This window comes from Streptomyces indicus, from assembly GCF_900100315.1.
In the GTDB taxonomy this organism is placed as follows: Bacteria; Actinomycetota; Actinomycetes; order Streptomycetales; family Streptomycetaceae; genus Streptomyces; species Streptomyces indicus.
Window position 1 is genome coordinate 57672 of record NZ_FNFF01000002.1, and the last position, 57671, is coordinate 115342.

A 57671-nucleotide genomic window follows, 5' to 3' on the forward strand; every position below is an offset into this window, starting at 1 on the left:
CACGTCGAGGCGCTCGGCGGCGCCCCCGCGGCGCAGCCGAGCCCCGCGCAGAGCGCGCCCGTGCAGACGCTGGGCGAGAAGGTGACGCTGCGGCGGCTGGCCGAGGCCGAGCGCGCGCTCGCGGACAGCCGGCGCGGCACGCTGGCCGAGCTGCCGGGCGAGGACGCCCGGCTGCTCGCCTCGATCGCGGCGGCCGGCGACGTACACGCGTATCTGCTGAGTGAGGCGGCCCGATGAGCGACAACGGCACGGCCGAGACGGCCGCGTACCAGGCGGCGCTGCGCGCCGAGCACGCGGCCGTCTACGGGTACGGGGTGGTCGGCGGGCGGATCCGTGAGGGCCGGCGCGAGGAGGCGCGGTCCGCGTACGACGCGCACCGCGCCCGGCGCGACGTGTTGCAGCGCACGCTGCGCGATCTGGGCGCGGTGCCGGAGCCGGCGGCGGCCGCCTATGCGCTGCCGTTCCCGGTGCCGGACTCCCCCGCCGCGGCGCGGCTCGCGGCCGAGCTGGAGGACAAGGTGGCCGGGGTGTACGCGGATGTCGTACGGGCCACGGAGGGCGAGCGCCGGCGGGCGGCGGCGGACGCGCTGCGCGAAGCGGCCGTCCGTGCGGTGCGCTGGCGGGGCGGCAGCGTAGCCTTCCCGGGGCTCGCGGAGCGGGCCACGACGCCGGCCGCTTCGGCCACGCCCTCCGCCTAGCGCCGGTTGGTGTGCCCGCGTCACGCGGTTACGGTGTGGGGTCGGCACCACGGCGTTACGTTTCACCGTTCTGAAGGGAATCTCTCGCGCATGACCATCGAACCGCCGCAGCGTCTGGTGACCGCGCTCGGCGAGGTGCGCGACGACGGGGCGTCGGCGTGGCTCGGCGAGGTCGGCACGCTCCTGGAGGAGGCGGCCGGGCGGCGCGGGGTCACGGTCGAGCGGGTGCACCAGCCCGGTGGCCGCAGCAGTCTGGTCGCCCACGTCCGTACGGCCGAGGGGGTGCCCGCGGTCCTCAAACTGGCACCCGAGCGGTTCCGTCCGGAGGCGGAGCGGGCCGCGCTGACGCACTGGGGCGGCTTCGGAGCCGTACGCCTGCTGGATCCCGGGATCAACGACGGGGCGATGCTGCTGGAACGTCTGACGCCCGAGGTGTCGGTACGCACGCTGCCCGAGTCGAAAGCGCTCCTGGAAGCCGCCGGAACGCTCCGCCGTCTCTGGGTGGACCCGCCGGCCGGGCGCAACTGCGAGACGGTCGCCGAGCGTACGGGGCGGCAGGCGGAGGCGATGAAGGCGACGCCCGCGGCCTTCCCGGACATCGCGCCGCTGGTGGACGCGGCGCTCGCGGCCCGCGACGAGCTGGTGGCCGCGCCGCCCGAACTCCGGCTGCTGCACGGCACGTTCCGACAGAGCAAGGTGCTCGCCGGTGAGCGGTCGCCGTGGCTGGCGGTCGGTCCCGACCCGGTGGTCGGCGAGTGCGCCTTCGATCTGGCGCGCCTGGTACGCGACCGCGTGGAGGACCTGATCGGCGCCCCCACGGGCCCGTCCACGACCCGCCGCCGCGTGAAGCGCCTCGCCGAGTCCCTCGAAGTCGACCCCGTACGCCTGCGCGGCTGGACCCTGTTCCGCGCCGTGGAGTCGGGGGCACGGGCGCTGCGGGTGGGGCGCCCGCGGGACGCGGAGAATCTGCTGGAGTTCGCGGGCTGGTTGTAGCAGCCTGCGGGGCCGGGCGTGCTGGTTGTGACGGGCACCCCCACCGGCCGGCAGCCGCGCTCCGGGCGTGAGGGGACGGGGAGGGGTGCCGGTTACACGGGCGCTCCCCACCCGGACGCACACGCTCGCAGCCGTACGGCGCCATTGCCCGTGTAACCGGTACCCCGGACCGGCACCGACCCCAAACGAGACCGCACGCGGGGCGGACCACAGACCTGGGCACAGGCATGACCGGGAGCGCGCCGGACGCACCGCGGCGGGGCTCCGCGCCCGTGCACCCCGTACCGCAGCACCGCGCCCCGCCCCCGCCGTACACGCGAGAGCGCCCCAGCCCATGCAGGCCGGGGCGCTCTCGGTGCGTGCAGGGTCAGGCCGTGAGGCGGGCGACTGCCTCCTCGACCGTGAGTTCCTCGCGTTCGCCCGTGCGGCGGTCCTTCAGTTCGACGATGCCGTCGGCCGCGCGGCGGCCCGCCACCAGGATCTTCGGGACGCCGATGAGCTCGGAGTCGGTGAACTTCACGCCGGGCGAGATGCCCGGGCGGTCGTCCACGAGGACGCGGACGCCCGCGGCGGCGAGCTTGTCCGAGACGTCCAGGGCCAGTTCGGTCTGGAGGGCCTTGCCCGCCGCGACCACGTGCACGTCGGCCGGGGCGATCTCCGCGGGCCAGACCAGGCCCTGCTCGTCGGCGTGCTGCTCGGCGAGTGCGGCGACGGCGCGCGAGACGCCGATGCCGTACGAACCCATGGTCACGCGGACCGGCTTGCCGTTCTGGCCGAGGACGTCGAGCTGGAAGGCGTCGGCGTACTTGCGGCCGAGCTGGAAGATGTGGCCGATCTCGATGGCGCGGTCCAGCTTGAGGCCGGTACCGCAGGAGGGGCAGGGGTCGCCCTCGACGACGACCACGACGTCCACGTACGCGGAGACCTCGAAGTCACGGCCCGCGACCACGTTCTTCGCGTGCTTGCCCTCCTTGTTGGCGCCCGTGATCCACGAGGTGCCGGGGGCGATGCGCGGGTCGGCGAGGTACGTGACCTTCTCCAGGCCCTGCGGGCCCACGTAGCCCCGTACGAGATCCTCGCGGCCCTCGAAGTCCTCGGCCGTCACCAGCTCCACCTCGGACGGGGCGAAGTGCGCCTCGACCTTGTCCATGTCGACCTCGCGGTCGCCGGGGACGCCGATGGCGAAGATCTCGCCGTCGACCTTCACGAGGAGGTTCTTGAGGGTGGCGGAGGCCGGCACGTCCAGGTGCGCGGCCAGCGTCTCGATGGTCGGGGTGTCCGGGGTGTCCAGTTCCTCGACGGCCGGGACGTCCGCGGAGTCCACCGGCTTCAGGGCGTACGTGATCGCCTCGGTGTTGGCCGCGTAGTCGCAGTTCGGGCAGTCCGCGAAGGTGTCCTCGCCGGCCGCGGCCGGGGCGAGGAACTCCTCGGACTTCGAGCCGCCCATGGCGCCGGCGGTCGCGGCGCAGATGCGGTAGTCGAGGCCGAGGCGCTCGAAGATCCGCTGGTAGGCGGCGCGGTGCAGCGCGTAGGACTCGGCGAGGCCCTCGTCGGCGGTGTCGAAGCTGTACGAGTCCTTCATCAGGAACTCGCGGCCGCGCAGGATGCCGGCGCGGGGACGGGCCTCGTCGCGGTACTTCGACTGGATCTGGTACAGGATCACCGGCAGGTCCTTGTAGGACGAGCACTGGTCCTTGACCAGGAGCGTGAAGATCTCCTCGTGGGTCGGGCCGAGGAGGTAGTCGCCGCCCTTGCGGTCGTTGAGGCGGAACAGCTCGGCGCCGTACTCCTCCCAGCGGCCGGTGGCCTCGTAGGGCTCCTTGGGGAGGAGGGCGGGCAGAGTGACCTCCTGGGCGCCGATGGCGTCCATCTCCTCGCGGACCACGCGCTCGACGTTGGCGAGCACCTTCTTGCCTAGGGGCAGCCAGGACCAGATGCCGGCGGCGGTACGGCGGACGTAACCGGCGCGCACGAGCAGCTTGTGGCTGAGGACCTCGGCGTCCGCCGGGTCGTCGCGCAGTGTCTTGACCATCAACTTCGACATGCGCTGGACCTGGGCTGCCATGGTTCACTCCTGCGGGATGCATCACTGGGATGCCAAGGAGGTTAACCGGGTGCGGGGCCCCGGTGTTAATCGATTGCCCCGAGCCCGCGGAGCCGTTTCCGTACGGGCGGGCCCGGCTCAGGCGTACGGGCGGGCCCGGCTCAGGCGGACGGGCGCCGCAGCGGCAGCGGGGCGCCCATCACCGCGTACGGCTTCGGGGCGCTCGGGAACAGGACCTGGCGGGCCAGGTCCTGGTAGCCGAGGGACCGGTAGAGGCCGCGCGCCGGGCTCTCCCAGTCGATGGCCGAGAGGATCGAGCGGGGCTCGGCCGCGGAGTCGGTGATGGTGGTGATCAGGGTGCGGCCGATGCCCCGGTTCTGGTACGCGGGTTCGACGTGCAGCTCGGTGATCACGAAGGAGTCGTCCAGCCAGAAGTCCAGCTCGCGGCTGCGCAGATACGGCTCCACGACCGTGGACCACCAGTGGGCGCGGTCGTTGGGCATGCCGTAGACGAAGCCGACCAGACGGCCGTCGGGGGTGGTCGCGCCGAGGGCGCGGGCGCCGGGGTGGCCGAGGTGGCGGAGCACGATCTGGCGGCGCACCGCGATCTCGTCGTCGCTCAGCCCGAACGCACGGGCCTGCACGGCCAGCGCCTCGTCGACCCGCAGGGCGAGGTCGAGCGCCCCGATCACGACGTCGTCAGTCATGCGGGAACCCTAACGCCCGGTACGGCGGTCAGAACAGCACGCTCATGAAGGCGCCGACTTCCTCGAAGCCGACCCTGCGGTACGCGGCGCGTGCGGGGGTGTTGTAGTCGTTGACGTACAGGCTGACGACGGGGGCGACGTCGGCGAGCGCATAGCGCAGGACGGCCGCCATGCCCGTGACCGACAGGCCCTGGCCGCGGTACGCGGGGTCGACCCAGACGCCCTGGATCTGGCAGGCGGTGGGGGTGGCGGCGCCGATCTCGGCCTTGAAGACGACCTTGCCGTCCTCGATACGGGCGAACGAGCGTCCCGCGCCGACGAGTTCGGCCACCCGCGCCTGGTAGAGGAGGCCGCCGTCGCCGGCGAGCGGGGAGACCCCGACCTCCTCGGTGAACATGGCCACGCACGCCGGCATGATCACGTCCATCTCGTCCTTGCGGATCCGGCGGACGTACGGGTCGGGCGTGACGGTGTCGGGCATCCGGTCCGTGACCATCAGGGGCTGGTGGGCGCGGACTTCGCGGGCGGGACCCCAATTCGGTTCGAGCAGCTTCCACAGCAGGGCGGTGGGCTCGGCCGGGCCGACGATCGAGGAGCAGCGGCGGCCGGCCCGGCGGGCGCGGTCGGCGAAGGCGCGTACGGCATCGGGGCCGGCGCAGATGGGGACGAGGTTGGCGCCCGCGTAGCACAGCGACTTCAGGGCCCCGTCCTCGTACCAGCCCCACATCTCGCCGCCGAGGCGCCACGGGTCGAGCCCCGCCACCTGGACCCTGCTGGTCACGAAGGCGTTGTGCACGGGCTCGCGCTCCAGGACCTCGAGGGCGGCGTCGAGATCGCCGGGCTCGAGCACCCTGGTGGTCGTCTGGGTCAACACGGGTCGGGGGCCTTCGCGGTACGGGTTGCGGGTCTTGGCACTGTACCTGCCGCTGTTGTGCGCCGCCCCTCGTCAGCGGGTGCGCTCATCGGTCCTGGGGCGGTACCGGGGGCGGTCTGCGGCGGTCAGGGCTGGAGGGTGCGCCTTCCGCGCACCCACGAGGGTGCGCCTTCCGCGTACCCACGGAACACACCGTGCCCCGCCCGGGCGGGCCGGGCGGGGCACGGTGAAGCGCAGGGGTGGCGGGTCAGCCGGCGACCGAGACCGACGGCTCGCCCGACATCACGCCGTCCTTCTCCATCTGCTCGGCGATCTTCAGCGCCTCTTCGATCAGGGTCTCGACGATCTTCGACTCCGGGACGGTCTTGATGACCTCGCCCTTGACGAAGATCTGGCCCTTGCCGTTGCCGGAGGCGACGCCGAGGTCGGCCTCGCGGGCCTCGCCCGGACCGTTGACGACGCAGCCCATGACGGCGACGCGGAGCGGGACCTCCATGCCTTCGAGGCCGGCGGTCACCTCGTCGGCCAGCTTGTAGACGTCGACCTGGGCGCGGCCGCAGGACGGGCAGGAGACGATCTCCAGGCGGCGCTGGCGCAGGTTGAGCGACTCCAGGATCTGGATGCCGACCTTGACCTCCTCGGCCGGGGGCGCGCTCAGCGAGACGCGGATGGTGTCGCCGATGCCCTCCGACAGGAGCGCGCCGAAGGCGACGGCCGACTTGATGGTGCCCTGGAAGGCGGGGCCCGCCTCGGTGACGCCGAGGTGCAGCGGGTAGTCGCACTGGGCGGCGAGCTGGCGGTAGGCGTTGACCATCACGACCGGGTCGTTGTGCTTCACCGAGATCTTGATGTCGCGGAAGCCGTGCTCCTCGAAGAGGGAGGCCTCCCACAGGGCCGACTCGACCAGCGCCTCGGGCGTGGCCTTGCCGTACTTCTTCAGGAGGCGGGCGTCGAGCGAACCGGCGTTGACCCCGATGCGGATCGGGGTGCCGTGGTCCTTCGCCGCCTGGGCGATCTCCTTGACCTTGTCGTCGAACTGCTTGATGTTGCCCGGGTTGACGCGGACCGCCGCGCAGCCGGCCTCGATCGCGGCGAACACGTACTTCGGCTGGAAGTGGATGTCGGCGATCACGGGGATCTGCGACTTCTTCGCGATGGTGGCCAGCGCGTCCGCGTCGTCCTGCGTCGGGCAGGCCACGCGCACGATCTGGCAGCCGGAGGCGGTGAGCTCGGCGATCTGCTGGAGCGTGGCGCCGATGTCGGACGTGCGCGTCGTGGTCATCGACTGCACGGAGACGGGCGCGTCGCCGCCGACCGCCACGGTGCCGACCTGGATCTGCCGCGAGCGGCGGCGCTCGGCGAGCTTGACCGGTACGGACGGCATTCCCAGAGAAATCGCAGTCATCTGCTGTGCAACCCCAAGGTGTGGAGGTGTGGATCAAGGTCCCGGGATGGGCGGGCTCCAGCGTTCGAGATTACGCCACGGCCGGGTGCCCGGGCACACCGCGGCCGTCCCTCCCACCCGAAGGGGGTGGCCGGACACCAAGGGTGCCCGGCCACGGTGGACAACGGGTGATCAGCTGATCGTCACCGGGTTGACGACGTCGGCGATCAGGACGAGCAGGGTGAAGCAGACGAAGATGCCGGCCACCACGTACGCGACGGGCATCAGCTTCGCCACGTCGAACGGCCCCGGGTCGGGCCGCTTGAACAGCCGGGCCACCTTGCGCCGCACCGACTCCCACAGCGCACCCGCGATGTGGCCGCCGTCCAGCGGGAGCAGCGGGAGCATGTTGAAGAGGAACAGCGACAGGTTGAAGCCCGCGACCAGGAACAGCATCATCGCGATCTGGTTCTCCGGCGGGATGTCGAGCGTGAACACCTCGCCGCCCACGCGGGCCGCACCGACCACGCCCATCGGGGAGTCCTGCCCCCGCTCCCCGTCGCCGAAGGCCGCGTCCCACAGGTCGGGGATCTTCGACGGGAGCGCGATCAGCGACTCCACACCGTTCTGCATCATCTCGCCCATGCGGTCCACGGACTCGGTGAAGGACTGCTCGACGATGCCGGAGGCCGGCGTGAAGCCGAGGAAGCCGGCGTCCACGTACTGGCCCTCGACGTAGCCGCCGTCGCCGTCGGTCTTGCTGACCTGGTTCTTGATCAGGGTCGCGTGCAGGACCTTCTCGGCGCCGTCGCGCTCGACCGTGATGGTGGCGGGTCCGATGGTGTCGCGGATACGGGACTGGAGCGTGCCCCAGTCGTCGATCCGCTCCCCGTTGAACGCCACGATCTTGTCGCCGGCCTTCAGGCCCGCGGCCTTGGCGGGCGCGGGGGTGTCGCCCTTCTTGCAGGACGTGCGGTTCTCGCTGGCGGAGATGACGCAGTCGGAGACCCGGCCGACGTTGGTCGTCTGCTCGTTCCAGCCGAAGGTCATCAGGACGCCGAGGAAGATCGCCACGGCCAGGATCAGGTTCATGAACGGTCCGGCGAACATGACGATCACGCGCTTCCACGGCTTGCGCGTGTAGAACAGCCGCGTCTCGTCGCCGGGCCTCAGCTCCTCGAAGGCCGCCGAGCGGGCGTCCTCGATCATGCCGCGCCACGGCGAGGTGGAGCGCGCTTCGAGCTTCCCGTCGGGACCGGGCGGGAACATGCCGATCATGCGGATGTAGCCGCCGAGCGGAATGGCCTTGATGCCGTACTCGGTCTCGCCCTTCTTGCGCGACCAGATGGTGGGCCCGAAGCCGACCATGTACTGCGGCACGCGGATCCCGAAGAGCTTGGCCGTGGACAGGTGCCCCAGTTCATGCCAGGCGATCGAGAACAGCAGGCCGATCACGAAGACGACTATGCCGAGGATCATCATCAAGGTCGTCATGCACGAGCCTCCGCGGTCGTCCGGTCGCTGTCCCTGAGGTCGGTACGGGTGGTCAGTCCCGCCCGTTCACGGGCCCGGGCGCGCGCCCAGGTCTCCGCTTCGAGGACGTCCGCGACGGTCAGGGAAGTTCCCGCGGCGGGTGTGCCGTGTTCGGCGACGACCTCGGTGACGGTCTCCATGATCCCGTTGAAGGGCAGCGCGCCCTTCAGGAAGGCCGCCACGCACTCCTCGTTGGCGGCATTGAACACCGCCGGGGCCGTCCCTGCGAGCTCCCCCACGTGCCGGGCGAGCCCCACCGCCGGGAAGGCCTCGGTGTCGAGCGGGAAGAACTCCCAGCTGGAGGCCTTGGTCCAGTCGAAGGCGGGGGCCGCGTCGGGGATGCGCTCGGGCCAGCCGATGCCGATCGCGATCGGGCCGCGCATGTCCGGCGGGGTGGCCTGGGCGAGGGTGGAGCCGTCGGTGAACTCGACCATGGAGTGCACGTACGACTGCGGGTGGACGACGACCTCGATGCGGTCGAAGGGGATGTCGTAGAGGAGGTGCGCCTCGATGACCTCCAGGCCCTTGTTGACCAGCGTCGCGCTGTTGACGGTGATGACCGGGCCCATGGCCCAGGTGGGGTGCGCGAGCGCGTCCTCGGGCGTGACGTCCGCGAGTTCCGCCTTCGTACGGCCGCGGAAGGGGCCGCCGGACGCGGTGACGACGAGCTTGCGGACGTCGGCGCGGGTGCCGGCGGCGAGCGCCTGGAACAGGGCCGCGTGCTCGGAGTCCACCGGGATGATCTGGCCGGGCTTGGCCAGCGCCTTGACCAGCGGGCCGCCGACGATCAGCGACTCCTTGTTGGCGAGGGCGAGGGTGCGGCCGGCTTCGAGGGCGGCGAGGGTGGGGGCGAGACCGATCGAGCCCGTGATGCCGTTGAGCACGGTGTGGCAGGCGGAGGCCGCGACCTCGGTGGCGGCGTCCGGGCCGGCCAGGATCTCGGGGAGCGCGTCGCTTCCGTACTGCTCCTTCAGCGCTTCGCGCAGCGCGGGCACGGCCGCCTCCTGCGCGACGGCGACGGTGCGCACGTCCAGCTGCCGGGCCTGCTCGGCGAGGAGCCCCGGCCGGCCGCCGTTCGCGGACAGGGCCGTGACCTTGAACCGGTCCGGGTTGCGCAGGACGAGGTCGACGGCCTGCGTGCCGATCGAGCCGGTGGAGCCGAGGATCGCGATCTCGCGGGGTCCGTCGTCGGCGGACACCGGGTCGAAGACCAGATGCGGGTCGGCGAGGGGGGCTGGACTGTCGCTCATTCCCCCATTGTTGCCCCTTCTCCTGTGCTCCCAGGACCCGGTGTCACCTTTCCCCTACGTATGGATCACTTCCTTCCGCACCAGCACGGTGTACGGGCCGACGTCGCGGCGTGCGAAGGCGGCGGGGGCGAAGAGGGCGGCAGGAAGGCGCGTGGGGAGTGCGATGCGGTTGGGCTGGTGCGGGTAGTTGTCGCGGCCGAGCCCGATCGCGTACGCGCCCGCGGTCCGGCGCAGCACGAAGACGTCCGGGGCGTCGTACGGGCCGTGGTCGAGCCGGGCGGTGAAGGCGGCCGGGTCGTCGAGCCGTGACCAGCGCCGCACTTCCTCGGTGCGGCCCGCGAAGTCGGCCAGCGGGTGGGCGTAGACCGGTTCGGCGGTCAGGTAGCCGTGGAAGGGGGCGCCGGACAGGAGGCGGTACTGGTCGGTGAGGACGGTGAGGTCCTGCGGCGGGCGGCCGGTGAGCTGCCCGATCGTGCGGATCAGATCGGCGGGCGGGCGCGGTCCGCGGGCGTGGTCGAACTCCTCGCGCAGGTGCACCGGGACGTTCTGCACGACGGAGAGCGCGAGGACGGTCGCCACGGCGGCGACGGCCACGGGCCGTGCCTGCTCGCGCAGCCTCCGTACGGCTGCCGCGGCGGCGCAGACCCCAGCGGCGTACAGCGCGGCGAACAGGACCGGATGCACGCGGAAGGACAGCAGGCTCGCGCCGGCCAGGACCGCCAACTGACTGAGCAGACACCAGAGATAACAGGCGCCGACCAGGAGGAGCAGGGCGCGGGCGAGGGTGTCGCGGCGGGCGCGGGCGAGCAGCCAGACCGTGCCGGCCAGGCAGAGCAGACCCGTGACGGACACCTCGGTCATCGGCAGCGGGAAGGAGGTCTGCTGGACGGGGATGAAGCGCAGGGCGGGGTTGCGGGGCATCCCGGCGGGCAGTGCGGCGGCGAGATACGGGCCCCAGACGACGAGGATCAGGGGCAGGGCGGTCCCGGCCACGGTGAGCAGGCGCAGGAGCTGGGTGCGCGGGCCGTGGCGGCGGGCGAGCGTGGCCGCCATGACCGTCAGGGCGAAGGCCCAGAACGCGGCGAGGAGGGTGTACGTCAGCGAGGCGAGGCCCAGGTAAAGGCCGCAGCCGAGCAGGGCGGCGCGTGGGGTGCGGCGGGCGGCGAGGGCGCGGTACGCGAGGACGGCGAGCGGCGGCATGGGGGCGACGACCAGCCAGGCGTACGGCTCGTGCACCCCGAACGCCGGGGCCTGGAACGCGCTCAGAAGGGTGGCCACCGCGAGGGGCAGGGCGAGCCGGGGCCGCACGATGCGGGTCCACAGCCCGTGGGCGAGTGCGGTGCCGAGGGCCATCGTGGTGATCGCGGCCGGCTTGTACGCGGTCCACGCCTCCACCCCGGCGAGGTCGGCCGCGCGGCCGGTGAGCCAGAACCAGGCGGGCGGGTAGAGCGGGGGCAGCCCGTCGAAGTTGTAGTCGGCCAGGCCCGCTCCGGCCGCGTAGCGCGTCACGTACTGCGTACGGAACTGGTTGTCGCTCGCGAGCCCGCCGAGGTAGAGCGGGGTGCCGTGCAGGGGCAGCGCGAGGATCGCGGTGGGCAGGGCGCCGAGCAGAGGGTACGCGGCGAGCCCGGGCCGGCCGCGCAGCGCGAGGCAGGCGAGGGCGGCCAGGAGCGCCGCGGTGGTGGTGGCGGTCGCGACGGCGTCGGCGCGGGTGGGTTCGGCCACGGGGAAGCGGGCGGCGGCGAACTGCACGAGCAGGCTCGCGGCCACGGCGAGCACGGCGCCGAGGAGCAGGTGCGGCCGGGCGGTGGTGGTGTCCGGGGCCGTGGCGGGGCGCTCCGTCGGCCGGGCGGCGGAGGCGCGTGGGTGGGTGAGGGTGGCGGTCATGCCCTCGCAAACGAGGGCGAATGGGCCGAAGTTGACCCGTTATGCCAACCCTTCATCCACTTGTCGCCGGGCGGCCACCTGACCGCCCGGCGACGGTCGGCTCAGCGGATCGGCCGGTGCACGTTGTCCGTCTTCGACGGTCCGGGGGCCGCGTCCGCGATCCACGGCCCCTCGCCGCTCAGGTCGACGATCCCGCTCTCCAGCCACGTGTACGTACCGGACAGGACTCCCTTGACCACCTTGCGGTCCAGGTCGTCGGTGTTGGTCCACAGCCGGTTGAAGAGCTCGTCGACGCGGATGCGGGACTGGCGGCAGAAGACATCGGCCAGTTGGTAGGCCTCGCGGCCGTACTCCTCGGTGGTGCGCAGGAGTTCGGCGCGGACGCAGGCCGCGCTCATCGCGAAGAGCTCCGCGCCGATGTCGACGATGCGGCCGAGGAAGCCCTGCTTGGTCTCCATGCGGCCCTGCCAGCGGGACATCGCGTAGAAGGTGGAGCGGGCGAGCTTGCGCGAGGTGCGTTCCACGAAGCGGAGGTGCCCGGACAGGTCGGCGTGCCCGTCCGGGTGGAACTCCCCGTACGTGCGCGGGAGTTGGCCCGGGCCCGCGACCAGCTTCGGCAGCCAGCGCGCATAGAAGCCGCCGGCCCGCGCGCCCGCCTTCGCCTTGTCGGACAGGGACTTGTCCGGGTCGATGAGGTCGCCCGCCACCTTGAGGTGGGCGTCCACGGCCTCGCGGGCGATGAGCAGGTGCATGATCTCGGTCGAGCCCTCGAAGATGCGGTTGATCCGCAGGTCGCGCAGGACCTGCTCGGCGGGGACGGCGCGTTCGCCGCGGGCGGCGAGCGACTCCGCCGTCTCGAAGCCGCGGCCGCCGCGGATCTGGACGAGCTCGTCGGCGATCAGCCAGGCCATCTCGGAGCCGTACAGCTTGGCGAGTGCGGCCTCGATGCGGATGTCGTTGCGGTCCTCGTCGGCCATCTGCGAGGAGAGGTCGAGGATCGCCTCCAGGGCGAAGGTCGTGGCCGCGATGAAGGAGATCTTGCTGCCGACGGCCTCGTGGTGCGCCACCGGCTTGCCCCACTGCTCGCGCTCCCCCGACCACTCGCGGGCGATCTTCAGGCACCACTTGCCCGCGCCCACGCACATGGCGGGCAGGGAGAGCCGGCCGGTGTTGAGGGTCGTCAGGGCGATCTTCAGGCCGGCGCCCTCGGGGCCGATCCGGTTCGCCGCGGGCACCCTGACCTGGTGGAAGCGTGTGACGCCGTTCTCCAGGCCGCGCAGCCCCATGAAGGCGTTGCGGTGCTCGACCGTGACGCCCTCGGCCGCCGCCTCGACGACGAACGCGGTGATTCCGCCCTTGTGGCCCTCGGACTTCGGGACCCGCGCCATCACCACCAGCAGATCCGCGACGACCCCGTTCGTGGTCCACAGCTTCACGCCGTCGAGGATGTAGTCCTCGCCGTCGGGGGTGGCGGTGGTGGCCAGCCGCGCGGGGTCGGAGCCGACGTCGGGCTCGGTGAGCAGGAACGCGGAGATGTCCGTACGGGCCAGGCGCGGCAGGAAGGCGTCCTTCTGCTCCTGGGTGCCGAAGAGCTTCAGCGGCTGCGGGACGCCGATGGACTGGTGGGCCGAGAGCAGCGCGCCGAGCGCCGGGTTGGCGGAGCCGACGAGGGCGAGGGCCTTGTTGTAGTAGACCTGCGTCAGGCCGAGCCCGCCGTACTTCGTGTCGATCTTCATGCCGAGGGCGCCGAGCTCCTTGAGCCCGTTGATCACCTCGTCGGGGATCCGCGCCTCGCGCTCGATCCGCGCCCCGTCGATCCGCGTCTCGCAGAAGTCCCGCAGTTTGGCGAGGAATTCCTCACCCCGCCGGGCGTCCTCGTCGGGGGGCATCGGATGCGGGTGGACCAGGTCGAGCCGGAAGCGGCCGAGGAACAGCTCCTTGGCGAAGCTGGGTTTGCGCCAGTCCTGCTCGCGGGCGGCCTCGGCGACCTGGCGGGCCTCGCGCTCGCTCACGGACGGTTTCTGCGGTGCTGCGCTCATCCAGGCTCACCTCGCCGCGAAGAGGGCTTCCGGGCCGGTTGGCCCGATCTTGCCCCGGTCGGTTACTGGCTGGTGCTACTGGATCGTTGGTACCCGATTCGTCCCCGGGCCACCAGTCCTCTTGCAGCGTTCGCGCGAGCGGTGCAGGTCAGGCGTGGCCCCCGTCCTCCGGTCAGGCGTCGCCCCCGCCCTGCTCGACGGGCAGCACCGTGAGCGTGTGGCCCCGGGTGATGTAGAGGCGCCCCGCGGCGGACGCGTAGCGGATCACGCCGGTGGGTTCGTCCGGGATCGTGTACGTCCAGGCGGTTCGCATCGTGCGCCGCCGCACGGCGATCGCCGCGGCATCGGCCTGGTCCGAGAGCGCCGGGAAGAGGTACGGGCCCACGGACTCGGGGGGCGCGGCGGGCGGTTCGGCGAGGCGGACCGTGGACTTCCAGATCCAGCTGCCGCCCTCGCGGGCCCGCTTGCGGCGATCGCGCCGGACCACCCACAACTCGCGGCCGAGGAACGGCAGATAGATCTCCTCGCCGTCGATGACCGCCGCCCCGTACAAGGTCCGGCCCTTCTGCTGCTCGGTCATCCCCTCCTCGGCCTCCTCCGGATCGAGACTCCAGACGGTGCGGCCGTCGGCGAGCTCGAGGACGAGACAGCCTCGGCCGCTGATGACGAGGGTGCGGTTGTCGGAGGCGATGGCCCGGCGGGCCGCGCCGGTCTCGCGCGAGATGACGGTCCGCTCGGTCGCGAGGGCGCGGCGCCAGACCTGCTCGCCGTCCTCGAGGCGGTACGCGGTGACCGCGTCGGTCTCCAGGAGCGCGCCGTACCGTTCGTTGCCGCCCATCGTCGCCAGGCGCGCCCGGCTGCGCCCGAGCCTCCTGCGCCACAGGATCCTGCGCTCCTCGATGTCGTACGCGACGAGGAAGCGGTCGAGCTCCTGCGCGGGCGTGTCCGGAGCGCTGCCCGTGGCGTGCCCCACGAGATAGACGGCGCGGGCGTCGAAGCCCGCGAACGGGCTCAGCATCCGGGTCATGTCCAGGTCCAGCGGTCCGGTGGACCAGGTGCGCCCGTCCGCCGCCTCGACCCCCACGAGCCGGCCGTCGGGCTCCTCGGCCGGCAGGACGCAGGCGCCCGCACAGGGCACGGGGATGCCGGTGCCCGCACGGGTGGTCCAGCGCTGGGTGCCGCGATCGGCGTCGAGGCCGATCAGGACGCCGTCGGCGGCGCCGGGGACGACAACGGTCTCCCCGAACGGCATGGCGGACACGAATCCCTTGTCGCTGATGTCACCCCGGAACGTCCACAGCGGGCGCGGGGCTCCGCCCGCGTCGCGGGCCGGGGGCCGGGAGGTGCGCGGGGGTGCGGTGGGGCCGCCGCCCTCCTGCCTCGTGAGCCACCAGGCGGCAGCGCCCGCGGCGGCCAGCGCGCCGGCCCCCAGGAGCAGGGCGCGGCGGCGGGTGGGGGGCGGCTCGGCGGGCCGCGCCGGGTGCCTTCGTACGCCGATCGCGCCCGCGTGTGCCGTCCGCGCGGCGATGTCGGCGAGCACCGCCGGGGGCAGGCGGTCCCCGAACCAGCCGGTGGCGCCCGCCCGTTCGCGTATCCCGGACGGCGTGGGCCGGGCGGCCGGGTCGCGGGCCAGGCACGCGGCGGCCAGCGGACGCAGCGAGTCGGGGACGGCTTCGAGGGAGGGTGCCTCGTGGGCGATCCGGTAGAGGACGTCCGCCGGTTCGCCCTCGCCGTGCGGCGGCCGCCCGGTGGCGGCGAACACCAGCAGCGCACCGAGGGCGTACACGTCGGTCGCCGCGTCACCGGGACTGTCGCCCGCGGCCTGTTCGGGAGCCATGTAGGCGGGGGTGCCGGGGGTTCGTGGGCGCGGGGCGGAGCCCGGGGTGTGCGCGCCGGGGGCCGGCGGGTACGGGGTGCTCCGCGGGTCCGTGGTGGTGGGCCGGGCGACGCCCAGGTCGATCAGGCGCGGGCCCGCGGGCGTGAGCAGGACGTTGGACGGCTTGAGGTCGCGGTGTGCGTAGCCGGCGCGGTGCACCGTGCCGAGCGCGTCGGCGAGTTGGGCCACCAGGGCGCGTACGGCGGGTTCCTGCCACGGGCCGTACGCGGTGACCGCCTCGGCGAGCGAGGGGCCCAGCACGTACGCGGTGGCGAACCAGCCCTCGCCCTCGTCCGCGAACGCGGGGAAGTGCTCGGCTCCGCCCAGGCGGTGGGCGGCCCGCGTCTCCTCCCCGAACCGGCCGCGCAGCTCGTCGTCCGCGGCGTACTCGGGCCGCAACGTCTTGAGGGCGACCGTGCGCCCCGCCTGCGTACGCGCGAGATAGACGACGCCCATGCCACCCGAGCCGAGGCGCGCGAGGAGGGTGTGCCCGCCGATGGACTCGGGATCGCTCGCGGACAAGGGGGTGAGGGTGTCGGGGAGGTGCTCGGGTGAGGGGGCTGGGGACGGTGTGGCGGAGGAGTGGCCGGGTGGTGTGGCGAAGAGGCGGCCTGGTGGTGTGCCGCCGTGCGGTGAGGGCGGCGTGCTGTGCGGCGTGGGTGGCGTGCTGTGCGAGGGCGGTGGCGTGCTGTGCGGCGTGGGTGGCGTGCCGGAAGAGCGCGGGGCGGGTGCCGGCCGTCCTCCGTTCACGTGCCGGCCTCCGCCGCGGGCCGGGCTCAACTTGCGGGTGGGCGCGTCCGGTTCGGGCGCCCCGGTACGCACGTCCTCACCCCTTACGCGAGGGACCGCGTCCTCGGCGGGCCCCGCCTCGTCGCGCGGCTCCTCGGGCCCCGCCTCGTCGCGCGGCTCCTCGGGCCTCGCGTCCTCAGGCCCGAGGACGTCAGACCGCTCCTCGTTGCGCACCCCCTCAGTCACCCCCTCCTCGCCCCTCTCCCCGCCCCGCGGGCCCTCAGCGGCCGGTCCCGTACGGTGCTCATCCGTCATCGCGATTCCTCACGTCCGTCGCGGTGCCCCGCGCTCCGCCCCCGCTGCCGCCGCTCACGTCACCGGAAGGGCATAGACCGCCTGCCCGTTGACGACCAGGGCGCGTCGGCCCCATGTGTGGACCCGGTAGCCGTCGGCAGGGTGCGCGACGGCGAAACGCCAGTGCTCCCTGCCGGTGCGCGCGTCGAGCGCGACCACGCCCGCGCGGTGGCCGACCAGGAGCGTGCGGCCCGAGGAGGTGATGCGGATCCAGGGCGGGATCACCTGGCGCGTGACCTCGTCGCGTTCGGGTTCCACCCCCAGCGGGTGCCGCCAGTGCTCGCGGCGGCGCGCGAGGTCGATGGCGTGCACGGTCTGGTGCGGTCCCGCGACGTAGTACAGCGGGTCGGGGACACCCTTCGCCCGGGGGCCCTGCTCGGTGTTCGCTCCGCGCGAGGGTCCGTCGGGCTGCTCGTACAGGTCGAGGCTCCAGGCCGGTGCCTTCGCCTCGACCGGCGCGGCCCGCAGCCGTCCCTGGAACACTTCGACGAGCTGCTCGGAGTACGGGTCGTAACCGAGTCCGGACAGCTCCTCGGGCCAGTCGTGCACCCGCTCCCAATGCTTGCGGCCCGTACGCCCGTCGATGCCGTAGATCCGGACGCCGCGGGGGTGGCGGCGTTCGAGGACATGGCAGCGGTCGCCGAGGTCCGGCAGGTCCGTCACCTCGATGCCCCCGGGCGCCCCGTACCTGACCTTCAGCTTCCAGCGCTCCTCGCGGTCGGCCGCCCCCACGGCCACCACATACGGCTGATGGGTGGCCAGGGAGCCGCCCTCCGGGAGGGCCGCGTGGTAGATGAGCCTCTCCGGGTCGAGGAAGGCGCCCACGAGGACGAGCCTGCCCCGGCCGCCCATCACACTCATCGGTTCGGTCCACAGGTCTTCACCGGTACGCAGGGACAGGCCCGAGAACTTGTCGGACCGTACGGTCACGATCTGGCCGGCGATCGGCACCACGGGCGTCCGCTCCGCGAAGTCCTCGCGCCTCCACAGGACTTCACCGGTGTCGAGATGCACCGCGGTGAGCAGGGGAGGTTCGGGGACGCAGACGACCTCCTCCGCTCCGACGGTGATGTGCGCGGTGATCGCACGACCCGACTTCGCCTCGTAACGCCACAGCGCCGGCGGTGCGGTGCCGCGCGGCACACGGACCGACGCGGCCGGCGCGGGCCGTGCCCCCGGCGAGGTGAGCGCCTCGGTGCCGCCGCGGGCCAGAACCCAGCCGGTGACGCCCCCGGCGCCGAGGACGAGTCCGCCCGCGGCCGCGAGGAGGGCCCGGCGCGACGCGGTCCCCGTGACGCGGGCGCCCGCGTCATCCGCGGCGGCCTCCCCCTCGGCACGTCGGGGAGCGGGCTGCGGGACCGGCGCCGACGCCTCCCGCTCCAGCGCCGACTCCGCCTCCCGCGCGAGCGCACCGACCAGGCGCGCGGGCAAGGCGTAGGAGCCCCCGCCGGCCCAGTGTGCCGCCAGCTCCGCGGCGGACGGCCGCAGCGCGGGGTCCTCCTGCCGGCAGCGCGCGAGCAGGTCGCCGTCCGGTGGCCGGCCGCCGGCGGCGTCTTCGAGTACGGCGGCGAGCGCGGCCACGTCGTCGGCGGCGGCGCCCGTCCCCCTGGGCCGGACGAGCCGCGCCCCGCCGGCCCCGAGCAGCACCGCGTCCGGCGTGACCGCGCCATGGGCGGCGCCCAGCGCGTGCAACCGGGCGAGCGCGCCCGCGAGTTCGGCGCCGATGCCGCGTACGGCCGCTTCCGGCAGTCCTCCGTACAGCAGCCCGCGCACCTCGGCGAGGGTCAGCGACGGGACGTAGCCGCAGACGAACCAGGGCGGATCCGCGTCGGGCGCGGCATCGGCGCAGGCCACGAATCCGGGTCCGGCGACGGCCCGCAGCAGCGCCAGCGAGTCCGTGGACTCCCCCTGGACCAGGGTGAATTCCACATGCCCGGACGTCCCCCGGGCTCCGTGGGCGAGGTAGCGGCGCTCGCCGCCCGCCGCCGTGAGCACGGCGAGCAGCCGGTACGGTCCCAGGGCGCGCGGATCGCCTCGGTGCAGGTCTTCCATGAGCCATTCCCCCGAGCACACGCCTCCCGCCCCCCGGCCGGGATCGGCGCGCACCTAGGGCAGGGTAGCCCCGGAATGCCGGATTCATGAGGGTGCGTTCCCTCGGACCTCCGAGGGTGCGGACGCGCCGTCCGTGCAGGCGTCGGCGCCCTTCCGCCCCGCCGGCACCCCTCGGCACACGGTCACCACGTGGGCATCGCCCTCAGTCGCTCTCCCCGCGTCACGAACACGCGGCCCGCAGCGGCCGCAAGGCGCCAGCCCACCTGCGTGGAGTCGTCGCTGAGCACCCACAGTTCGGCACCCGTGACCGCGTCCAGGACGGCCACGCCCCGGTCGTGCCCGAGCTTGCCGTAGCGGCGCTCGGCGCCCAGCGGTACGTACAGGGCATCGCCCTCCCGCACGACGGCCTGGACGGGCAGCAGATCGGCGCCGAACACGTCGTCGGCGTATCCGACGTCGGAGGCCCACACCTGTGACCCGTCGGCGACGTCCAGGCAGATCAGCTCGCGGGTGCTGAGCGCGGGCCGCGGCACATACAGGTGACCTTCCGCGACCGCGGGAGCACCCCAGGAGCGCGGGGCGAAGGTGGTGTCGCGGTCCTTCGCCCAGCGCAGGCCGCCGTCCCGGGCCCGCACGACGGCGATCCGGTCGCCGCCCACGCAGAACCTGTCCTCGTGCACGGCGGGCCGCAGGCCGCGCGCCGCGTCGTAGGGCTTGACCGGCCCGAAGTCCCTGCGCCACGCGACGTCGCCGGTCGCGGTGTCGAACGCGACCCCTTTCCCGTCCCGGTCGCACACCAGGAGCCTGCCGTCCGCGACCGCGGCGCCGGCCGGCCCGTCCGAGGTGATGCCCTCACGCGAGCGCCAGCGCACCCGGTGCCCTTCCCGCTCGACTGCCACGACGGCGCGCCGGCGGTCGAGCACGTAGGCATGCGTCCCGTCGACGGCGAGGGCCTGCGCCGCGTCCGCCTCGGTGGTGTCCCAGGCCACCTCGCCGGACCGCGCGTCGAGTGCGGTCAGGCGGCCGCCCCGGGTGACGACGAGCAGGTGACGGCCGGCGGCGAGCAGCGGCCCGTGGCGGTCGGGCGCGCCGTGTCCCGGCCAGGACCACATCCGTACACCGGTGTCCTGACGCCATGCGGCGAGGCCGCCGCCCGCCGGGGCCACGACGACCCGGTCCACGGCGAGCGGATCGGGCCCGTCGGGCGCGATGCCGTCCGCGAACCACAACGGGTCGGGAACAGCGCCTGGTTCGGGGCGCGCGAGCGGCTTCGCGTACGGAACCCCGCTGTCGCTGACCCGGGGTCCTGTGCGCCTGTCCCGCGCGAGCCACCATGCGAGCACCCCGCCGCCCGCGGCGAGCACCGCGCTGCCCGACGCGGCCAGGACGGTGCGCCGGCGCGGCGGCCGGCTCTCCGTGTCCCGCTCGGCGAGTCGCTCCTCGGCCTCGCGGCCAAGGCGCTCGATCTCGCCGCTCAACGGCGGGCTGCGCCAGGGCAGTTCACCGCGCCGGCCGGCCGCGCCGAGCAGCGCGGGCAGGTCCGCCGGCCGCGGCCGGGCGGCGGGGTCCTTGGCCATGCAGTCCCGCAGCAGGGGGCCTAGCGCGGGCGGGACCCCGGCGAGGTCCGGACTCTCGTGCACGACACGGAAGTTGACGGCCGCGGGATGCCCCGAACCGAACGGCGCACGCCCGGTGCAGGCGAAGGCGAGCACCGCGCCGAGCGCGAAGACGTCGGCGGCCGGGCCGCTGCGCCGCCCGGTCACCTGCTCGGGCGGCGCATAGCCGGGGGTCGCGGGGGCGGTGCCCGGGTCGGTGAGCGTCAGGCCGTACTCGGGCCGTGCGATGCCGAAGTCGATGACGCGGGGGCCGTCCCGGGTGAGCACGATGTTGGACGGCTTGAGGTCGCGGTGCACGAGAGCCGCGCCGTGGATGACCATGAGCGCGCAGGCCAGTTCGGTGCCGAGCGCGCGGGCCCCGCCCTCGTCGAAGGTCCCGCAGACCTGCACCGCTTGGTGCAAGGTGGGCCCGGCGAGGAACTCGGCGGCGATCCACAGTACGGGACCGTCGAGGCCGTGGCCGAGCAGCCGGGCCACGCCCCGTCCCCGTACCGCCGCGGCGGCGTCGGCCTCGCGCCGGAACCGCCGCACCATCCCCTGGTCGCGGGCGAGTTCGGCCCGGAGCACCTTCACGGCGGCCGGCCGTCGGCGGGCGTCCCGCGCCAGGTACACGGCGCCCATACCGCCCTCGCCGAGCCGGGCGACGAGCGTGTACGGCCCGATGCGCCGGTCCGGCTCCCCGTGCCGGTCCCGCGCCCCGTGCCGTTCCCGCTCCCCCATGACGCGCCATGGTGACAGCGGAACTCCCGCCTCGGTAGCGGGAGTTCCGCGACCGGGACGGGAGTTCGGCTTCGTGCTTGTGCGTCAGAGCTGGATGCCGGTGAACACCATCACGCGCTCGTACGTGTAGTCGTCCATCGCGAAGCGCACGCCCTCGCGGCCCACGCCCGACTGCTTGGCGCCGCCGTACGGCATCTGGTCGGCGCGGTAGGAGGGGACGTCACCGATGATCACGCCGCCGACCTCGAGGGCGCGGTGGGCACGGAAGGCGGTCTGCACGTCGTGCGTGAACACGCCTGCCTGGAGGCCGTACTTGGAGTCGTTGACGGCCGCGAAGGCCTCGGCCTCGCCGCTGACCTTCTGCACGGTGAGGACCGGTCCGAAGACCTCCTCGCAGGAGATCGTCACGTCGGCCGGCACGTCGGCGAGGACGGTCGGCGCGTACGAGGCGCCCTCGCGGCGGCCGCCGGCCAGGAGCTGGGCGCCGGCCTTGACGGCCTCGTCGACCCAGGACTCGACGCGCTTGGCAGCGTCCTCGCTGACTAGCGGGCCGACGTCGGTCTTGTCGTCCGACGGGTCGCCGGTGACCTGGGACTCGACGGCCTTGACGATGCGCGGGAGCAGGCGGTCGTGCAGGGACTCGTCGACGATGACGCGCTGCACCGAGATGCAGGACTGGCCGCCCTGGTAGTTGGAGAAGGTGGCGATGCGGGTCGCCGCCCAGTCCAGGTCCTCGTCGCTCGCGTAGTCGGCGAGGACCACGGCCGCGCCGTTGCCGCCCAGTTCGAGGGTGAGGTGCTTGCGCGGCACCGAGTCCATGATCTGGTAACCGACCTTGTCGGAGCCCGTGAAGGAGATGACGGGCAGGCGCTCGTCCTGGACCAGCTGCGGCATGTGGTCGTTGGCGACCGGCAGGACGGACCAGGAGCCGGCGGGCAGCTCGGTCTCGACGAGCAGCTCGCCGAGGATCAGGCCGCTCAGCGGGGTGGCGGGGGCCGGCTTGAGGATGATCGGGGTGCCGACGGCGATGGCCGGGGCGACCTTGTGCGCGCACAGGTTCAGCGGGAAGTTGAACGGCGCGATGCCGAGGACGACGCCCTTGGGGAAGCGGCGGGTCAGGGCGAGACGGCCCTGGCCGCCGGCGTCGGTGTCGAGGCGCTGGGCCTCGCCGCCGTTGAAGCGGCGGGCCTCCTCGGCGGCGAAGCGGAACACGGAGACGGCGCGGCCGACCTCGCCGCGGGCCCACTTGATGGGCTTGCCGTTCTCGGCGGAGATCAGCCGGGCGATCTCCTCGGTGCGCTCGACGAGGCGCTTGCTGACGTGGTCGAGCGCGGCGGCCCGTACGTGGGCGGGCGTCGCGGCGAACTCGTCCCGTACGGCATACGCGGCGGCCACCGCCTCCTCGACCTGCGCGTCGGTCGGCACGCTCACGGCGCCGACGGTGGAGCCGTCCCAGGGGGAGGTGACGTCGAAGGTGGTCTCGCCGGTGGCCTGGCGGCCGGCGAGCCAGAAGGCATGGGTTTCGGTCATGGCCGGGCCCTTCCGCGGGTGGTGCAGGTTTTTGTGTGGGGTCACTTCCCACCGTAGGGGTGCGGGGACAGGTGGGCTTTTATCCGGGGCGTAGTAGTCGGGTGGGCGTTTTGGCCCGAGGGGCACCTGTTCAGCCCGGAACCTCAGCCCGGAAGCTCGCGATGCCTGCCCGGAAGCTCAGCCCGGTACCTCGCGGTGTCTGCCCGGAACCTCGCGGTGCCTCGGCGACATCGGCGCCGCGGACTACTCCGACGCCGCCGCCGTGGCCTTCAGCGCGAGCCACAGCTCCATCCGGACGTCCGCGTCGTCGAGCGAGCGGCCCAGGATCTCCTCGACCCGCCGCATCCGGTAGCGCAGGGTGTGCCGGTGCACCCCGAGGTCGGCCGCCGCCGCGTCCCATTGTCCGTGCCGCGACAGCCAGGCCCGCAGGGACTCGACGAGGTCGCCCCGGCCCGTCGCGTCGTGCTCGTGCAGCGCCCTGAGCAGCCCGTCCGCGAAGGCCCGTACCGCGTCGTCGGCCAGCAGCGGCAGGACCGAGCCGGCCGCGAGCGACTCGTGCTCGACGAGGAAGCGGCCGCGCCGGCGCGCCACCGAGAGCGCCTGCTCGGCCTGCTTGTACGCGGCGGCCGCGGCGATGGGTCCGGCGGGCGCGGACAGGCCGACCACCAGGTCGTCGGTCTCGGCGGCGGGCTGTTCGCGGCCCGCGGCACGGGCGGTCTCCAGCTGGCGCGCGTGCTCGGTACAGGCCGAGGCCGCCGCTCCTCCGTCGGACATCAGGACGACGAGGCGGTCGCCCCCGTCGGGCACGACGAGCACGGCCTCGCCGGAGTGGGCGGCCGCCGCCTCGACCACGTCGGCGAGGGCGACCAGCGGGTCCTCGTCGGCCGCGGCGTCGGCGGCGGGCTCGGAGGGCAGCGGGGCGTGCACATCGGCGGCGACCCGGGCGGAGGCCGAGACGGTCTCGGCGACCAGGAGCCGGAACGGGGCGTCGAGCAGCCCGCCGTACAGATCGCCCGCGACCGTACGCGCATGGGTGGGCTCGCCCGCGAGCAGCATGCGCAGGACCGCGGCCCCGAGCCGCTGCTCGGCGGAGTGCAGTGAGCGTGAGCGCTCCGTGGTGAGGGTGAGCAGGGCGATCGCGGAGTGCACGGCATAGCGCTCGGCGGTGCCGAGACTGCCCGCCGTGCCGACGGCGAGCGCGGTGCGCGGGCGGCGGCCGGTGCCGATGGAGTGCAGTTCGACCCGGTCGTCGGCGCCGGAGACGACCAGGCTCGCGGGCGCGGGCCGGGAGCGGAGGCGCTCCACGTCCGCGGTGAGCGTGGCGGCGCGGCGCGCGGCCCAGTCGGGCGCGGTGGCGACCACGGCGCCCGAGGCGTCGTACAGCGCCGCCCAGCCGTCCACCTGCGCGGCCAGCGCGCCGAGCAGCCCTTCGGGGCCGCCCGCGAGCGCTTGGCGTGTGAGCTCGCGCTGTGCGGCGAACCCGGCCGTCACGGACCGGTACTGGTCGGCCGCGATGGCCGCCGACACGGCCTTGCTGATCGCCAGGAACGGGGTGCGGCGCGGGACTTCGAGCAGCGGCAGCCCTTCGTCGGCCGCGGCGGCCACGAGTGCGTCCGGGATGTCCTCGTAGTTGACGCCGACCGCGAAGCCGAGCCCGATCACGCCCGCGCCGACCAGCCGCTTCACGTAGCGGCGCATCGCGTCCGGGTCCTCGGCGTCCAGCTTCAGCGCCGTGATCAGGAGCAGCTCGCCGCCTTCCATGTACGGCACGGGGTCGGCGAGCTCGCTGACGTGGGCCCAGCGCACCGGGGTGTCCAGCCGGTCCTCACCCGCGCGCACACGGAGTTTGAGCGCGGAGTGGTGGACGAGCGAGGCAAGCGTGGGCGGCATGGGCCTTCCGGACTTTCGGGGGCGGGGCGACTTGTCGGCTTTTGGCCGGGGCGTATGAAGCGAGCAGGGCAATTCTGCCTCAGTGTATGGACAAGTTGTATGGCCCATGGCGATTCTGTGCGGCTGCTGTGCGGGAAGGTGCGCACCGGTCAGGTGGCGCCCCGGCTGCGGAGCTCGCCGGACCCTGCCGCCTGGCGCGCGGCTCCGTTCGGTGACCAGTGCGAGCGGCAGACCCCCGCGCTCCGGCTATCTCGAACCCTCGTGGGACACGCAGGGGGAGGGACCGTGGAGCGACGGCCCGACGCCCACAGCGACCGTCGGCCCGTACGACCGGTCCGGGCCGCTGTCGGATCCGAAGGCCGCCCGAGACCCGACGGCCACCCGAGACCCGGAAGCCGCCCTCAGCCGCGCAGATCCACCAGCAGCGGCGGCGCGTGCTCCCCGCGGACCGTCGTCAAGGACAGGACCGCATGTCCGGGCGGTACGGAGTGGGCCAGCTCCGAGGCCGACCAGCGTTCGCGCTCCACCTGGCGGACGGTCACGGACTGAGCCGTGGGCGCCTTGCCGGTGATGACCTTCCGTACGAAATGGGAGACCTTCGTCAGCGGCTCGTCCGCCACGATCTGCCGGTCGGTGACGTCCCGCGCCTCGATCCACTCCTTGCCCCAGACCTCCGCGAACTGCTGGCCGTCCCAGGGCGTGACCCCGGAGAGCGCCATCCGGCAGCCCGCCGCCCCGAGCAGCGCGGTGCGCAGGGGCGCGGCGACCTCGTCGAGCGTACGGAGGGTGAGCACCGTGCCCGCGTTCGCCGAGCGGAGCCGCTGGATGCCGCGGACCGCCTCGGGCGTGATGGTGCGGGCGGCGTCGTCGAGGATGAGGCAGGCGAAGAGCGAGCGGTCCTCGCGGTGCGCGGCGCTCGCCGTGAACTGGGCGAGGACCAGGCGGGCGAGGATCCGCGAGGCGTCCGCGTGGCCGCGTTCGGGCAGGTCGATCCGGACGCGTACGGGGTGGTCGAGGGCGCGCAGCGAGAACGGCTGCGCCTGGCCCGTCGTGTCGAAGAAGGCGGCGAAGGCGGGGCGGTCGAGCAGGGCGACACGGTCCGCGAGCAGCGAGCCCGGGTCTCCGGCCGTCCCCAACTGCCGCTCGCGCGCGTCCAGTTCGCGCAGCATCGCCTCGTCGCCCGCCTCGTCCAGCGCCTTGCGCAGATCGCCGAGCGGACCGGGCGCGCCGTCGAGCAGCTCGCGCAGCTCCGGTACGGAGGGGAAGCGGCCGTGGACCGCGCGGTACGGGCCCAGCAGCTGGGCGAGCACGGTGGCCGAGCGGCGGCTGTCCCCGCCCGGGTGCGGGTCGGCGAGATCGCCCACGAGCGCCTCGGCGAGAACGGCGGCGGCCTCGTCAGGGTCGCCCGTACCACCGTAGAGGTCGAAGTCGTACTCGGAGTCGGGATGGCCGACACGGATCACCACGTCGTAGTTCTCGGACGGTCCGAGCCCCGCGCCCGCCGCGCCGACGACCACCACGGCCGCGCGGCCCGCGAGTGCCTGGAGGCACAGGGCCTCGGCGAGCGGCCGGATCACACTGCCGGTCTTGCCGGAGCCGGCGGGGCCGACGGCGAGGAAGCTCGTGCCGAGCAGCTCGGGGCCGAGTGCGAGTCCGGTGCCGCGGTAGGCGTACGGGTTGCGCTGGTCGTCCGCCGCCGTGCCGAGCCGGACCTGCCCGGTGCGCAGGTCGTGGCGTGCCGTGCGGGCGGCGAGGTCCCGGGCGCCGGAGGGGTGCAGGCAGGCGGCGGCACCGTCGGTGAGCACGGCGCGTGTGAAGGAGGCGAGGGGGTGGCGGCCGGAGGCCACGGACTGCCAGGCGCGCTCGATCCGGGCGAGGTCCACGTCCCGCATCCGTCCCGCGCCGGCCTCGGCGGCCAGCTTGTCGGCGGCCTGCTCGGCGCCGGCGGCCCGCAGGTGGGGCCAGCGGGCCGGGTCCTCCTGGGGCGTGGCGGGCGGGGCCTGACGGGGTTCGGGACGCTTGAAGCGGGGTGCGATGTAGCGCTGCCAGACCTCGGACCAGCGGCCGAGGCGGCCGACGGCGACCATGATGCCCACGGCAACGATCAGGTAGTAGGCGTTTGACGAGACCGCGTAAGCGACGCGCCCGTCAGCAGGGCCCTGGAACCAGTGGTCGGGGATCACGGCAAGCAGCGGCCACAGCCACCAGTCCCCCAGGTAGCTGTTCCACAGGAGTGACCACAGCAGCCAGCCGCACAGGAACGCGATCAGCGCACCGCTCAGGAGCTGCCTTCCAGGAATCCGGTCGGGCTCCTCCGCCGGACGCGGACGATGGTTGAGGCGCCAGACACCCGGCAACGCCACCGGCCGCGGCGCCCGCAGCCACGCCAGGAACTCCTGCCCGCGGGACTGCTGAGGGGCGCCCGCGCCGGGGGCGTGCGTGGGGCGCGGTGGCGGTACCGGTGCGTGGCGCGTCGCGCGCGGCTCCTGATGTCCCTCGGTGTCCATGGCCTTGCCCCCTGACCTGCCGGTCCGTCGGTCGTGTGCGGTGCCTCAATTTAGTCGGCGCGCATGGGGAGTTCACGGTTCCGCGCCACCTCGGGTGCGGGTGGACGCCTGTTTCTTCATCCCCGGTCCCGCACCGTCCCGAAACAGCCGGTTCGGCGGCGGCCGCCCTGGGCAGGGCCGCCTGGGACGGACGCGAGGGCGCCGTCGGGGCCCAGAGGGCCGCGGTCGCCGGGAGAGGAGACGCCGTGCAGCGCATCGGGATCATCGGTGTGGGAGAGATCGGCCGGGCCGTCGTGGAGGGCCTGCGCGCCCGGGGCGGCGGGTCGCCCGAGGTGTTCCTGTCCCCGCGCGGGGCACGTACCGCCGCGGAGCTGGCCGGGCGGTACGAGGGCGTACGGGTGTGCGCCGACAACCAGGACGTCGTGGACCGCGCCACCTTGCTGATCATCGCCGTACGCCGGGACGACCACCGGCAGGCGCTCGCCGGCCTGCGCGTGCCGGCCGACCGGACCGTGGTCAACGTGATGGCCGGGGTGGGCAATGAGGAGCTGCGCCGGACCCTCGCCACCGAGGCGCCGCTGGTGCACGCCATCCCCCTGCCCACCATCCGCGATCGCCGGTCCATGACGGTGGTGCACCCCTCGCATCCCGAGGTGGACGCCTTCTTCGAGGGCCTGGGCGGCGCGCTGCCCGTCCCGGACGAGGCGGCGTTCAACGTCCTCTCCGCGCTGACCGGCACGCTCACCGCCCACTACGCGTACCTCGCCACGCTCACGTCCTGGGCTGCGGGCCACGGCATCGGCCCGCAGGACGCCGAGCGTTACGTCCGCGGCCTGTTCGAGGGCGTCGGCCGCTCCCTCGGCGACGGGGCCCGCTCCCTCGACCGGCTCGCGGCGGACCACGAGACACCGAAGGGCAACAACGAACGCATCCGTACGACCTGGTTCGACGCGGCCAACGCGCAGGCCCTCACGCAGGCACTCGACGGACTCCTCACCGACCTCTCCTGACCGGCACCCCCCACCGGGCCCACTGCCCCACCCTGACCAACACGCACCACCGGGCCCACCGCCCCGCCCTGACGGGCACCCACCACCGGTCCCGCCGAATCTCCCCCAGCCGGCAGCCACCGCCCGGCCGGACCCGCCGCACCTATATCCGCCACGGACAACAACACCCGCCCACTTCTCCAGCACGGAGCATGCCCGCACCCATCCCCCACCCCTAGCCTGCGAAGAAGAACAACCGCGTCCGAAACACACAAACCCCCACATCGCCCAAGGAGCCCCTCATGAGCGCAATCCCGCAGGAGCGCCGCGTCGTCACCGCCATCCCCGGCCCGAAGTCGCAGGAGCTGCAGGCCCGGCGCACGGCCGCCGTCGCGGGCGGCGTGGGGTCCGTGCTGCCCGTCTTCACCGCGCGCGCCGGCGGCGGCATCATCGAGGACGTCGACGGCAACCGCCTGATCGACTTCGGCTCCGGCATCGCCGTGACCAGCGTCGGCGCCTCCGCCGAGGCCGTGGTCCGCAAGGCCTCCGCCCAGCTCCAGGACTTCACCCACACCTGCTTCATGGTGACGCCGTACGAGGGCTACGTGGCCGTGGCCGAGGCGCTCGCCGAGCTCACCCCGGGCGACCACGAGAAGAAGTCCGCGCTGTTCAACTCCGGCGCCGAGGCCGTCGAGAACGCGGTGAAGATCGCCCGCGCGTACACCAAGCGCCAGGCCGTCGTGGTCTTCGACCACGGCTACCACGGCCGCACCAACCTCACGATGGCGCTGACCGCCAAGAACATGCCGTACAAGCACGGCTTCGGCCCGTTCGCGCCCGAGGTCTACCGCGTCCCGGTGGCGTACGGCTACCGCTGGCCGACCGGTGCCGAGAACGCCGGCGCCGAGGCCTCCGCCCAGGCGATCGACATGATCAACAAGCAGGTCGGCGCCGAGAACGTAGCCGCGATCATCATCGAGCCGGTGCTCGGCGAGGGCGGCTTCATCGAGCCGGCCAAGGGCTTCCTGCCCGCGATCGCCCAGTTCGCCAAGGACAACGGGATCGTGTTCGTGGCCGACGAGATCCAGTCCGGCTTCTGCCGTACGGGCCAGTGGTTCGCGTGTGAGGACGAGGGCGTCGTCCCGGACCTGATCACCACCGCCAAGGGCATCGCGGGCGGTCTGCCGCTCGCCGCCGTGACGGGCCGCGCCGAGATCATGGACGCCCCGCACGCGGGCGGCCTCGGCGGCACCTACGGCGGCAACCCGGTGGCCTGCGCCGGTGCGCTCGGTGCCATCGAGACCATGAAGGAGCTCGACCTCAACGCCAAGGCGAAGAAGATCGAGCAGATCATGAAGTCCCGCCTCACGGCGATGCAGGAGAAGTACGAGATCGTCGGCGACATCCGCGGCCGCGGTGCCATGATCGCCATCGAGCTCGTCAAGGACCCGGCCACCAAGGAGCCGAACCCGGAGGCGACGGCCGCCCTGGCCAAGGCCTGCCACGCCGAGGGTCTGCTCGTCCTGACCTGCGGCACGTACGGCAACGTCCTGCGCTTCCTGCCGCCGCTGGTCATCGGCGAGGACCTCCTGAACGAGGGCCTGGACATCCTCGAGCAGGCTTTCGCCCGCATCTGACCCGCCTCCGCCCGCGGCCCCTCCCGGCCTTCGCCCGGATCTGACCCGGTATCGCCGGGAAGGGCCGCGGGATGCCGCCTCCGGATGCGTCCGCCGATGTGTGGACGTTTCCGGATGCGGCCCGGCGGACCTGGGGTAACAGTCGGAGGTTGTGAAGACCGTGTGCGGGCCCGATGGCGAGCTGTCATTCCACCTGTCGTACCCGCACCCCCAGGCGTAGGTTTTTCCCAGATGAGAGAAACACCCCGCCCACAGGGGACTGTGGGCGACCCCGGAGCGGAGCCTCCCCAGCCCCGCTTCGGACGTGCCCTCGCGCACACAGCCGGAGTCCCAGGCTCTGGCGAACCTCACCGATCGGACCGCCGCCCGCCCCACACCCCCCGGGGCGCGCGGCACACCGATCCAGTCGGCCGTCCCGGAACCACCCCCCCTGTTCCCGGACGGCCGACTCCTTTTCTCCCTGCCCCGCTCCTGGCTATCGCCCTGCTCCTGGCCGGCCTCTTCGGGCTGTTCACCTGGCAGGTGGCGGCCGGCGGTCCGCTGCGGCGGCTCGACGAGCGCGTCGGCGACGCGGTCAGGACCGGCGGATTCCCGGGCGGCCTCGCGGAGTTCTGCGCCGACCTCGGCAACATCGCGGTGGCGGTCCCGGTCCTCGCGGCGGCCGTCGCCTGGACGGTGTGGCGCGCCCGCGCGTGGCGCCTGCCGCTGACGGCCGCGCTCGCCCTGGCGCTCGTGCCCGCCCTGGTCGCCCCGCTCAAAGCCCTGATCGGCCGCCCCGGTCCGCCCGGCATGGACGGATCCGGCGGCTTCTACCCCTCGGGCCACGCGGCGACCACGGTCGTGGCGTACGGGGCGGCGGTGCTGCTGCTCCTGCCGTACCCGCGCTTCGGGCGCCAACTGGTCGCGCTCGGCGCCCTGTTGATCCTGGCCAACGGCTTCGGCCTGGTGCGCCAGGGCTATCACTGGCCCTTGGACGTCCTGGCGAGCTGGTGCCTCGGGGGCCTCCTGCTGGTCGTGATGGCATGGCTGCGGGAACGGTGGGAGCCGGTCCGGCCCGGACGGCACGCGGGCCGGGGACAGCGGCCTGCCGCGTAGCGCCGGAGCCTTCCGGCGAAGTCTGTGGGCGCAGCACGCACGGGCGTGCTGCGGAAGGACATGGTCCGTGGCGTCGGCCGCACGGGCGGCCAAGGCCAGGACGGGTCGAACCGGTGCGGTCCTCAGTCCTGCGTCGCGCGCGTCCTCAGCCCTCCGTCTCGCGCGCGAGCCCGGCGGCCGCCTCGTGCATCGCGAGTTCGAGCAGGCTCGGGTCGATGAGCGTCCCGGAGCCGTCCGGCGGGATCAGCCAGCGCACCCCGCCGCCGCTCGCGCGGCCGGGATACGGGACGACGATCCAGGTGCCGCGCCCCGCGCCGCGCACCCCGGTGCCGACCCACCGTCCCGCCGTGCCCTCGGGAACGAAGAAACCCATCCTCGCGTCACCGAAGTCGGCGAGGACGGGTCCGGGGCGGTCGAGGCAGCGCGTGAGGATGTCGAGCGTGGGGTAGCCGAGCTCCCCCGGCAGGATCAGAACATCCCAGAGCCTGCCCGCCGGGAGCAGCGCCACCCCATGGGGGTTGCGCTCCCACTCCCAGCGGCAGGCCTCGGGATCCGGTGCGACCGAAACGAGCCATTCCACTGCCGCCTTGGTCCCGGTGCCGGTCATGGCGGGGCCTCCTTTTCGTGTACGTGGCTGGGCCTGACACGAGGGAGAGGGGCCTGACGCGGTTTGCTTACGCGGGTTTCGCTACTTGTTGGTAGTGAAGCGGGTCACACCGCTCGGAAGGGGCGTGCGCCTGCGTACGCGAAGATCGCGCACGCCCCGGAAACACCCGAACGTGTCGGCTCAGCTGTCGAAGCCGAAGCCGAGCCGGTCCATGACCTTCAGCCAGGCGTTGCGACGGCCGCCGTTCGCGTCCGCCTTCGCGAGCGAGGCCTTCGTGAGGGTGATGCCCGTCCACGCGAACGGCTCGGGCGGGAACGGCAGCGGCTTGCTGCGCACCATCTCCAGCTCGGTGCGTTCGGTGCGCTCCCCCGCGAGCAGGTCGAGCATCACCTCGGCACCGAAGCGGGTGGCGCCCACGCCGAGTCCCGTATAGCCGGCGGCATAGGCGACCCGTCCCTGGTACGCCGTGCCGAAGAAGGCCGAGAAGCGGGTGCAGGTGTCGATCGCCCCGCCCCAGGCGTGGCTGAAGCGCACGCCCGCGAGTTGCGGGAAGCAGGTGAAGAAGTGCTCGGCGAGCTTCGCGTACGTCTCGGGCCGGTGGTCGTATTCGGCGCGGACCTTGCCGCCGTACGGATAGATCGCGTCGTAACCGCCCCACAGGATGCGGTTGTCGGCGGACAGGCGGAAGTAGTGGAACTGGTTGGCCGAGTCGCCGAGGCCCTGGCGTCCGCTCCAGCCGATCGACGCGAGCTGCTCGTCGGTGAGCGGCTCGGTCATCAGCGCGTAGTCGTAGACCGGGACCGTGTACGGGCGCAGCCGCTTGACCAGGGACGGGAACACATTGGTGCCGAGGGCCACGTCGCGGGCGAAGATCCGGCCGTACGGGGTGCGCACCGCCATCTGCTCGCCCCGGCGGGAGAGTTCGGTGGCCGGGGTGTGCTCGTAGATGCGGACGCCCAGGTCGAGGCAAGCCTGCTTGAGGCCCCAGGCGAGCCGTGCCGGGTTGAGCATGGCCACACCGTCGCGGTCGTAGAGGCCGCCGAGGAAGGTGGGCGAGTCGACCTCGGCGCGGAGGGCGTCCGCGTCGAGCAGGGACACGCCGCCTTCGAGGCCGAGGCTCTTGATCTCCTCGTACATCTCGGTGAGTTCGGCCACCTGGTGCGGCTCGGTGGCCACGTCGATCTCGCCGGTGCGCTCGAAGTCGCAGTCGATGCCGTACTTCTTCACGGCCTCCTCGATGGCGTCGAGGTTGCGCGCGCCGAGCTGCTCGAGCAGGCCGATCTCGCGGGGCCAGCGGGCGAGTCCGTTGCCCAGGCCGTGGGTCAGGGACGCGGCGCAGAAGCCGCCGTTGCGGCCGGAGGCGGCCCAGGCGATCTCCTGGGCCTCGACCAGGACGACCTCGCGGCCCGGATCGCGCTCCTTGGCGATCAGGGCCGTCCACAGGCCGCTGTATCCCCCGCCGACGACGAGCAGCTCGCACCGCTCGTCGCCGGTCAGGGCGGGGAGTGCCTCGGGTCGGCCGGGGTCGTCGAGCCAGTACGAGACGGGCTTGGCGTCCGCGAGCGACGCGAGGATTTCCTTGCTGCTCATGGCACGTGGGGCCATGACTTCCAACTCCCTCAGGGACTCCCGTAGAAGAACGGGGCCTATGCGTGTTTCTTACGGCGGTTCCCGACCAGGATTCCGGCCAGGACGCAGATCACGGCGACGGCGAACATCGCCGTTCCGATGACATTGATCTGCACGGGTGTGCCGCGCTGTGCCGAACCCCAGACGAACATCGGGAAGGTCACGGTCGAGCCGGCGTTGAAGTTGGTGATGATGAAGTCGTCGAAGGAGAGCGCGAAGGCGAGCAGCGCTCCCGCGGCGATTCCGGGGGCCGCGATGGGCAGCGTGACCCGTATGAAGGTCTGCACGGGGCCCGCGTAGAGGTCGCGTGCGGCTTCTTCGAGGCGCGGGTCCATCGACATCACGCGCGCCTTGACCGCCGTCACGACGAAGCTCAGGCAGAACATGATGTGCGCGATGAGGATGGTCCAGAATCCCAGCTGGGCGCCCATGTTGAGGAAGAGCGTGAGCAGGGACGCGGCCATGACGACCTCGGGCATGGCCATCGGCAGGAAGATCAGCGAGTTCACGGCGCCGCGGGCGCGGAAGCGGTAGCGGGCGAGCGCGAAGGCGATCATCGTGCCGAGGACCGTGGCCCCGATCGTGGACCACAGGGCGATCTGGAGGCTGAGCGAGAGCGAGCCGCACATGTCGGCCACACCGCACGGATCGGTCCAGGCGTCCGTGGAGAACTCCTGCCAGGCGTAGTTGAACTTCCCCTTCGGGTTGTTGAAGGAGAAGACCATCACGATCACGTTCGGCAGGATCAGGAAGCCGAGGGTGAGCAGGCCCGCGAGCACGACCAGGTTGCGGCGTACCCACCGCATGAAGGCAGACATCAGACCAGGTCCTCCGTTCCGGCGCGGCGGATGTAGAAGGTGACCATGAGCAGGATCGCCGCCATGAGGATGAAGGAGAGCGCGGCCGCGGTCGGGTAGTCGAGCACGGTGAGGAACTGCGACTGGATCACGTTGCCGACCATCTTCTCGCTGGTGGAGCCGAGCAGTTGGGCGTTGACGTAGTCGCCGCTCGCCGGGATGAAGGTGAGCAGCGTGCCCGAGACGACACCGGGCAGCGACAGCGGGAAGGTCACCTTGCGGAAGGCCGTGAAGGGCCGCGCGTACAGGTCGCCCGCCGCCTCGTGCAGCCGGCCGTCGATCCGCTCCAGGGAGGTGTAGAGCGGCAGGATCATGAACGGCAGGAAGTTGTACGTGAGTCCGCAGACCACCGCGAGCGGCGTGGCGAGCACGCGGTCGCCCTCGGTGAGGCCGAGCCAGCTCGTGACGTCCAGCAAGCGCAGGGTGTCCAGGGTCGAGACCACCCAGCCGCCGTCCGCGAGGATCGTCTTCCAGGCGAGGGTGCGGATCAGGAAGCTGGTGAAGAACGGGGCGATCACCAGGATGAGGATCAGGTTGCGCCAGCGTCCCGCCTTGAACGCGATGAGGTACGCGAGGGGGTAGCCGAGCAGCAGGCACAGGACCGTGGCGATGCCCGCGTACAGGACCGAGCGCAGGAACTGCGGCCAGTACTCGCCGAGCGCGTCGAGGTAGGTCTGGAAGTGCCAGGTGACCTTGTAGCCGGTCTCAAGGGAGCCGGTCTGCACCGAGGTCGAGGCCTGGTACAGCATCGGCAGCGCGAAGAAGACCACGAGCCAGAGCAGGCCCGGGAGCAGCAGCCAGTACGGGGTGAAACGGCCGCGCGGTTTACGGGGTTTGGCGGGCGGCTGCTCGGGCGCGGGGGCGAGCGGTGGCGCGTCGGTGGCCGTCGTCATGCGGTCACCTCTTCTTCGGTGCCCGCGTCGATGTCCTGGGCCGCGTCCAGGCCGAAGGAGTGCTCGGGGTTCCAGTGCAGGACCACCTCGGTGCCCGGGGTGAGGCGGCCGTCGCGCTCGATGTTCTGCACGTACACCTCGAAGGCGTCGCAGACCGGGGTGTCGATCACGTACTGCGTGGAGACGCCGATGAAGCTGGACTGCGCGATGCGGCCGGTGATGCGGTTGCGGCCCGCAGCGATCGTGCCCGCCTCGTCGGCGTGGACGAGCGAGATCTTCTCCGGGCGGATACCGAGCAGGACCTTCCCGCCGGTGCGGGTCTCGGCGCTGGTGCGGGCGGCGGGCAGGGACAGCTTGGCGTCGCCGGCCTTCACCACGAGGCTGTCGCCGCTGCTGTCGGCCACCTCGGCGGTGATGAGGTTGGAGGTGCCGAGGAAGTTGGCCACGAACGTGGTCTGCGGGTTCTCGTAGAGCTCGGCCGGCGAGCCGAGCTGCTCGACGCGGCCCGCGTTCATCACGGCGACCTGGTCGGCCATCGTCATGGCCTCCTCCTGGTCGTGCGTGACGTGCACGAAGGTGATGCCCACCTCGGTCTGGATGCGCTTGAGTTCGAGCTGCATCTGGCGGCGCAGCTTGAGGTCGAGGGCGCCGAGCGGCTCGTCGAGGAGCAGCACCTTGGGGTGGTTGATCAGGGCGCGGGCCACGGCCACGCGCTGCTGCTGGCCGCCGGAGAGCTGGTGCGGCTTCTTGCGGGCGTGGTCGCCGAGCTGGACCAGCTCCAGCATGTCGTCCACCTGCTTCTTCACGGACTTGATGCCGCGCCGGCGCAGGCCGAAGGCGATGTTCTCGGTGATGTCGAGGTGCGGGAAGAGGGCGTACGACTGGAAGACGGTGTTGACGGGGCGCTTGTACGGGGGCAGCGCGGTCACGTCCTGGTCGCCCAGGCGCACGGTGCCGGTGGTGGGGTCCTCCAGGCCGGCGATCATGCGCAGGGTGGTGGTCTTGCCGCAGCCGGAGGCGCCGAGCAGCGCGAAGAACGAGCCCTCGGGGATCGTGAGATCGAGCGGGTGGACGGCCTGGAAGGAGCCGTACTTCTTGCTGATCCCGGAGAGGCGGACGTCGCCGCGGGTGGTGTCAGTCATGAGGTACCTACAAGGGGAGTCAAGGGGGCGGGACGACGGCGAGGTACGGCTCAGGCGCCGGTGAGCTTGGCGAACTTCTCCTCGTACTTCGACTCCTCTTCGCTGCTCAGCGAGCGGAAGGAGTTCGAGAGGGCGGCCATCTCCTTGTCCGGGACGATCAGCGGGTCGTTCGCCAACGCCTCGTCGATCTTGGCGAGTTCCGGCTTCACACCCTCGACCGGGCACACGTAACTGATCCACGCGGCCAGCTGTGCGGCGATCGGCAGCTGGTAGTAGTGGTCGATCAGGAGCTCCGCGTTGGTCTTGTGGCGGGCCTTGTTGGGGATCAGGAGGTTGTCCGAGGAGGTGTGGTAGCCGCTCTCGGGGATGTGGAACTTGATGTCCGGGTTGTCGGCCTGGAGCTGCACGATGTCGCCCGCCCAGGCGAGACAGGCCGCCAGGTCGCCCTTGTCGAGGTCGCCGGTGTAGTCGTTGCCGGTGAAGCGGCGGATCTGGCCGTTGTCCACGGACTTCTGGAGCCGCGCGATAGCCGCGTCGTAGTCGTCGTCCTTGAACGAGCCGATGTCCTTGCCCATGTCGAGCATCGTCATGCCGACGGTGTCGCGCATCTCGGTGAGGAAGCCGACCTTGCCCTTGAGCTTGGGGTCGTCGAGCAGCTGCGAGACCGAGGTGACCTCACGGCCGCCGGTGGCCTTGGAGTTGTACGCGATGACCGTGGCGATGCCCGTCCACGGGAAGGAGTACGCCCGCCCCGGGTCCCAGTCCGGGTCCCGGAACTGCGGGGCCAGGTTGGCGAAGGCGTGCGGGGTGTTGGCGTGGTCGAGCTTCTGCACCCAGCCGAAGCGGATCAGCCGCGCGGCCAGCCAGTCGGTGACGCAGATCAGGTCGCGGCCGGTGTCCTGCCCGGCCGACAGCTGCGGCTTGATCTTGCCGAAGAACTCGGTGTTGTCGTTGATGTCCTCGGTGTATTTGACCGATATCCCGGTGCGTTTGGTGAACGCCTCCAGGGTGGGGCGGCGGTTCTCGTCCTCGTCGTCCACGTCCATGTACTCGGTCCAGTTGGAGAAGGTGACGCGCTTCTCCTTCTTCGAGTGGTCGTCGGCGGCGACCCCGCCCGCGTCCTTGGTCGCGGCGGGGATGCCGCAGGCGCTGAGCGCCCCGAGACCGCCGACGGTGAGCGCTCCCGCCGAGGTGGCGCGCAGCATCGCGCGCCGGGACATCGCGCCCCGGCCGCTGGTCATGCTGCGCCGCCAGGCGGCGAGTTGAACGGCGGAGGGGCGGTCGGGCTCGTACTGCTCCATGGCGCTTGGTGCCCTTTCGGGAGGATCCCTGTGGTGTGGGAAGGGTGCGGCCGCGGGTCAGGCGGCCTGACGGTTATCGGTCCCCGAAGATCGTGCGGTGCCAGTCCTTCGCGGCCACCGCGGTGTTGTCGTACATCACGTGCTTGACCTGCGTGTACTCCTCGAAGGAGTACGCCGACATGTCCTTGCCGAAGCCGGAGGCCTTGTAGCCCCCGTGCGGCATCTCGCTGATGATCGGAATGTGGTCGTTGACCCACACGCAGCCCGCCTTGATCTCGCGGGTGGCGCGATTCGCGCGGAACACGTCGCGGGTCCAGGCGGAGGCGGCGAGTCCGTACGGGGTGTCGTTGGCGAGCGCGAGGCCCTCGTCGTCGGTGTCGAAGGGCAGCACCACGAGCACCGGACCGAAGATCTCCGACTGGACGACCTCGCTGTCCTGCGCGGCGTCGGCGATGAGGGTGGGCTGGAAGTAGGCGCCGTCGTTCTTCGGCGCCTCTCCCCCGGTGACGATCCGCGCGTAGCCCCGCGCGCGCTCCACGAAGCCGGCCACGCGGTCGCGCTGGGCGTGGCTGATGAGCGGGCCGAGGTCGGTGTCGGGGGCGAAGGGGTCGCCCAGCCGCACGGTCTCCATCAGCTGCTTCGTACGCTCCACGAAGGCGTCGTACAGCGGCCTCTGGACGTACGCACGGGTCGCGGCGGTGCAGTCCTGGCCGGTGTTGATCAGCGAACCGGCGACGGCTCCGTTGGCCGCGGCCTCCAGGTCGGCGTCGTCGAAGACCACGAACGGGGCCTTGCCGCCGAGCTCCAGGTGGAGCCGCTTGACGGTGGCGGTGGCCACCTCGGCCACCCGCTTGCCGACCGCGGTCGAGCCGGTGAAGGAGGTCATCGCCACGTCGGGGTGGCCCACGAGGTGCTCGCCCGCCTCCTTGCCGGTGCCGGTGACGACATTGACGACGCCGTCCGGAATGCCCGCCGCGGTGGCCGCCTCGGCGAAGAGGAGGGAGGTCAGCGGGGTCAGTTCGGCGGGCTTCAGGACGATGGTGTTGCCCGCCGCGATCGCCGGCAGGACCTTCCACGCGGCCATCTGGAGCGGGTAGTTCCAGGGCGCGATGGAGCCGACCACGCCGATGGGCTCGCGGCGTACGTACGAGGTGTGGTCCCCGCTGTACTCGCCCGCGCTCTGGCCCTGGAGGTGACGGGCGGCGCCCGCGAAGAAGGCGGTGTTGTCCACCGTGCCCGGCACGTCGAACTCACGGGTCAGCTTGATGGGCTTGCCGCACTGGAGCGACTCGGCCTGCGCGAACTCCTCCGCGCGCTCGGCCAGGACGGCGGCGAACCGGTGCAGCGCGTCGGAGCGCTCGCCCGGGGTCGCGCCCGCCCACCCGGGGAAGGCGGCCTTGGCGGCGGCGACCGCGTCGTCGACGTCCTGCGTCCCGGCCAGTTCGTACGTGTACACCGCGTCGCCCGTGGCCGGATCGATGACGCTGTGGGTGCGGCCCGAAGTGCCGGGGCGGAGGCGGCCGTTGATGTACTGGGCGCCCGCCGCAAGGCGTTCCTGCGCGGGGAACGGTGCGGCGTGCGGGTGCGGGGTGGGTGCGGCGTTGCTCATCGCGCTCTCCGTAGCTCCAGGGCTTCCGTGGATCCGGGTTTTCCGTGGCTTCAGCTCGATTTGAGTGCTGATCCTGACAGAGGAAGCACCGTCCGCCAAGGGATTCCGTTGTTGCCTTTTGGTTACTCGACGGAATCTGTTGGTCATGGTGTCCACCCGCAAGCGAAAACCAGGGACGGAGTGTCAGTGGTGGCTGAAACACTCGCGTGCATGGGGAACGAAGCGGTGGAAAAGAAGATCGACGAACTCGCGTCGCAGGTCAAGAGCGGTCTGGGCGTGAAGTTCCTGCACTTCTGGGGGCACACGCCACCGCCGGGCGGCGAGGTGGGCAAGCATGTCCTGAGCCAGTGGTGGCCGGCGCCCTTCGAGGTCGACGGGGTCACGTACGCCACGGCCGAGCACTGGATGATGGCGGCGAAGGCCCGGCTGTTCGGTGACGCGGAGGCCGAGCGGAAGGCCCTCGGGGCCACGTCACCGGCGGCCGCGAAGAAGGCGGGCCGCCTGGTGCGCGGCTTCGACGACGCGGTGTGGGAGCGCGAGCGCTTCGGCATCGTGACCGAGGGCAGCGTGCACAAGTTCGCCGCGCACCCGGAGCTGCGGGAGTACCTGCTCAGGACCGGGGACCGGGTGCTCGTGGAGGCCAGCCCGATGGACCGGATCTGGGGCATCGGTCTCGCGGCGGACGACGAGCGGGCCGGGGATCCCGCGCGGTGGCGAGGGCTGAATCTGCTGGGGTTCGCGCTGATGGCGGCGCGGGAGCGGTTGCGGGGGTGAGCGCGTGAGCGGGCGGTGACGCGCGTGAGGGCGGGCCCGTGGGGCCGGGCCCGCCCTCACGGGGGCAAGCGGGTCTGCGAGGGCCAGGGCCTGTGGGGGCCGGGGCCTGCGGCTCAGGGGACGAGGGGTGCCTCGGTGCGGATGTGCACGTTGCCGAAGTCGTAGGGGTCGTCGTCGTACGGGTCGTCGTTGTTGACCACGACGAAGATCAGGAAGATCACCGCGAGCGCCGTGCCGACGCAGCCGCAGATCAGCCCGGCCAGCGCCTGACCGCCGTTGTTCGCCTCGCCCTTGCGCGCCTTGCCGCGGCCGATCGCGCCGAAGATGATCGCGAGGACGCCCACGATGATCGCCACGGGCCAGAGACAGAACACGACGGTGGCGATGATCCCGAGCACGAGGGCCGCGGTGCCCATGCCGTTGCTGGGGGCCGCCGGCATGTGGGGCCAGCCGTAGCCGGGCTGCGCACCGTAGTAGGGCGCGCCGGCCTGCGGGCCGTAACCGGGGTATCCGTAGCCGGGGCCGGGGCCCTCGGGTCCGATCGGCGGCGGCGGTACGGCGCCGTCGGCGAGGGGGGCTCCGGTGCCGTACGGGTTCGGTGCGGGGGCGCCGCCCGGGTTCTGCCAGCCGCCCGCTGGGGCGCCGTGGGGCGTGGCCTGCGGGTCGGGGGCCGGGTACGGGCCCGGGGTCTGGTACGGGCCGGGGGTCTGGTGCGGGCCGGGGGCCTGCGGGGAGGTGCCGTTGTCCTCGGCCGGGGGTGCCCAGATGTCCCGGTCGGTGAGCGGGGGTTGGGGCTGGGAAGCGGGCGCGGTCTGCTGAGGATGAGGCTGGGGTGCGGCCTGCGGGGAGGCGTGGGGTGCGTCCTTGGTGAGGGAGACCTCGGGCTGCGCGGGAGCTGCTCCGGGCCCCGCGCCGGGTGCGCCGATCAGGGTCTCACCGTCGTGGTTGCCGGGCAGGGGCGCGCTGATGGTCTCGCCCTCGGGGGCGGGGGCGGCCGAGGTCCCGCGGTCGGGGGCGGCACTCGTGCCGACCGTCTCCGCCTCGGAAGGGTCACTGACGGGCCCATCGACCACCGGCCGGTCGCTCACCGGCCCTTCGCCCTCCGGTCGGTCACTCACCGGCCGGTCGTCCACCGATCCGCTTGCTTCCACCGGTCCACCCGCGTCCACCGACGAGGTCAGCGTCTCCATCTCGTCGCCGACCTGAGCGGTCCCCTCGCCCTGGGCCCCGTCCGCGATCGTCCGCTCGGCAGGGGGCGCCCACGGGTCCTTCTGCTCCCGCTCGCCGGGCGTCTGGTCTGCTTGCTCGGACATCGCCGTTCCCTTCAGCTGCGCACGTCCCGTCATGCTACGGGCAGGGCGCGGCCCTGTATCCGGCGCCCGACCGCAGGTCCGGCCCGCACGCGACGGGCATTGCGAGTCACAGGCATTGGGCGCCACCGGCATACCGCGCCACGGGCATCGCGCGCGAAGGACATCGCCGGCCGCGGCCGCAGCTCCCGTACCCGAGGGCCGCCCTGCTCCCCGTACCACCGCGCCTACGATGATCCGGCGAGCGGCCGCCGTGACCCGGCGACCGCGGCGCAGCCCTCACCCGGAGCACCGCGCTCCAGCCGCCACCCGGTGCACCGCACCCGCACCGCACCCACCGACCGGAGGACCCCGTGACCGCGACGGACCTGACCCGCTTCATCGCCGGGCTGCCCAAGGCCGAACTGCACGTCCACCACGTGGGCTCCGCCTCGCCCCGGATCGTCGCCGACCTCGCCGCCCGCCACCCCGACTCGACGGTCCCGACCGACCCCGAGGCGCTGGTGGACTTCTTCACGTTCACGGACTTCGCCCACTTCATCGAGGTGTACCTGGCGGTCGTGGACCTGGTGCGCACCCCCCAGGACGTCCGGCACCTCACCTTCGAGGTGGCCCGCGACATGGCCCGCCAGAACATCCGGTACGCGGAGCTGACCATCACCCCGTACAGCTCCGTGAAGCGCGGCATCGACGCGCGCGCCTTCATGGACGCGATCGAGGACGCGCGCAAGGCGGCCGAGTCCGAGTTCGGCACGGTGCTGCGCTGGTGCTTCGACATCCCCGGCGAGGCCGGGCTCGAGGCTGCCGAGGTGACCGCACAGCTCGCCACGGACGATGCGCTGCGCCCGGAGGGCCTGGTCTCCTTCGGGCTCGGCGGCCCCGAAATCGGCGTACCGCGCCCGCAGTTCAAGCCGTACTTCGACCGCGCCATCGCGGCCGGCCTGCACTCGGTCCCGCACGCGGGCGAGACCACCGGGCCGCAGACGGTCTGGGACGCCCTCAACGAACTGGGCGCCGAGCGCATCGGCCACGGCACGAGCTCCACCCAGGACCCCGCCCTGCTCGCGCACCTGGCCGAGCGCGGCATCCCGCTCGAGGTCTGCCCGACGTCCAACATCGCCACGCGCGCCGTGGCCACCCTGGACGAGCACCCCGTCAAGGAGATGGTGCAGGCCGGCGTGACGGTCACCATCAACTCCGACGACCCGCCGATGTTCGGCACGGACCTCAACTCGGAGTACGCGGTGGCCGCCCGCCTCCTCGGCCTCGACGAGCGCGGTCTGGCCGGCCTCGCGCGGAACGCCGTGGACGCGTCCTTCCTCGACGCGGCCGGCAAGCAGCGGATCAAGGACGAAATCACCACGTACGTGGACGGTTGGCTCGCGCCCTGAGCGTCCCGTAGGGGTTCGCCCCTGACAACTCCGGTACGCCGGGCCGGTGCCGCCCCAGGGTCAGCCCAGGGGCGGCACCCTCCGTCGCGATGATCCGCGGCGGCCGTGCGATCAGCAGGATGAGAGCCGTCCACCAAGGACGCACACCAGCAAGGTGCACCACGGACGCGCACCACCGACGTGCACCGACTCATCCGCACCCACGGCCACTTGGAGTTCCCAGCATGCGCGCATCCCTGCGTACGACCGTCGCCGCCGCCCTCGTGCTCGGCCTCGCCGCCGGCGGCACGCTCGCCGCCCCGGCCTTCGCCGACGGCCGGCCCGCGACGGCGGCCCCGGCCGCGGTCGCGTTCGCCGAGGAGAACGGCCCGGATGTGGCGGCACTCGAGAAGGCGCTCCAGGGCCTGCCCGACGAGCAGGCCACCGCGGCGCTCGTCCGCGTGGGCGGCGACGGCCGCGACTGGCACGGGGTCGCCGGGGTGAGCAGCCTCAAGTCCGGTGCGCCCGCCCGGGACAACGTCCGCTTCCGGGCCGGTTCCACCACGAAGATCGTGACGGCCGCGCTCACGCTGCGGCTGGTCGCGGACGGCGAGCTCGACCTGGACGGCACGGTCCAGGAGTACCTGCCGGGTCTGCTCCCCTCCCCCGAGTTCGAGCCCATCACCGTACGGCAGTTGCTCAACTACACCAGCGGCCTGAAGCCGGGCGCCTCGCTCGGCGACACCGACGAGGAGCTGTACGAGCGCCGCTTCGAGACCCTGACGCCCCAGGAGGTCGTGGCCGCCTCGGTCGCGGCGGGCCCGCTGCACTCCCCCGGTACGCACCAGCGGTACTCCAACATCCACTACACGGTGCTCGGTCTGATCATCGAGAAGGTCACGGGCGACTCGTTCGCGCACCAGGCCCAGGAGAGGATCTTCCGGCCGCTCGGCATGCGCGACTCGTACTTCCCTGGCTCCGACCCCAAGATCCGCGGCCCCCACCACCGCGGCTACCAGGAGATGAACGGCAAGCTCGTCGATGTCACGGAGTGGAACGTGACCGACCGCTTCGCGGCCGGGGACATGATCTCCTCGGCCCGTGACCTGGAGCGCTTCCTGGTCTCCCTCTTCCAGGGCCGGATCGTGCCGGAGCCCCAGCTCCAGGAGATGTTCACCGTGCCGACGGTGGACGACATCGAGACCGGCGACCCGGCCACCATGGCGGCCGGCCTCGAACGCATCGAGTACAACGGCAAGGTGATCTGGGGCAAGACGGGCGCCCGCCCCGGCTTCCACACGGTCATCGGCGCGACCCGCGACCTGTCCCGCACGGTCGTCTACTCGGTCAACGCCACCGACGCCCACCAGGACGGCGGCCCCCTGGCGATGCGCTTCGCCTTCCCCGCCTTCAACCGCTAGGCGCGGGAACGGGGTTCAACCGGCGGGCGCGGGAACGGGGTTGCCCTCTGCCGCACGCCCCGTGAGCGCCTCGAGCCGCTTGATCTTCCGCCGCACCACGTACAGCGGGATCACCCCGAACACACCGAACGCCATGTCGATCACCGACCACCAGAAGGGGATCCCCCGGACCGGCCCGCAGATCAGGGCCAGCGGGACGATCCCGGCGCAGGCGATCATGCCGAACTCGATCACCCAGATGTTCCGCACCGGGTCGCGGTAGGGCCCGTGGAACGCCACGGCGATGACGAGGTGGGCGAAGGCCAGCCAGTCGGTGCCGTAGAGGAGGAACGGATAGTCCGCGTCGGCCGCGTCCAGGCCGGCGCGGACGCGTTCGATCCACTCCATGAGGGCGGGCAGGTGGTCCCCGACGGAGAGCCAGTCCAGGAAGTCCTCGGTCCAGCGCAGCTCGTGGACGAGAGGAAAGGCCGTGGCCCCGCTGAGCACCAGGCAGACGACGAACAGGACCAGCCACGCGCGGATGCCCTTGAGCAGGGCGGCTCGCTCACTCATGGCAGGAGCGTACGCCCGTCGTTGAACACGTTCAAAACTGGGGGTGCGCCGCCGGTTCGTGCTGCCCGGATGCCGAAATGCCATACAAATTCACAAAGTTGACGGTGGTGTCCCCCTCCGGCGCACGGGACCCTCTCGTCGGCGGCGCGCTCCTGCGCTGTGCTGGTACGGCTCCCGGCGGCACCAGAAGGGACCGGCCATGACCGCACAGCCCGACGCCCATCCCCATACCCTGCCCCTCCCCCTCGACCTCCGGTCCGACGAAGCCGTCGCCACCTACGTACAACAGCGCTGGGGCAGGCTCCTGGAGGATGCCGGGGCCGGGGCGGCGCGGCGGTACGAGGAGGCGGAGGCCTGTCCGAGGGAGTTTCTGAGGCGGGCCGCGGACGAAGGGCTGCACCGGCTCGGACTGCCGCAGGACGTCGGGGGTGACGGGTTCGGCCCGGATGTCTGGGGCCGCGTCCTGGAAGAGGTGACCTACCAGTGCGACGAGGCGGCGCTCTCCCTGGTGGTGAGCATGTCGACCAGCATCGCCCAGACCCTGCACCAGTCCGGTGACCCGTATCTGACCGCGCACTACGTACGCCCGCTGGTCACCGGCGAGTTGACGGCCACGCTCGCCTTCACCGAGGACGCCGACTTCTTCTCCTGGGAGACGCGTCTGACTCCCGACGGGGACGGCGGGCTCCTGTCCGGCAGGAAGTGCTATCTGACCGGAGGGCTCCTGTCGGATGTGTTCCTCGTGTACGCGCTCGCGCACGAGGGCCGGCTCGCGGCCTGTCTGGTCCACCGGGACGACCCCGGCGTGGAGCTCACTCCGGCCGGCGGGCTCGGTGCACGCTCGGCCGGGATGGCCGCCCTGACCCTGACCGGCGTGCGGCTCGCCCCCGAGCGGATCCTGACCTGGACCGACGGGCTCGACCACTCGCAGTGGTACCTGAACGAGCGCCGCAGCATGCAGGCCTCGTGGACCGTCGGCCGGATGCGCCAGCTGGTGGACCGGTGCGCGGCCCGGCTGCGCACCGTGACCCGGCAGGGCCGGCCGGTCCTCGACCACGCCAACGTGGCGGCGGGCCTGGGCCGTATGCACATCGCCACCGACGTGGCCCGGACGATGACACACGACGTCCTCGACCGGCAGGCGCGGGGCGAGACGGACCTCGTGTACGACGCGAAGATCTCCGCGGCCAAGCACTTCACCGCGGAACAGGCGCTCCTGATCGCCCAGGAGGCGCTGCGCGTGCTGGGCGGGCACGCCTTCTACGGCGACGAGTACTACGGGCGCTACCTGCGGGACTGCGCCGGCCTGATCCCGGCGGGAGGCACCCAGCACTCCCTGGAGATCACCCTGGGCTCGATGGTGGCCCGGCGCCTGATCTGAACCCGGCGGAACGCGAAAAGGGAGGCTCCCCATGCAATTCCACTTCTCCGGACTGCTGTTGCGCTTCACCGGATACGAACGCAGCGTCACGGTCGAGGCCGACTCCCTTGCGGAGGCGATGCGTTCGGTGCGGGTGCGGTTCCCGCAGCTCGGGCCGGTCCTGTGGGACGACGAGGGCCGGCTGCGGCAGGTGCACCGGCTGATCGTGAACGGCGAGGTCGTGGCCGCTGACACAGACCGGCCCCTGCGGGACGGCGACGAGGTCGAGTTCCTCACCGCGGTCGCGGGCGGCTGATGGAGCCGCGCCTGGTCCGGCTCAGCGAGCCCGGCACCACCACCATGTTCAGCCCGCTCCAGCTGCGGCCGCGGTTCGTCCTCGGCCAGGCCTCGTCCGGCCTCGCGCGCTGGCTCGGGCAGTACGTGACGCCTTTCCCCGCGATGGTGGCGGAGTACGGCAACGCGGTGGTCGTGACCGATCTGCGGATCGACGACGTGCCCGGCCGCCCGGGGTTCACCGAGGCCGCGTCCGTGGACGTGCGGTGCGGCCTCACCCTCGATCCGGCAGGGGAGCGCATGCGGCTCACGGTCGACTGCGCGGCCGGCGGCCGGCCGCTGGCCCACGCGGTCCTGTCGGCCCGGGTCCTCTCGGTGGCCGAGGGCGCCGGTCTGTCGGCGGGCCCCGGGGTGCTGCACGCCGCACTGCGCGAGCGGTTCACACCCGCCGAGACCGTCCCCGTCCCGCGCCCGCCCGACCCGCACCCCGGCCACGGCCCGGAGGTGCTGCCCGAGCAGGAGTGGCGCACCTTCATCAGCCGCAGCCACGCCGAGGTCGCCGACCAGTGGTCGTACATCGAGATGGCCGAACTGGCCACGCAGGCAAGGGAACGGCTGTTCACCGAGGGGCTGCACGGCGAGCTGCCGCCGCACCGCGTGATCGGCACGCCGACCCGCACGCTGCACGCCTTCTTCCGCCGGCCCATGTTCGTCTACGACGCCTGCGTGGTCCGTACGTCCGCACACGCCGTCCCGGACACGGGCGGCCTCTGCTTCCGGCACCGGATCGGGCCGCCGGGCGCGCGCAGGGCGCACCTGACGGTCTGCGAGGTGCTCGAACCGCAGCCGTGAGCAGGGGGTCTACAGCCCCACGATCCCGTTCCAGCGCTTGGCCAGCTCCGGCCGCTCCTTCGGCGTGATGTCCCGGGCGATCGCCAGACGCGTACGCATCGCGTCGTCCGGGAAGATGAGCGGGTCCTCGGCCAGGGCCGCGAGCTCCTCGTCCTTGGAGTTCGCGAGGACGTCGCGGGCCGCGGGGACGGGGCAGACGTAGTTGACCCAGGCGGCGAGTTCGGCGGCGACCTCGGGGTCGTAGTAGTGGTCGATCAGGAGTTCCGCGTTGGCCTTGTGGCGGGCCTTGTTGGGGATCATCAGGGACTCCGACCAGAGCTCGGCGCCCTCCTCGGGGATCAGGAACTCGATCTCCGGCTTGTCGGCCTGGAGCTGGATCACATCGCCCGAGTACGCCTGGCAGGCGAGGACGTCGCCGCTCTCCAGATCCTTGAGGTAGTCGTTGCCGGTGAAGCGGCGGATGTGGCGGGAGTCCACCATCTTCTCGACGCGGTCGCACACCTTGTGGAAGTCGTCCGTCTTCCAGTCGGTGATGTCCACGCCTTCCCCCTGCATCAGCAGGGCGAAGGCCTCGTCGAGGCCGGAGAGCAGGGTGATCTTGCCCTTGAGGTCATCCGCCCACAGGTCGGAAACCGAACGCAGCTCGCGGCCGATCGCCTTGCGGTTGTACGCGATGCCGGTGATGCCCGACTGCCAGGGCACCGTCGACCTGCGGCCCTGGTCGAAGTGCGGGTCGCGCAGGAGCGGGTCCAGGTACTTGGCGACGTTGGGCTGGCGCGAGCGGTCCATCTCCTGGACCCAGCCGAGCCGTACGAAGCGGGCGCACATCCAGTCGCTGATGACGATCAGGTCGCGGCCGGTCTCCTGGCGGTTGAGCAGCGAGGGGCTGATCTTGCCGAAGAACTCGTCGTTGTCGTTGATCTCCTCCGTGTAGTGCACGGAGATCCCGGTGCGCTGTTCGAAGGCGTCCAGCGTGGGCCGCTTCGACTCGTCCTCGTCGTCGGTGTCGATGTAGAGCGGCCAGTTGGCGAAGCTGAGCCGCTTCTCGCGCGCCGACCGGTCGGCCGCGCCCCGGTCCTCGGGACCGATGTACGCGGCCGGCACTCCGCAGCCGGCCAGCGCGCCGAGGGCCGCCGTGCCGCCGAGGGCCCGCAGCAGATTGCGGCGGGACAGGGCGCTGACACTGCGGTGGGGACGGGGCAGGGCACTGACGCTTCGGTTCGTTCGCACTCCGGCAGCTTGCCGGGTGGCCCGGGGGCGGGCAATGGACGGGGCGTCGAGCGGTCCGTTCATGATCGGACACCCTGTCGAGGGCTCCGCCCGACGCGTCCCTCCGTATCGGGTCTGCTCAGGCCTCCGGCAGGTCTTCACCTCCGTATCGCGAGTCCGCTCACACCGCCGGCAGGTTCACCTCCACGTCGAGTCCGCCCTCGGGCCGCGGCCAGGCCCGTACCTCTCCCCCGTGCGCGGCCGTCACCGCCGCCACGATGGAGAGCCCGAGGCCCTGGCCGCCGTCGTTGCCGCGCACGCGGTCGGGCCCGAGGCGGCGGAAGGGCTGGAAGAGCACGGCGATCTGGTCGGGGCGGATGAGCGGCCCGCTGTTGGAGATCCGCAGCGTGGGCCGGCCGTCCCGCAGCCCGGTGCGCAGGCTGAGCCAACTGCCGTCCGGATCGGGCGTGTTGTGCCGTACGGCATTGTCCCTGAGGTTGGTGACCAGGCGTTCCAGGAGCTGGGCGTCGCCGAGGACCGGGGCCGGATCGAGGCGGGACTCGACCCGCAGGGCGCCGTCCGCGGGCAGCAGCTCCCGTACGAGCACGGCGAGATCCACGGGTTCGCGGCGCTCGAGGCCGCGCTGGCTGCGCACCAGGGTGAGCAGCGCGTCGATCATGCGCTCCTGCTGCTGCCCGGCCGCGCGCACCCGGCCGAGGGCGTCCCGCAGGGCCGCCGGATCCGCGGCGGGGTCCGCGAGCGTGATGTCGATGACGGCCTGCTGCAAGGTGAGCGGGGTGCGCAGCTCGTGGGAGGCGTTGGCGACGAACTGCCGCTGGGCCGCGAAGGAGTCCTCCAGGCGGGCGAGGAGGGCGTCGAAGGTGTCGGCGAGCGCCTTGAGTTCGTCGTCCGGGCCGTGCACCGCGAGCCGCTCGTGCAGGTTGTCCGCCGAGATCCGGCGGGCGCCCGCGGTCATGGTGCGCAGCGGTGCGAGCGCCCGGCCGGCCACGATCCAGCCGAGCAGCAGGGACGCGGCGGCCATCAGGGCCAGCGCGAACGCGGACTGCAACAGCAGCGTGTCGAGCTGGTCGGCGCGGGCGCCCGCCACCTCCTTCTCGATGACCGAGTGCAACCCCTGCCCGCCGCCCGGGAGTTCGGGCAGCTGCACGGAGCCCTGGGAGGAGGTGGGCGCCGCCTGCGAGACCAGGACGTAGGTGATGGCGAGCAGCAGCGTGCCTGCGACGACGAAGAGGCCGCTGTAGAGGAGGGTCAGACGCCAGCGGATCGTACGGGGGAAGAGTCCGGCTCGCTTGCCGCTCACAGCCGGTACCCCGCATCCGGCACGCGTGCCGCTCACAGCCGGCACCCCGCATCCGGCGTACGGCGGCTCACAGCCGGTACCCCGCGCGCTCCACCGTCTCGATCAGCTGCGGCTCGCCCAGTTTGCGTCGCAGCCGGCTGACGGTGACCTTCACGGTCTGGCTGAAGGGGTCGGCGGCCTCGTCCCAGGCCCGTTCCAGGAGCTCCTCGGCCGAGATCACGGCGCCCTGCGCGGCCATGAGCAGTTCCAGTACGGCGAACTCCTTGGGGCTGAGCGCCAGTTCACGACCCTCCCGGCTCGCGGTGCGGCGCGCGGGGTCCAGGCGGAGCCCGCCGCGGACCAGGACGGGCGGCAGGGCGGGCTGGGCGCGGCGGGCCAGCGCCCGTATCCGCGCGACAAGTTCGGCGAAGGCGAAGGGCTTGGCCAGGTAGTCGTCGGCGCCCAGGGCGAGGCCCTCGACCCGGTCGGCCACCGTCCCCGAGGCCGTGAGCATCAGGATGCGGGCGCGGCTGCCGCCCCGGGTCAGGGCGGCGCACACCTCGTCACCGTGCAGTCCGGGCAGGTCGCGGTCGAGGACGACCACGTCGTAGCCGTTGACCCCGGCCCGCTCCAGGGCCGCGGGCCCGTCGAAGGCGAGGTCGACCGCGATGCCTTCGCGGCGCAGTCCCCCGGCGACCGTCTCGGCCAGCTCCACATGGTCGTCGACCACCAGCACGCGCATGCCCGCAGTGTGCCGACGGCCTGGTTACGGCGGCGTAAGCGGTGACCCCGAGAGCGCTTCCGGACTGTTCCCCTGCCGTAACCGGTCACGCGGTGTCCTGGGTCCGCACGGCCGGCACCGCAGACCGGCCAAGGACACCCAGGAGGGCCCCATGGAGGAACCCATGCACGTACCGCCCATGCCGCAGCACCCGCCCGCCCCGCCGCCCCGCCCGGCGCGTGCCAGGACGCGGCGGCTCGTGGCGGCCGGCGCGCTGCTCTCGGCGGCGGCCCTCGGCACCGTGTTCTCCGTGCAGGCCATGGCGTCCGACGGCGCGACCCCGCCGGGTTACGAGCGGCCCGACCCGGCTGCGGACGGAGCGCCCCTCGAAGAGGGGAACTTCGCGTTGGGCGGCGGCGACAAGAAGGCCGGGGCGCGGTTCGCGATGGTGCTGATGCTCAAGGGCGGCGACCTCGGCAAGGTGAAGCAGGGTGCCGCGGACTTCTCGGAGTGCATGCGCGACAACGGCCTGAAGAACTTCCCCGACTTCGAGGTGTCGAAGGCCGGGGACGGTGTACGCCTCGAACTGACCGGCAGCGGCAAGCAGTTCGACCCGCACTCCGCGGCGTACGAGAAGGCCTACAAGACCTGCGCCCCGATCATGGAGAAGGCGGGCGCACCCCTCCCCGACCGGCCCGCACCGCCCGGGAAGCCGGGGCCGCCCGGCAGGACCGGCCCCGAAGGGCCCTCCCTGCACGAGGAGTTCGAGGACGCCGGCATACCGGGCACGTCCGAAGCCACGTAACACCGAAGCCGCACCAGGCCCCTGCAACGCCGAAGGGCGGCCCCGCACCGCGGGACCGCCCTTCACGCAACCGTCAGGCCGCTCAGCCGATGGACGTCATCACGTGCTTGATGCGCGTGTAGTCGTCGAAGCCGTACGCCGAAAGGTCCTTGCCGTAACCGGACTTCTTGAAGCCGCCGTGCGGCATCTCGGCAACGAGCGGGATGTGGGTGTTGATCCACACACAGCCGAAGTCCAGCACCTTGGACATGCGCATCGCGCGCGCGTGGTCCTTCGTCCACACCGAGGAGGCGAGCGCGTAGTCCACGCCGTTCGCGTACTCGATCGCCTGCTCCTCGGAGGAGAAGGACTGGACGGTGATGACTGGGCCGAAGACCTCGTTCTGGATGATCTCGTCGTCCTGCTTCAGGCCCGAGACGACGGTCGGGGCGTAGAAGTAGCCCTTGTCGCCGACGCGGTGGCCGCCGGCCTCGACGCGGGCGTGCGCCGGGAGGCGGTCGATGAAGCCGCTGACCTGGGCCAGCTGGTTCGGGTTGTTGAGCGGCCCGTAGAGCACGTCCTCGTCGTCCGGCATGCCGGTCTTGGTGTCGGCCGCGGCCTTGGCGAGGGCCTGCACGAACTCGTCGTGGATGGACTCGTGCACGAGCACGCGGGTGGCGGCGGTGCAGTCCTGGCCGGCGTTGAAGAAACCGGCGACGGAGATGTCCTCGACGGCCTTGGCGATGTCGGTGTCCTCGAAGACCACGACGGGCGCCTTGCCGCCGAGCTCCAGGTGGACGCGCTTGAGGTCCTTGGCGGCGGACTCGGCCACCTGCATGCCGGCGCGCACGGAGCCGGTGATGGAGGCCATGGCGGGGATCTTGTGCTCCACCATCAGGCGGCCGGTGTCGCGGTCGCCCGTGACGACGTTGAACACGCCCTTCGGGACGATCGAGCCGATGATCTCGGCCATCAGGACGGTGGAGGCGGGGGTGGTGTCCGAGGGCTTGAGGACCACGGTGTTGCCCGCGGCCAGCGCCGGGGCGAACTTCCACACGCCCATCATCATCGGGTAGTTCCACGGCGCGACCTGCGCGCAGACACCGATCGGCTCGCGGCGGATGATCGAGGTCAGACCGTCCATGTACTCGCCGGCCGCGCGGCCTTCGAGCATCCGGGCGGCGCCCGCGAAGAAGCGGATCTGGTCCACCATCGGCGGGATCTCTTCGCTGCGGGTCAGGCCGATGGGCTTGCCGGTGTTCTCGACCTCGGCGGCGATGAGCTCCTCGGCGCGCTCCTCGAAGGCGTCCGCGATCTTGAGCAGGTACTTCTGGCGCTCGGCGGGTACGAGGTCGCGCCAGGCCGGGAAGGCGGCCGCGGCGGCCTCCATCGCGGCGTCGACGTCGGCCTGTCCGGACAGCGGCGCCGTGGCGTACGCCTCGCCGGTGGCCGGGTTCACCACCTCGGTGGTGCGGCCGTCGGCCGCGTCCCGGAATTCGCCGTTGATGTAGTTCCGCAGACGACGCAGTTCGGTGCTCACTGCCCGGCCCTCCTGTAGTGGTGCTTCCCTTGGGCGTACGCCCGTACTTGTCCAGTACGTGAGACCACCCACCCTAGACCGACGACCGACGCTTTCGACATACCGCTTAGGTCACAACTACGGAATCCGCGCAATCGGAAGCGCCAGACAACGGATTTCATCGCTCAGGGCTTGCAAAAGCGACGACCTCTCCTGCACAGTGGGCTCGTGGCCAGTCGCAGCGCAGAGAACAGCCCGAGCAGTGGCAAGACACCCGGCGGTGTCGACGCCGTCTCCCTGGCGATCATCGAACAGCTCCAGGAGGACGGGCGCCGTCCGTACGCCGCCATCGGCAAGGCCGTGGGCCTGTCCGAGGCAGCCGTGCGGCAGCGGGTGCAGAAGCTGCTCGACCAGGGCGTGATGCAGATCGTCGCCGTCACCGACCCGCTCACCGTGGGATTCCGGCGCCAGGCGATGCTCGGCATCAACGTCGAGGGCGACCTCGATCCGGTCGCCGACGCGCTGACGGCCATGGACGAGGTCGAGTACGTGGTGCTCACCGCAGGCTCCTTCGACCTGCTCGCCGAGGTCGTCTGCGAGGACGACGACCACCTGCTCGACGTCATCAGCAAGAGGATCCGCACGCTTCCCGGCGTGCGCTCCACCGAGAGCTTCGTCTACCTGAAGCTCAAGAAGCAGACCTACCAATGGGGATCCCGATAACCATGGGCCAAGGCCAGGACCTCTCCAAGACCGCCTACGACCACCTCTGGATGCACTTCACGAGGATGTCGTCGTACGAAAACGCACCGGTTCCCACCATCGTGCACGGCGAAGGCACCTACATCTACGACGACAAGGGCAAGCGCTACGTCGACGGCCTCGCCGGCCTGTTCGTGGTCAACGCCGGTCACGGTCGGGTGGAGCTCGCCGAGACCGCGTTCAAGCAGGCGCAGGAGCTGGCCTTCTTCCCGGTCTGGTCCTACGCGCACCCGAAGGCCGTGGAGCTCGCCGAGCGCCTGGCCGACTATGCGCCGGGCGACCTCAACAAGGTCTTCTTCACCACCGGTGGCGGCGAGGCCGTCGAGACCGCCTGGAAGCTCGCCAAGCAGTACTTCAAGCTCAAGGGCAAGCCGACCAAGTACAAGGTCATCTCGCGCGCGGTCGCCTACCACGGCACCCCGCAGGGTGCCCTGTCCATCACCGGACTCCCGGCCCTGAAGGCCCCGTTCGAGCCGCTGGTGCCCGGCGCCCACAAGGTCCCGAACACCAACATCTACCGCGCCCCGATCCACGGCGACGACCCCGAGGCCTTCGGCCGCTGGGCCGCCGACCAGATCGAGCAGCAGATCCTCTTCGAGGGCCCGGACACCGTCGCCGCGGTCTTCCTGGAGCCGGTGCAGAACGCCGGCGGCTGCTTCCCGCCGCCGCCCGGCTACTTCCAGCGCGTGCGCGAGATCTGCGACCAGTACGACGTACTGCTCGTCTCGGACGAGGTCATCTGCGCCTTCGGCCGCCTGGGCACGATGTTCGCCTGCGACAAGTTCGGCTACGTGCCGGACATGATCACCTGCGCCAAGGGCATGACCTCGGGCTACTCCCCGATCGGCGCCTGCATCGTCTCGGACCGCATCGCCGAGCCGTTCTACAAGGGCGACAACACCTTCCTGCACGGCTACACCTTCGGCGGCCACCCGGTCTCCGCGGCCGTCGGCCTCGCCAACCTGGACATCTTCGAGAAGGAGAAGCTGAACCAGCACGTCCTCGACAACGAGGGCAACTTCTTCGCCACGCTCCAGAAGCTGCACGACCTGCCGATCGTCGGCGACGTCCGCGGCAACGGCTTCTTCTACGGCATCGAGCTCGTCAAGGACAAGGCCACCAAGGAGTCCTTCACGGACGAGGAGACCGAGCGCGTCCTGTACGGCTTCCTCTCCAAGGCCCTGTACGACAACGGCCTTTACTGCCGCGCCGACGACCGCGGCGACCCGGTCGTCCAGCTCGCGCCGCCGCTGATCGCCGACCAGTCGACCTTCGACGAGATCGAGCAGATCCTGCGCACCGTCCTCACGGAGGCGTGGACCAAGCTGTAGGCCAGGCGGTACGCCAGGCTCCGAGCACACAGCGGACCATGACGGCCCGGGTGCCCCGTTCGAGTGAGAACGCGGGGGCCCGGGCCGTTTGGTGTCCGCCGTATTCCGGTTCGTCCCTACGGTTCGTGTGACCGATCGGCCGCGGCACTCGTTCGCCCTTAAGGGGTACGCGACTTGCGCCCGCCCCGCGCCGTCAGCTCACGGCCGTACACGACAGAACCGAGGTGTTGCGCCATGGTGGCCCCGCCGGACAACAATGTGCTCTGGGCCCGCGCCCTGCACGTCTCGCTGGGCGGCACGCCCGCCCTCACCGGAGTCTCCCTCGAAGTGCGGCAGGGCGAGATCCTCGCCGTCACCGGACCGCGCGGCAGCGGCAAGACCACCCTGCTCCAGTGCCTGTCCGGCCAACTGCTCGCGGACCAGGGCGAGGTGTGGTTCAACTCGGTGCCGGTGCACACCATGAGCGCGCCGGTGCGCGAGCGGCTGCGCCGCGACCGCTTCGGCTGGATCGACCCCGAGCCGGCCCTGGTGCCCGAGCTCACCGCGTGGGAGAACGTGGCGCTGCCTCTGATGCTGCGCGGCGTCCCGCACCGCCCGGCGCGCAAGGCCGCCGCGGAGTGGATGGAGCGGCTCGACATCGGCGCCTGCGACCGCAAGCGCCCGCACGCCCTCGTCCAGGCCGAGCGCCAGCGCGTGGCCATCGCGCGCGCCTTGGTCACCGAGCCGACGGTGCTCTTCGCGGACGAGCCCACCGCGCCGCTGCACCGCGCCGACCGCGCCCACGTGCTGCGCACGCTCACGACGGCGGCGCGCTCGCACGGGGTCACGGTGGTGCTCGCCACGCACGATGCCGAGGTGGCCGCGCTCGCCGACCGCGCGGTGCAGCTCCTCGACGGGCGCCGGGTCAACTCGGTGCGGGTGCCCGGGCCTTCGGCCGCGGCCGACCTCCCCGCGCCCACCGATGCACCGGCCGCCGCCGGTCCGCAGTCCGCCCCCGCCTCGGAAGGGACGGCGTGCTCGCTCTCCGTCTAGCCCGCGGCACCCACCCCGTCGTGCTGCTGCGCCGGCTCGCGGTCGCGGCCGCGTCGGCGGGCACGGGGTTCCTGCTCCTGTGCACGATGGGGTACGCCCTCGGCCACCCCGACGCCGGGCGCTCCTCCGTACTGCGGCTCCTGTGGTGCGTGCCGCCGCTCGCCGCGACGGTGCAGCTGGCGGTGGCCGTGGCCCGCACCGACCCGCGCACGCGCGTGCACCGCGGCCTGTCCGCGGTCGGCCTCGGCTCGCACCGCCTGATGCTGCTCGCCGCGGTGAACACGCTGCTCTCCTGCACCCTCGGCTCGATGCTCGCGCTGCTGTTCTTCCTGCATCTGCGGGGCGACCTGAGCGGGCTCCCGCTGGACGGCGACGGTGCCGAACTCCTCGGCGCCGGCCAGTCGTTGCCGCTCGCCGCCGTCCTGACGCTGCTCTCCCTCGTGCCGCTCGCGGCCGCCGCGGCGTGCGCGGTCGTGCTGCGTCCGCGCCGCCCCCGTACCGCCGATCTGCGCGACCCGGCCGAGCCCGAGCCGCCCGCCCCGGCGCCCAACGGACTGCCGTGGGGCGTGGCCCTGATGGCCGTGGGCCTGTCGGTGGAGCTGTACGCGGCGGGCGGCGGCGGGCAGGGCCTTCCGCTCCCGGGCCGGCTCGTGTCCACGCCCGCCGGGGTGCTCGCGGGCTGGGCCGTCACGGCGCTCGGCCTGGCGTTCGCGGGACCGGGGCTCACGTATCTGTGCGGCCGGCTGCTCCAGGCCTGGCGCCCCGGCGCCGCGCGCCTGCTCGCGGGCCGGGTCCTTCAGGAGCAGGCAGCCCGGATCGGGCGGCCGCTCGGCGTGGTGTGCGCGGTGGGCTCCGGGGCGATCGCCGCGCTCTTCCTCTACGAGGGTCCGGCGACCTCGTTCGGACCGCTGACCGCACTCGGCGGCTCGCTGGTCGCGGGCTGCACCCTGCTCGCGCTGGCCACGGCTGCGGTCGAGGCCCGCCAGGCGCGGGCGCACACCACGGCGGCGCTGGTGCGCCTCGGGGCGCCGATGTCGCTGCTGCGGACCGCCGTGGGCCTCAGAGCGCTCGCCCTGCTGGCCGTGTTCGCGCCGCTGACCTGCGTCATCGCCTTTCTCGCTGCGGCACCGCTGACGAGCTGAAAAAAATTCTCGCGAGGGCCGATGAGTTCCGCCGAGGCCCACCGTCTATCCCTGCGTAACGAACATCAACGATCTCTTCGACACCACGATCTCTTCGATAACAGGAGCGGACGACATGGCCGGCAACGCGTACCAGCAGATGGTCTTCATCAACCTCGCCACCAAGGACATCGACGCGGCGAAGAAGTTCTACTCGGAGCTCGGCTACACGATCAACGAGCAGTTCAGCGATGAGAACACCGCATCCGTGGTGATCAGCGAGAGCATCGTGATCATGCTGCTCGCCGAGGCGAAGTTCAGCGAGTTCGCCTCGAAGCCGATCGCCGACTCCAAGGTGGCCAACGAGGCGCTGATCTGTCTGAGCGCCGAGAGCCGCGAGGCGGTGGACGAGCTGTGCGACCGCGCCCTCGCGGCGGGCGGCTCGCAGGCGAAGGACCCGCAGGACTTCGGCCAGATGTACGGCCGCTCCTTCCAGGACCCCGACGGCCACCACTTCGAGGTCATGTGGATGGACCCGGCGATGGTCCAGGGCTGATCCTGAACCCATGACCGGAGTCTCGAACACCCCGATCGGACTCACCCAGGGCACCCGCACCCCGGGCGGCATCGGCGAGTCGACACTCCGGCCGGACGGGACGCTGAAGACCACCGGCGAGTTCGCCTACGCCTCGGACCTGTGGCACGAGGACATGCTGTGGGGCCACACCCTGCGCGCCCCGCCCGCCCATGCACGCATCACCCGCCTGGACACCGGTCCGGCCCTGCAACTGGCCGGTGTCCAGGCGGTGTTGTCGTACGAGGACCTGGCGCACGCGAAGACGTACGGCCTGGAGATCGCCGACCAGCCGGTGCTCTGCGACGGCCGGGTGCGCTTCCACGGGGAGCCGGTCGCGCTGGTCGCGGCCGACCATCCGGAGACCGCGCGGCGGGCGGCCGAGCGGATCGTCGTGGAGTACGAGGTGCTGCCCGCGGTCACCGACGAGGCCACCGCGACCGCGCCGGACGCTCCCGTCCTGCACCCGGACCGCACCGACGCGCACGCCCGCCATGTGCCGCACCCCAACGTCGTGCACCGCCAGCCGATCCTCCGCGGCGATCTCGCCGCGGCCCGGGCGCGGGCGGATGTGATCGTGACCGGGGACTACGAAGTGGGCATGCAGGACCAGGCGTTCCTCGGCCCCGAGTCGGGACTCGCGGTGCCGGCCGAGGACGGCGGCATCGACCTGTACGTGTCCACGCAGTGGCTGCACGTGGACCGCAAGCAGATCGCGCCGGTGCTCGGGCTGCCCGAGGAGAAGGTGCGGCTCACGCTGTCCGGCGTGGGCGGGGCGTTCGGCGGCCGCGAGGACCTGTCGATGCAGGCCCACGCCTCCCTGCTCGCGCTGCGCACGGGCCGCCCGGTGAAGATGGTCTACAACCGGTACGAGTCCTTCTTCGGCCATGTCCACCGGCATCCTGCGAAGCTGCACTACGAGCACGGGGCCACGCGCGAGGGC

At 72.3% G+C, this 57671-nt stretch carries 46 protein-coding genes (2 of these 46 cut by a window edge); 19 read left to right on the forward strand and 27 right to left on the reverse strand.

All coding sequences use genetic code 11. The features are described from left to right. The 3 genes from BLT97_RS06810 to BLT97_RS06820 all read left to right on the forward strand — a co-directional run. A protein-coding gene (locus BLT97_RS06810; RefSeq protein WP_245769194.1) for a hypothetical protein crosses the window boundary here: on the forward strand, positions 1 to 237 show its 3' end. 291 nt of this gene lie to the left of the window's left edge; 237 of the gene's 528 nt are visible here — the last part of the coding sequence; its start codon lies beyond the left edge, outside the window; its stop codon occupies positions 235 to 237. Then, on the forward strand, positions 234 to 698 hold the full coding sequence (locus tag BLT97_RS06815) for a ferritin-like domain-containing protein (protein ID WP_093607861.1): 465 nt from the start codon (positions 234 to 236) through the stop codon (positions 696 to 698). The genes BLT97_RS06810 and BLT97_RS06815 overlap by 4 nt, the downstream gene beginning before the upstream one ends. A 90-nt stretch (positions 699 to 788) precedes the next feature. Beyond that, the gene (locus tag BLT97_RS06820) at positions 789 to 1691 is read left to right on the forward strand and encodes an aminoglycoside phosphotransferase family protein (protein ID WP_093607862.1); all 903 of its coding nucleotides are present in this window, start codon (positions 789 to 791) and stop codon (positions 1689 to 1691) included. A 367-nt stretch (positions 1692 to 2058) separates the two neighbouring features. Here BLT97_RS06820 and BLT97_RS06825 read toward each other — a convergent pair whose 3' ends face one another. The 14 genes from BLT97_RS06825 to BLT97_RS06890 form a co-directional block, all read right to left on the reverse strand. Continuing rightward, the gene (locus BLT97_RS06825) at positions 2059 to 3756 is read right to left on the reverse strand and encodes a proline--tRNA ligase (RefSeq protein ID WP_093607863.1); all 1698 of its coding nucleotides are present in this window, start codon (positions 3754 to 3756) and stop codon (positions 2059 to 2061) included. A gap of 140 nt (positions 3757 to 3896) precedes the next feature. Continuing rightward, positions 3897 to 4442: a GNAT family N-acetyltransferase gene (locus BLT97_RS06830; protein WP_093607864.1), complete on the reverse strand. Its 546-nt coding sequence runs from the start codon at positions 4440 to 4442 to the stop codon at positions 3897 to 3899. A 28-nt stretch (positions 4443 to 4470) separates the two neighbouring features. Then, positions 4471 to 5313: a GNAT family N-acetyltransferase gene (locus BLT97_RS06835; RefSeq protein WP_093608324.1), complete on the reverse strand. Its 843-nt coding sequence runs from the start codon at positions 5311 to 5313 to the stop codon at positions 4471 to 4473. Between the two features lie 250 nt (positions 5314 to 5563). Next, the gene (gene ispG, locus BLT97_RS06840) at positions 5564 to 6721 is read right to left on the reverse strand and encodes a flavodoxin-dependent (E)-4-hydroxy-3-methylbut-2-enyl-diphosphate synthase (RefSeq protein ID WP_093607865.1); all 1158 of its coding nucleotides are present in this window, start codon (positions 6719 to 6721) and stop codon (positions 5564 to 5566) included. A gap of 171 nt (positions 6722 to 6892) precedes the next feature. Continuing rightward, positions 6893 to 8194 carry a M50 family metallopeptidase gene (locus tag BLT97_RS06845; RefSeq protein ID WP_093607866.1) on the reverse strand — a complete coding sequence of 434 codons (1302 nt, stop codon included), beginning with the start codon at positions 8192 to 8194 and terminating at the stop codon, positions 6893 to 6895. Then, entirely contained in the window at positions 8191 to 9483 is a 1293-nt protein-coding gene (gene dxr / locus BLT97_RS06850) for a 1-deoxy-D-xylulose-5-phosphate reductoisomerase (protein ID WP_093607867.1), read from the reverse strand. Before dxr ends, BLT97_RS06845 begins: the two co-directional genes overlap by 4 nt. A gap of 54 nt (positions 9484 to 9537) precedes the next feature. Further along, positions 9538 to 11370, reverse strand: a complete 1833-nt coding sequence (locus tag BLT97_RS06855) for an arabinofuranosyltransferase (RefSeq protein ID WP_093607868.1) — start codon at positions 11368 to 11370, stop codon at positions 9538 to 9540. Between the two features lie 101 nt (positions 11371 to 11471). Beyond that, a complete protein-coding gene (locus BLT97_RS06860; protein WP_093607869.1) occupies positions 11472 to 13409 on the reverse strand; it encodes an acyl-CoA dehydrogenase family protein in 1938 nt (645 codons plus the stop codon). 172 nt (positions 13410 to 13581) lie between these two features. Then, the gene (locus tag BLT97_RS06865; RefSeq protein WP_107406995.1) at positions 13582 to 15807 is read right to left on the reverse strand and encodes a serine/threonine-protein kinase; all 2226 of its coding nucleotides are present in this window, start codon (positions 15805 to 15807) and stop codon (positions 13582 to 13584) included. 576 nt (positions 15808 to 16383) lie between these two features. Further along, positions 16384 to 18420, reverse strand: a complete 2037-nt coding sequence (locus BLT97_RS06870; protein ID WP_093607871.1) for an outer membrane protein assembly factor BamB family protein — start codon at positions 18418 to 18420, stop codon at positions 16384 to 16386. A 182-nt stretch (positions 18421 to 18602) separates the two neighbouring features. Then, entirely contained in the window at positions 18603 to 20756 is a 2154-nt protein-coding gene (locus BLT97_RS06875) for a protein kinase domain-containing protein (RefSeq protein ID WP_093607872.1), read from the reverse strand. A gap of 84 nt (positions 20757 to 20840) precedes the next feature. Further along, positions 20841 to 22286: an aldehyde dehydrogenase family protein gene (locus tag BLT97_RS06880; RefSeq protein ID WP_093607873.1), complete on the reverse strand. Its 1446-nt coding sequence runs from the start codon at positions 22284 to 22286 to the stop codon at positions 20841 to 20843. A 243-nt stretch (positions 22287 to 22529) separates the two neighbouring features. Further along, complete coding sequence (locus BLT97_RS06885; protein WP_093607874.1) at positions 22530 to 24176, reverse strand: PucR family transcriptional regulator; 1647 nt, start codon at positions 24174 to 24176, stop codon at positions 22530 to 22532. 401 nt (positions 24177 to 24577) lie between these two features. Further along, complete coding sequence (locus BLT97_RS06890; RefSeq protein WP_093607875.1) at positions 24578 to 26683, reverse strand: ATP-binding protein; 2106 nt, start codon at positions 26681 to 26683, stop codon at positions 24578 to 24580. Positions 26684 to 26928: 245 nt separating this feature from the next. Between BLT97_RS06890 and BLT97_RS06895 the strand changes: the two genes are divergently transcribed. From BLT97_RS06895 to BLT97_RS06905, 3 genes are all read left to right on the forward strand, one after another. Next, a complete protein-coding gene (locus tag BLT97_RS06895) occupies positions 26929 to 27693 on the forward strand; it encodes an NAD(P)-binding domain-containing protein (RefSeq protein WP_093607876.1) in 765 nt (254 codons plus the stop codon). Positions 27694 to 27974: 281 nt separating this feature from the next. After that, positions 27975 to 29309 (forward strand): 4-aminobutyrate--2-oxoglutarate transaminase, encoded by a 1335-nt coding sequence (gene gabT, locus BLT97_RS06900; protein ID WP_093607877.1) that lies wholly within the window; start codon positions 27975 to 27977, stop codon positions 29307 to 29309. Positions 29310 to 29831: 522 nt separating this feature from the next. Continuing rightward, complete coding sequence (locus BLT97_RS06905) at positions 29832 to 30404, forward strand: phosphatase PAP2 family protein (protein ID WP_342742706.1); 573 nt, start codon at positions 29832 to 29834, stop codon at positions 30402 to 30404. 145 nt (positions 30405 to 30549) lie between these two features. Here BLT97_RS06905 and BLT97_RS06910 read toward each other — a convergent pair whose 3' ends face one another. The 7 genes from BLT97_RS06910 to BLT97_RS06940 form a co-directional block, all read right to left on the reverse strand. After that, entirely contained in the window at positions 30550 to 31011 is a 462-nt protein-coding gene (locus BLT97_RS06910; RefSeq protein ID WP_093607879.1) for a hypothetical protein, read from the reverse strand. A 180-nt stretch (positions 31012 to 31191) separates the two neighbouring features. After that, positions 31192 to 32616, reverse strand: coding sequence for an NAD(P)/FAD-dependent oxidoreductase (locus tag BLT97_RS06915; protein WP_093607880.1), 1425 nt, complete (start codon positions 32614 to 32616; stop codon positions 31192 to 31194). Between the two features lie 41 nt (positions 32617 to 32657). Beyond that, on the reverse strand, positions 32658 to 33446 hold the full coding sequence (locus BLT97_RS06920; protein ID WP_093608325.1) for an ABC transporter permease: 789 nt from the start codon (positions 33444 to 33446) through the stop codon (positions 32658 to 32660). Between the two features lie 11 nt (positions 33447 to 33457). Next, positions 33458 to 34390, reverse strand: a complete 933-nt coding sequence (locus BLT97_RS06925; RefSeq protein ID WP_093607881.1) for an ABC transporter permease — start codon at positions 34388 to 34390, stop codon at positions 33458 to 33460. Further along, complete coding sequence (locus tag BLT97_RS06930; RefSeq protein WP_093607882.1) at positions 34387 to 35532, reverse strand: ABC transporter ATP-binding protein; 1146 nt, start codon at positions 35530 to 35532, stop codon at positions 34387 to 34389. Before BLT97_RS06930 ends, BLT97_RS06925 begins: the two co-directional genes overlap by 4 nt. Positions 35533 to 35582: 50 nt before the next feature. After that, a complete protein-coding gene (locus BLT97_RS06935; RefSeq protein WP_093607883.1) occupies positions 35583 to 36833 on the reverse strand; it encodes a polyamine ABC transporter substrate-binding protein in 1251 nt (416 codons plus the stop codon). A 73-nt stretch (positions 36834 to 36906) separates the two neighbouring features. Then, the gene (locus BLT97_RS06940) at positions 36907 to 38442 is read right to left on the reverse strand and encodes a gamma-aminobutyraldehyde dehydrogenase (protein ID WP_093607884.1); all 1536 of its coding nucleotides are present in this window, start codon (positions 38440 to 38442) and stop codon (positions 36907 to 36909) included. Between the two features lie 210 nt (positions 38443 to 38652). On the opposite strand from BLT97_RS06940, the gene BLT97_RS06945 reads away from it, so the two are divergent. Beyond that, positions 38653 to 39216 (forward strand): riboflavin biosynthesis intermediates N-glycosidase, encoded by a 564-nt coding sequence (locus BLT97_RS06945; RefSeq protein ID WP_093607885.1) that lies wholly within the window; start codon positions 38653 to 38655, stop codon positions 39214 to 39216. 113 nt (positions 39217 to 39329) lie between these two features. On the opposite strand, the gene BLT97_RS38270 is transcribed toward BLT97_RS06945, so the two are convergent. Beyond that, entirely contained in the window at positions 39330 to 40529 is a 1200-nt protein-coding gene (locus tag BLT97_RS38270) for a DUF4190 domain-containing protein (RefSeq protein WP_245769195.1), read from the reverse strand. Positions 40530 to 40879: 350 nt separating this feature from the next. On the opposite strand from BLT97_RS38270, the gene BLT97_RS06955 reads away from it, so the two are divergent. Both BLT97_RS06955 and BLT97_RS06960 read left to right on the forward strand, forming a co-directional pair. After that, positions 40880 to 41917, forward strand: a complete 1038-nt coding sequence (locus tag BLT97_RS06955; protein ID WP_093607886.1) for an adenosine deaminase — start codon at positions 40880 to 40882, stop codon at positions 41915 to 41917. Positions 41918 to 42141: 224 nt separating this feature from the next. Continuing rightward, on the forward strand, positions 42142 to 43317 hold the full coding sequence (locus BLT97_RS06960; protein ID WP_093607887.1) for a serine hydrolase domain-containing protein: 1176 nt from the start codon (positions 42142 to 42144) through the stop codon (positions 43315 to 43317). 15 nt (positions 43318 to 43332) lie between these two features. Here BLT97_RS06960 and BLT97_RS06965 read toward each other — a convergent pair whose 3' ends face one another. Next, positions 43333 to 43869 carry a hypothetical protein gene (locus tag BLT97_RS06965; RefSeq protein WP_093607888.1) on the reverse strand — a complete coding sequence of 179 codons (537 nt, stop codon included), beginning with the start codon at positions 43867 to 43869 and terminating at the stop codon, positions 43333 to 43335. A gap of 199 nt (positions 43870 to 44068) precedes the next feature. On the opposite strand from BLT97_RS06965, the gene BLT97_RS06970 reads away from it, so the two are divergent. Genes BLT97_RS06970 through BLT97_RS06980 form a run of 3 tightly spaced genes read left to right on the forward strand, consistent with a single transcriptional unit; the run spans position 44069 to position 46375 of the window. Beyond that, the gene (locus tag BLT97_RS06970) at positions 44069 to 45250 is read left to right on the forward strand and encodes an acyl-CoA dehydrogenase family protein (RefSeq protein WP_093607889.1); all 1182 of its coding nucleotides are present in this window, start codon (positions 44069 to 44071) and stop codon (positions 45248 to 45250) included. A gap of 31 nt (positions 45251 to 45281) precedes the next feature. Next, the gene (locus BLT97_RS06975) at positions 45282 to 45545 is read left to right on the forward strand and encodes a MoaD/ThiS family protein (protein ID WP_093607890.1); all 264 of its coding nucleotides are present in this window, start codon (positions 45282 to 45284) and stop codon (positions 45543 to 45545) included. Beyond that, complete coding sequence (locus BLT97_RS06980) at positions 45545 to 46375, forward strand: hypothetical protein (protein ID WP_093607891.1); 831 nt, start codon at positions 45545 to 45547, stop codon at positions 46373 to 46375. The genes BLT97_RS06975 and BLT97_RS06980 overlap by 1 nt, the downstream gene beginning before the upstream one ends. Positions 46376 to 46384: 9 nt before the next feature. On the opposite strand, the gene BLT97_RS06985 is transcribed toward BLT97_RS06980, so the two are convergent. The 3 genes from BLT97_RS06985 to BLT97_RS06995 all read right to left on the reverse strand — a co-directional run bounded on the left by BLT97_RS06985 (position 46385) and on the right by BLT97_RS06995 (position 49626). Next, entirely contained in the window at positions 46385 to 47548 is a 1164-nt protein-coding gene (locus BLT97_RS06985; RefSeq protein WP_245769224.1) for an ABC transporter substrate-binding protein, read from the reverse strand. Between the two features lie 217 nt (positions 47549 to 47765). Next, complete coding sequence (locus BLT97_RS06990) at positions 47766 to 48905, reverse strand: sensor histidine kinase (RefSeq protein ID WP_093607893.1); 1140 nt, start codon at positions 48903 to 48905, stop codon at positions 47766 to 47768. Positions 48906 to 48972: 67 nt separating this feature from the next. Further along, positions 48973 to 49626 (reverse strand): response regulator transcription factor, encoded by a 654-nt coding sequence (locus tag BLT97_RS06995; protein WP_093607894.1) that lies wholly within the window; start codon positions 49624 to 49626, stop codon positions 48973 to 48975. A 151-nt stretch (positions 49627 to 49777) separates the two neighbouring features. On the opposite strand from BLT97_RS06995, the gene BLT97_RS07000 reads away from it, so the two are divergent. Further along, on the forward strand, positions 49778 to 50410 hold the full coding sequence (locus BLT97_RS07000) for a hypothetical protein (RefSeq protein ID WP_093607895.1): 633 nt from the start codon (positions 49778 to 49780) through the stop codon (positions 50408 to 50410). Positions 50411 to 50492: 82 nt separating this feature from the next. Here BLT97_RS07000 and BLT97_RS07005 read toward each other — a convergent pair whose 3' ends face one another. Next, positions 50493 to 51929: a gamma-aminobutyraldehyde dehydrogenase gene (locus BLT97_RS07005; RefSeq protein ID WP_093607896.1), complete on the reverse strand. Its 1437-nt coding sequence runs from the start codon at positions 51927 to 51929 to the stop codon at positions 50493 to 50495. Positions 51930 to 52136: 207 nt separating this feature from the next. Between BLT97_RS07005 and BLT97_RS07010 the strand changes: the two genes are divergently transcribed. From BLT97_RS07010 to BLT97_RS07035, 6 genes are all read left to right on the forward strand, one after another. Beyond that, positions 52137 to 52631 carry an Lrp/AsnC family transcriptional regulator gene (locus tag BLT97_RS07010; protein ID WP_176953684.1) on the forward strand — a complete coding sequence of 165 codons (495 nt, stop codon included), beginning with the start codon at positions 52137 to 52139 and terminating at the stop codon, positions 52629 to 52631. After that, positions 52616 to 54001: an aspartate aminotransferase family protein gene (locus BLT97_RS07015; protein WP_093607897.1), complete on the forward strand. Its 1386-nt coding sequence runs from the start codon at positions 52616 to 52618 to the stop codon at positions 53999 to 54001. The genes BLT97_RS07010 and BLT97_RS07015 overlap by 16 nt, the downstream gene beginning before the upstream one ends. A 234-nt stretch (positions 54002 to 54235) precedes the next feature. Next, entirely contained in the window at positions 54236 to 55033 is a 798-nt protein-coding gene (locus BLT97_RS07020; protein WP_093607898.1) for an ABC transporter ATP-binding protein, read from the forward strand. After that, positions 55015 to 56175 carry a hypothetical protein gene (locus BLT97_RS07025; RefSeq protein ID WP_093607899.1) on the forward strand — a complete coding sequence of 387 codons (1161 nt, stop codon included), beginning with the start codon at positions 55015 to 55017 and terminating at the stop codon, positions 56173 to 56175. The genes BLT97_RS07020 and BLT97_RS07025 overlap by 19 nt, the downstream gene beginning before the upstream one ends. Positions 56176 to 56290: 115 nt before the next feature. After that, positions 56291 to 56710, forward strand: coding sequence for a VOC family protein (locus BLT97_RS07030; RefSeq protein WP_093607900.1), 420 nt, complete (start codon positions 56291 to 56293; stop codon positions 56708 to 56710). A 10-nt stretch (positions 56711 to 56720) separates the two neighbouring features. Continuing rightward, a protein-coding gene (locus tag BLT97_RS07035; protein ID WP_093607901.1) for a xanthine dehydrogenase family protein molybdopterin-binding subunit crosses the window boundary here: on the forward strand, positions 56721 to 57671 show its 5' portion. 1419 nt of this gene lie beyond the right edge of the window; the window shows 951 of its 2370 coding nt (coding positions 1-951); it begins with the start codon at positions 56721 to 56723; the stop codon falls past the right edge of the window.

What these genes read in the sequence shown, in the direction of transcription:
- BLT97_RS06815 (WP_093607861.1), top strand. Translation starts at nt 234, where the DNA reads ATGAGCGACAACGGCACGGCCGAGACGGCCGCGTACCAGGCGGCGCTG.
- BLT97_RS06820 (WP_093607862.1), top strand. Translation starts at nt 789, where the DNA reads ATGACCATCGAACCGCCGCAGCGTCTGGTGACCGCGCTCGGCGAGGTG.
- BLT97_RS06825 (WP_093607863.1), bottom strand. Translation starts at nt 3,756, where the DNA reads ATGGCAGCCCAGGTCCAGCGCATGTCGAAGTTGATGGTCAAGACACTG.
- BLT97_RS06830 (WP_093607864.1), bottom strand. Translation starts at nt 4,442, where the DNA reads ATGACTGACGACGTCGTGATCGGGGCGCTCGACCTCGCCCTGCGGGTC.
- ispG (WP_093607865.1), bottom strand. Translation starts at nt 6,721, where the DNA reads ATGACTGCGATTTCTCTGGGAATGCCGTCCGTACCGGTCAAGCTCGCC.
- BLT97_RS06845 (WP_093607866.1), bottom strand. Translation starts at nt 8,194, where the DNA reads ATGACGACCTTGATGATGATCCTCGGCATAGTCGTCTTCGTGATCGGC.
- dxr (WP_093607867.1), bottom strand. Translation starts at nt 9,483, where the DNA reads ATGAGCGACAGTCCAGCCCCCCTCGCCGACCCGCATCTGGTCTTCGAC.
- BLT97_RS06855 (WP_093607868.1), bottom strand. Translation starts at nt 11,370, where the DNA reads ATGACCGCCACCCTCACCCACCCACGCGCCTCCGCCGCCCGGCCGACG.
- BLT97_RS06860 (WP_093607869.1), bottom strand. Translation starts at nt 13,409, where the DNA reads ATGAGCGCAGCACCGCAGAAACCGTCCGTGAGCGAGCGCGAGGCCCGC.
- BLT97_RS06870 (WP_093607871.1), bottom strand. Translation starts at nt 18,420, where the DNA reads ATGGAAGACCTGCACCGAGGCGATCCGCGCGCCCTGGGACCGTACCGG.
- BLT97_RS06875 (WP_093607872.1), bottom strand. Translation starts at nt 20,756, where the DNA reads ATGGGGGAGCGGGAACGGCACGGGGCGCGGGACCGGCACGGGGAGCCG.
- BLT97_RS06880 (WP_093607873.1), bottom strand. Translation starts at nt 22,286, where the DNA reads ATGACCGAAACCCATGCCTTCTGGCTCGCCGGCCGCCAGGCCACCGGC.
- BLT97_RS06885 (WP_093607874.1), bottom strand. Translation starts at nt 24,176, where the DNA reads ATGCCGCCCACGCTTGCCTCGCTCGTCCACCACTCCGCGCTCAAACTC.
- BLT97_RS06890 (WP_093607875.1), bottom strand. Translation starts at nt 26,683, where the DNA reads ATGGACACCGAGGGACATCAGGAGCCGCGCGCGACGCGCCACGCACCG.
- gabT (WP_093607877.1), top strand. Translation starts at nt 27,975, where the DNA reads ATGAGCGCAATCCCGCAGGAGCGCCGCGTCGTCACCGCCATCCCCGGC.
- BLT97_RS06910 (WP_093607879.1), bottom strand. Translation starts at nt 31,011, where the DNA reads ATGACCGGCACCGGGACCAAGGCGGCAGTGGAATGGCTCGTTTCGGTC.
- BLT97_RS06915 (WP_093607880.1), bottom strand. Translation starts at nt 32,616, where the DNA reads ATGGCCCCACGTGCCATGAGCAGCAAGGAAATCCTCGCGTCGCTCGCG.
- BLT97_RS06920 (WP_093608325.1), bottom strand. Translation starts at nt 33,446, where the DNA reads ATGCGGTGGGTACGCCGCAACCTGGTCGTGCTCGCGGGCCTGCTCACC.
- BLT97_RS06925 (WP_093607881.1), bottom strand. Translation starts at nt 34,390, where the DNA reads ATGACGACGGCCACCGACGCGCCACCGCTCGCCCCCGCGCCCGAGCAG.
- BLT97_RS06930 (WP_093607882.1), bottom strand. Translation starts at nt 35,532, where the DNA reads ATGACTGACACCACCCGCGGCGACGTCCGCCTCTCCGGGATCAGCAAG.
- BLT97_RS06935 (WP_093607883.1), bottom strand. Translation starts at nt 36,833, where the DNA reads ATGGAGCAGTACGAGCCCGACCGCCCCTCCGCCGTTCAACTCGCCGCC.
- BLT97_RS06940 (WP_093607884.1), bottom strand. Translation starts at nt 38,442, where the DNA reads ATGAGCAACGCCGCACCCACCCCGCACCCGCACGCCGCACCGTTCCCC.
- BLT97_RS06945 (WP_093607885.1), top strand. Translation starts at nt 38,653, where the DNA reads ATGGGGAACGAAGCGGTGGAAAAGAAGATCGACGAACTCGCGTCGCAG.
- BLT97_RS38270 (WP_245769195.1), bottom strand. Translation starts at nt 40,529, where the DNA reads ATGTCCGAGCAAGCAGACCAGACGCCCGGCGAGCGGGAGCAGAAGGAC.
- BLT97_RS06960 (WP_093607887.1), top strand. Translation starts at nt 42,142, where the DNA reads ATGCGCGCATCCCTGCGTACGACCGTCGCCGCCGCCCTCGTGCTCGGC.
- BLT97_RS06965 (WP_093607888.1), bottom strand. Translation starts at nt 43,869, where the DNA reads ATGAGTGAGCGAGCCGCCCTGCTCAAGGGCATCCGCGCGTGGCTGGTC.
- BLT97_RS06970 (WP_093607889.1), top strand. Translation starts at nt 44,069, where the DNA reads ATGACCGCACAGCCCGACGCCCATCCCCATACCCTGCCCCTCCCCCTC.
- BLT97_RS06975 (WP_093607890.1), top strand. Translation starts at nt 45,282, where the DNA reads ATGCAATTCCACTTCTCCGGACTGCTGTTGCGCTTCACCGGATACGAA.
- BLT97_RS06980 (WP_093607891.1), top strand. Translation starts at nt 45,545, where the DNA reads ATGGAGCCGCGCCTGGTCCGGCTCAGCGAGCCCGGCACCACCACCATG.
- BLT97_RS06995 (WP_093607894.1), bottom strand. Translation starts at nt 49,626, where the DNA reads ATGCGCGTGCTGGTGGTCGACGACCATGTGGAGCTGGCCGAGACGGTC.
- BLT97_RS07000 (WP_093607895.1), top strand. Translation starts at nt 49,778, where the DNA reads ATGGAGGAACCCATGCACGTACCGCCCATGCCGCAGCACCCGCCCGCC.
- BLT97_RS07015 (WP_093607897.1), top strand. Translation starts at nt 52,616, where the DNA reads ATGGGGATCCCGATAACCATGGGCCAAGGCCAGGACCTCTCCAAGACC.
- BLT97_RS07020 (WP_093607898.1), top strand. Translation starts at nt 54,236, where the DNA reads ATGGTGGCCCCGCCGGACAACAATGTGCTCTGGGCCCGCGCCCTGCAC.
- BLT97_RS07030 (WP_093607900.1), top strand. Translation starts at nt 56,291, where the DNA reads ATGGCCGGCAACGCGTACCAGCAGATGGTCTTCATCAACCTCGCCACC.